A 57,671-nucleotide genomic window follows, 5' to 3' on the forward strand; every position below is an offset into this window, starting at 1 on the left:
GGCGTCGATATCCCCTTTGACACGATCCGACAAAACCATGATGCTGTCTATGTCGCCCTGGGTGCCTGGACCAGTTCTGGCTTAAGATGCGACGGTATCGATGCCACCGGTGTGATCGGCGGGATTGAACTGCTGCAACAGGTGGCCAATAACGAACCGATTACCCTCGGTGAAAAAGTCGCCATCGTTGGTGGTGGCAATACCGCCATGGATGCCTGCCGNACCGCCCTNNGNCTCGGNGCNAAAGAAGTNTATAANATCTANCGNNGNACNAAAGCNGAAATGCCNGCCGANGCNATCGAAATCAGCGAAGCCGAAGAAGAAGGGGTGATCTTTAAGAANCTGACCAACCCNATNGAAGTNATTAAGGGNGATGACGGACAGATCGTNAAAATNNGNCTCCAGAAAATGGCTCTCGGNGAACCNGATGCCAGCGGNCGNCGNAGCCCGGTTCCNATNGANGGCGAAGAAGAGATNCTNGATATCGATACCCTGATTCTGGCCATTGGCCAGGGNATNAACCCGGANGGGATTGGNGGNGAAAATGGNCTGGCTCTNNCCAAATGGAACACCGTNCTGGCTGATGAACAGACNTTNNNNACNAANCTNGANGGCGTTTTTGCNGGCGGNGANTGNATTAACAGCGGTGCNTCTATTGTCATTAAAGCCGTTGGCGATGCCAAAAAAGCCGTNCCNTTTATCGAAGGNTACNTNAACGGNGAAACCNTTGCCTANCACGAACCCTACTTTGTCANNNGNGAANCCGTGGANCAGGATTANCTNGAAAGCATCAAGAAAAACAAACGNCCGGCGATGACNCANCTNNCNCCNGANGNNCGNAACGATAACTTNCTNGAAGTGGTCGAAGGNTANAGCCCCCTCCAGGCNGTNGAAGAAGGGAAACGCTGTCTCGAATGCGGTTGTCAGGATTACTTCGAGTGCAAGCTGGTGGCCTATGCCAACGAATATGAGGTNAAACCNGANCGNTTNAANGGCAAGAANCCGGAAGCNAAAATNCAGGANGATCANCCNTTTGTNATCCGGGATAACAGCAANTGNATNACCTGNGGTCTNTGCGTNCGGGTNTGNGAGGACATCGTCGGCGTATCTGCTCTGGGTCTGGTTGACCGGGGCTTTGAAACCATTGTCGAACCNGCNCTNCGNCANCCGCTNAAAGATACCGGNTGNGTCAGCTGNGGNCTNTGNATCTCCGTNTGTCCCACNGGNGCCTTAAGAGAAGGCCTNACNGGNATNAAACANATCCCCCTGGATACNGACAAAACCGNATCNACCTGNGGCTANTGTTCNGCNGGNTGCCAGATNANNATNGAATCNAAAGGNGATACNATCATTAAAGCGATTCCCCAGAAAAACCATCGGGACCTCAATCAGGGCGTGATGTGCGGCCGCGGCCGCTTCGGCACCAATCTGGTCCAGTGGGGNGATCGNNTNACCACGCCGCTGATCCGNAACAAACAGGGTGAGCTGGAAGAAGCCAGCTGGTACGATGCGTTTGTGATGATTGCCAAGAAATCCCAGAGCATTGCCGCCCGTTACGGCACCAATGCCGTGAAGATGGNNATNTCACCNAAGTATACCAANGAGGAAATTTATAATATGACCGAACTGGCCAAGGTACTGCGGGCTGAAACCTTCAGCTTCAGTAACCGTAAGGCGGGAGAAGAAGCGGTTCTCCAGGGTGACTATCAGATCCGGGATATGGAAGCCATTGTTACTGCCGATACCATTCTGGTTTTGGGGATGCTGCCAGTGAATAACCCGATTGTCAAGTATAAACTGAATCAGGCATCAAAAAATGGCGCTAGCATCTTTGTGATTAACCATCTCGAAAGCGGTTATGATCATATTGCCGATGAGTTTATTACCGAATGTGAGGATCTGGAATTTATGGGTGAAATCACCAAGTATGTGATTGAAAACGCCAATATAAAATCAGACATCAACAACCGTGATCAATTAACAGCATCACTGGCTGATTTTGATATCTGTGACGAAGCCCAGATCATTGGTGAAGGCCTGGTCAATGCCAAAAACCTGGTAGTTGTCATGGGTGACAAGTATATTACCGAAGAAGCGTCAACACTGATAGGCGATATTCTCGGACTACTGGGTAAAGCTGATGGCAAACGTAGTGGTATTTTGAGAGTAGCAGTCAAAAATAACAGTGTGGGACTAAAGGCCCTGAGGGTAATTAACACCCCGGCTGTGCTGAATAACGCCAAGGCTCTATTGCTCTTTGGCGAAGATCCCAATGCTGATCTAAGTGGCTATGACTTCCTGATGGTACAGGATACCCACCTGACCGATGCCGCCCAAAAAGCCGATGTGGTATTGCCGGCGCTGGCGTTCCCGGAAGTCAATGGGACCTTTGTGAACACCGAAGGACGTCTGCTCAAGGTGAAGAAGTCGGTGGAAAACCCACTGGGAATCAACAATATCAACATGGTTCAAGCGATTGCCGAAATTTTAGCAAAGAATCTTGGGTCAGTCTGTCCCGACAAAATTTTAAAAGCGATTAAGGAAACTAATGAGGCTTTTAAAAATGTTTGTATTGGGGAGCTTCTGAACAGACCTAAAAATGAAACGATCGGAATTGAACTTAAGCCATACACCGAGGGACGTCTATTTACGGAGATCCCTTATACTGATTATCTTATGAATGAGATTCAGGGAGAATTGAATAAGGTTATAAAACATTAAAATCGCATTCGTTTGAAGATTCAGAAATTCGATAGAAATCACCAATCATATTATTCATAATATGATTGAGAGAGACTGAATAATCAGTTCTTTCTTAAATATAAAAAGTACCGTTTTGATATCATAAATATCAGAGCGGTACTTTTTTAAAATTTAAAATTAGGAATAGCTGTCGAATAATGTTAATCTGCTGCGTATTTCACAGTTCACATTGAAATAAAATTATTGAATATTATCTAGCTGTCCATGCTGAAATCGATTCGCTGTGACAGAATAAATCAAAGTTTGTGTTATCCATAAAAATCCAATCAGCAAATAGGGAAAGATACCAATATTAACGGCTATGGAAATGAGTAGACAAAGAGTCACGAGGCCACAATAAACAAAATTCATCAGCTGATAGCATCGATAGGAAGCTTTATAAATCACAAATTTTTCAGCTTCATCACAGCTTTTCAGCCATTCCTTGTCAAAGTTAAAATCGAGTGGATTTCCTTTTTTATTTGGGTATAAAATTTTGGTTAGCTTTATCGTAAGTATCGTCATAATCAAGGTGAAGGCCATATTGACCAGGAAGATAATCAGTCCCAGAAGTTTGAAATCTTTCATGGAATTGGTAACTGTGATGCCGAATAAACAGAATCCAAAAATCATAGTAACTGAAATAAAAGGAATTAAAAATCCCAATTGACGGTCGATCTGATCAAATTGGATGTCATCATTTTCTTCGAGGCGCTTTAATTTAAGCTTGGCAGAGAAATAAAGAATTAGTATCAGCAATGCGCAGAGACCAAGAATAGATAATTGGATTAATAAATTATTATCAATCATAAAAGTCTGAAAATTAATCAGACTTTGGATGATGGCATCTTCACCGTGGATAATAATGCCTCCCAACAGTCCCCCAATAAAAGCAGATATGACCATGACAATAAAAAATTTAATCGTTGGATTTAGTTTTTTCATGAGTTAACTCCTCTTCATACAAAAATAGTTCTTCGACGGTTGTTTCAAAAACTCTGGCAATTTTTAGCGCTAGAATAACAGATGGTGAATAATCCCCCCGTTCAATTAGACTGATGGTTTGACGGGATGCACCAACCAGCTTTCCCAGATCTGATTGATTCAGATTATTTCGGGCCCGATATTCTTTTAGACGGTTTTCCAAACCCACAAGGATACCTCCAAATCATAAAGTTCATGTGACAACAATAGTTGTCTAGTTGACAATCATTATTGTCATAATTATTATAACTCTGACAATGATTATTGTCAAGGAGGGTTTTTGAATTTATTCAATGTTCAATTCTCAATACTTTTGGTATAATAACTATGTTTGTTAAATTGAGCAGAAAGAGAAAGAGAGATTAAATGAAAAGTATCTTAATCGACGGAAATAGTCTTTTTTACCGGACCTTCTATGCTATCCGGGAAATGTCAAATTCAAAGGGTGTACCGACAAATGCCATTTATGGTTTTGTTAACATATTAGTTAAAATTCAGGAGGAGTACCAACCTGATTATTTGGGGGTTGCCTTTGACTTAAAAGGACCAACCTTCAGACATTTGGCCTATGATGATTATAAGGGCGGACGCCAAAATATGCCAGAGCTGCTGGCGGAACAGTTTTCGATATTAAAAGAGCTACTCAGAAAGATGGACATCGCCATTATCGAACTGGAAGGTTTTGAAGCGGATGATATCATTGGAACCCTGGCGGCTATCGGATCTGAAAAAGGTATCGAAACAGAAATCATCACTGGTGATCGGGATGCTTTTCAGTTAGTTGGACCACTAGTTAAAGTTCTGTATACAAAAAAGGGTATATCCCAATTGGAAGAGGTGGATGAGGCCTGGGTTAAGAACCAGTATGGCCTCACCCCCAAAGATCTGATTGATTTAAAAGCGCTGATGGGAGATAAATCGGACAATATCCCTGGAATAGCTGGGATTGGGGAAAAAACGGCGATTAAGCTGGTCCAGCAATATGGAAATCTGGAAAAGATCTATGAACATATTGACGAACAGAAAGGCAAACAAAAAGAAAAAATAATCGCCGGCAGAGATGATGCATTTATGAGTCGAATGCTGGGAACAATAAAACTGGATGTTCCCTGGGATGGTGACTATCAGGAACTGACCTTCAATAATATTTTTAATCCCGAGAGTATCGCCTTACTCAAGGAATTGGAATTCAATACCCTACTGTCAAAAATAGATGCCGCAGAAGTCGTCGAAACCATTGAAAAAAAAGTTGCTTTTCACTGGATTAAAACAGCCGTAGATATGGACAACTTGTTCAAAGATTTGGAAAATTCCAATGAAGTGATTATCTATTTTCATGAAGAAGTAGCCCAGATTTATTTGGCGTTGGAAATCTCAGACCGTTATTATTATCTGAACCCTGAGGCTGTTGCGGGCTTGAATTTCTTTGAAAAACTTAAAAAGCTGCCAAACATCAATACCTTAGCTATTACCAGCCAGGATTTAAAAAATCTGATCCATATCTTCCATAAAAATGACATCAATGAAGTAAATGAAGCCTTTGATACTTATATTGCCACCTATCTGTTGAGCCCGGGAGATCAGCGCTATGATTTGAAATCAGCCGCCTATCAATATCTCAATCGGACCATTCTGGATGATGAGGAAATGTTCGGGAAAGGTAAAAAAATGGTGAAAGCTGAGGGACTGGATGAACAGTTGTTGGCCGATTATATGATCAAAAACTGTGAAACCATTAAAGATTTAAAAACTGTTCTGGAAAAAGAACTTCATGCAACTGATATGATGACCTTGTTTAAAACGATTGAGATGCCGTTGCTGGAAGTGATGGTATCGATGGAGGAGCTGGGATTTAAAATTGACTTAAGTCAGTTGGAAAATCTTTCCAGCGAGTTTGAAAACAAGCTTACCAGTCTCACCAGTGACATCTACGAACTGGCTGAAACAGAAGCTTTTAACATTAATTCACCCAAACAATTGGGCGAAGTTTTATTCGAACAATTAAAACTGCCAGTGGTGAAAAAAACTAAAACGGGCTACTCCACCAATATTGAGGTATTGGAACAACTTATTCATTTTCATCCAATTATTGAAAAAATTATCGAATATCGGATGCTGTCGAAATTGGATTCAACCTATGGCCGGGGATTGATGGCTTTTGTTGAACCCAAAACGCATAAAATCTATTCGACTTTTAATCAGACCGTGGCGGCAACCGGACGGCTTAGCAGTTCCAATCCGAATCTGCAGAACATTCCGGTAAAAACAGAAATGGGACGAGCGATCAGGCGCGTATTTGTTCCTTCAACGAGCGATCGAATTCTGGTTGATGCCGATTATTCGCAGATCGAGCTTCGGGTTTTAGCCCACCTTTCCGGCGATGAGAATCTAATCGATGCCTTTATAAAAGAACAGGATATCCACACCCGAACCGCATCAGAGATTTTTGGTGTTCCCCTGGATGCAGTCACTAGAACCCAACGCGGCCAGGCCAAAGCCATCAATTTTGGTTTGATCTATGGTAAACAGGCCTTTAGTCTGGGGAAAGATCTGGGGATCTCCAGAAATGAGGCCCAGGACTATATTAATCGCTACTTTTCCCGCTATCCCAAGGTTCAGGATTATATGGAAAATGTTAAACGACAAGCCAAAGAAGAAGGCTATGTCACCACTATTTGGGGAAGAAGACGTTATATTCCGGAAATGAACTCGCGAAACGCGATGCTGGTTCAGGCTGGGGAAAGAATGGCCCTGAATACCCCGATTCAAGGGAGTGCAGCGGACATTATCAAGCTTGCGATGATTAAGGTCTATAACCGCTTAAATGCTGAGAAGCTGGAAGCAGAACTGATCTTGCAGGTCCATGATGAGTTAATCATTGATACCCCTAAAAATGAAAAAATCCAGGTGGAACGACTGATTAAAGAAGAAATGGAAGGGGCTGCTCAACTGAGTGTGCCGCTGACTGTTGATGTGAACACCGGGATGTCCTGGTATGATGTGAAATAGCGGGAGAAGGTTATGAGAGTAATAGGAGTAACTGGCGGGATTGCATCAGGTAAATCTACCGTCACGGATATTTTAAAGAAACGTTTCAATTATATCGTCATTGATGCAGATCAATTAGCCAGACAGGCTGTCGAGCCGGGAAGTCCCGGTTTAACAAAAATAACCACAGTATTTGGACCGAAAGTCATTAATGAGAATGGTGAATTAAACCGCAGCCTGCTGGGAGAACTGATCGCAAATGATGAGCAGGCTAGAAAAAAACTCAATGCTATTATCCATCCTGAAATAAAAAAACTGTACGATCAGCAAATTGATTTTTATCGACGGTCAGGGATTCCTACAGTTTTTTATGATTGTCCCCTGCTTTTTGAAACAAATCTGCAAAATACTGTCGATGAAACAATTCTGGTGGTAGCAGATAAAGAAATACGTATCGGTCGGATAATGGCAAGAGATAAATTGACCAGAGCGCAAGCCATAAAACGAATCGACATGCAAATGTCGGATGAGGACAAAATCAGCTTGGCTGATACAATCATTGAGAATAATGGTAGCCTTGATGATTTGCTGATCACAACAAATGTTTATTTTACCAGACGAAAGCTCCTGGTGAAATAAATATCAAGTTTTAAGATATTTGTAAATAAAATTTTCGAAAACCCAAAAAAATAGTTGATATTTTTTCTTCATTCCTTTATAATAAGAAAACAGGGTCAAAACGCCTGTTACTTATGCGAGGATGGTGGAACGGCAGACACGCAGGTTTGAGGGATCTGTTGCAGCAATGCAGTGAGGGTTCAAATCCCTTTTCTCGCACCAATATTAGAACAAAAAGTCGATTGCGTCAGCAGTCGGCTTTTCTTTTTTTAACGCCGAGACCTTGGCGATCAGGTAACAATGGCAGTGAGGTTAGAAATTAAGTTAAAAAATAGGATTAATTGTTATGATAATTTCGTTGTACACTAATTGATTTATAAGATGACAGGAATTATACGAGGTGAAGAATGAAAAAGAAATTATTATCAGCAATTTTAGCGATTGTTTTATCGATGGCAATGGTGAATCCCGTGCTGGCAGATTCCAAAAGTGCCTGTGTCGCCATTGGCGCCGATAATACCGATGCCCAACTCAAAACGGTATATAGTTATTTCAATATCAAAAGTGGCGATGTTGAAGAAACCGTAGTAACGAATGAAGATGAACGGGAATACCTGGAGGGTGCAGTATCCCTCGACAAAATTGGAACGCTAGCGCTATCCAGTGTTTATGTTCAGGAAGAAACGTCAGGGGGAATTGATCTGGAAACCCATAATATTGACTGGGTTACCGATGAGATGTATAAATCAGCATTAGGAACTGCGGGGATCAAGAATGCTAAAGTGATTGTTGCAGCTTATACTCCGGTATCCGGAACAGGCGCTTTAACAGGTATTTACAAAGCCTATGAGACCGCAACTGATACAAGTCTGGATGAGGCAGCAAAAACAACGGCGGTTGAAGAAGTGGTGGTAGTTGGGGAACTGCAGGACGCCATTGGCGATGATGCGGTTAATATTATCAATAGTTTGAAGGGCGAAATTGCCCAAACTAAGACGATGAATGATGATCAAATCCGGGAATTGATTGTTGTGACGGCTGAAAAATATGATACCGTTTTGGATGATCAGCAAATTGAAGAGATCTTAACCCTTGTTAATAAATTCAATGAGCTGAATATGGATCCCGATACATTTATTAAGTTGATGGAAGCTGGCCAGGAAACCCAGGGCTTTTTCCAGCAAGTGCAAACCTTTTTTGCGGAAATCGGAAATTTTTTCAATAATTTGAAATAAGAATGTGATAATCGTGACAACAGAAACGTCATCGTAAGTGAATTCATTTACGGTGGCGTTTTTTCTGTGTTTGGATGTGAAAGTCTATAATCGTTTGCAAAATACTATTGACAAAAATAAGGTAAAAAGATATCATCGTAACTAATGAAACAAACTTTATTTTAGCTAAAACAATTTTATTATAATGACAAAAGTACTAGCAACTCGTTCAAAGAAGAATGGGTTTAAAAAGGTTTCAGTGGAAGGGCGATTATGAGATTTGTGCCAATATTTTGTTTGCGAGAAGGAATGGTCATCGCTTCAGATCTGTTTGGGGATCAAGGCGAGCTGGTGCTTGCAAGGCAAACAGTATTAGATATAGAATTAATAAAAAAAATACGTAAGTTTAAATGCAATGGTCTCTATGTTGAGGAAGACAAGGTTCAGACGATACCGATCGTACAGACGATTAATAGCAGCTTACGGATGAAGACCGTCAGTGGAATAAAAGAAATTTTTATCTGTAAAGAAAATAATCTGCCAGTTCAAAAAGAACAATTCACAGCGATGGAAGAACAGGTAGAGACCATTGTTGACGTGATTCTGAAAAACAAAGAAATGATGCTTAATATGGTAGATCTGAAAGTGTTTGATGACTACACATATTTCCATTCGGTAAATGTTGCCGTCTTATCGATTGGCCTTGGTACGGCCATGGGACTTGATAAAACAGATCTATGCAACCTGGGATTTGGTGCATTACTTCATGACATTGGAAAAGTATTTGTTCCCAAAGATATTCTCCATAAGCCCGGCCCCTTGACCGACAATGAATTCACTGAGATGAAAAAGCATTCGTCTTTAGGTTTTGAATATCTGGCAAGTGAATATGTGGGCAATGTCGGAGCCCAGGCCGGAATTCTGGATCATCACGAAAAATTCTCAGGTGGGGGTTATCCCAATAATGCAAAGGGTGAAAAAATTTCCTTATATGGTCGAATAATCTCGATTGCTGATGTCTATGATGCGTTGACATCGGATCGGCCTTACCGAAAAGGACTGCTTCCATCGGAAGCAATCGAATATATTATGGGCGGCACTGAAAACCTGTTTGACCCGGATCTGGTTAAGGTGTTTATCCGGAAAATAGCACCATATCCGATCGGTACGTCGGTTAAGTTAAGTAATGGCCTGTCAGGGGTTGTCACTGACAATTTTGAGAGTTTTTGTATGCGACCGAACATTCGTGTTTTTAAAAACGGTGATTATGAAATAAAACCCTTTGACATTTGCCTGGCAGATCGTCAAGCTCTCAATATTACTGTTGTAGATTTTAAAAAATAGGAAAACCAAATAGTGGAGGTAGTTATTTGAGAGTCATTTTATTAGGAACACCCGGAGGGGGAAAAGGGACCCAGGCAAAACTGATCTGTGAATATTTTGATATTCCACATATTTCGACTGGCGATATTTTCCGCGGGAAAATAAAAGAAGGAACCGCTGAAGGTAAGGAAATAAGCGAATATACCGGAAAAGGTCAGTTGGTTCCTGACCGCCTTACAATTGCCCTTGTAGAAGAACGATTAAAAAAAGATGACTGTAAAAAGGGCTTTTTACTGGATGGATTCCCCCGGGATGAAAAACAAGCCCAGGCTCTAGATGAGATTATGAATAAAAAGAATGAGCAAATTAATTTTGTTTTTTTGATTGATGTTCCAAAAGAAATTATTGTCGATCGCATTCTCGGCAGACGGGTCTGCCCTAAATGCGGAGAAAGCTATCATATAAAATACAATCCACCAAAAGTGCCAGGAAATTGCGATGTTTGCGGAACTGCTTTAATTCATCGGGCTGATGATCAGGAAGAAATTATTTTAGACCGCTTGGCTATTTACAACCAAACAACAGCGCCGATATTGGAATTTTATGAAAAAAAGGGAATTCTTCACAAAATCAAAGGCGATGGCGGGATTCAGGATATTTTCGCCCAGATCAGCGAGATTTTAAAAAAAGCTTAACATAAAATACTGGCTGATAAAATAATTTGTTGTTTTCAGATCGGGCCTCAAATCTTCTAGCCACTTAGCAGATGAGATGCTGAAGTAACAAAAATACAGATATTATTAAAAAGAGAATCCCAAAATTTAAAGGATTCTCTTCGTTTATTTGTGGTTGAACAATCCAAGGGATAAAGCAGTTAGACAAAGTGGTCATTTGCCTTCCCAAAATGCTTCAGCTTCTTTTTCCATTTTTTCGAGACGGGTATAATAATCAGGAAACTCATTCAAATGAGCCAGGGCAATTTTCCCGGTGACGAAAGGGTCATCCCCGGTTACGTTTGTGCGGGAATTGTCAGTGCCGTGCTCAAGCTCAACATCCATTCCCATTCGAAACTGCTCAATGTCAAATTTACTCCAACTAATACCAAGCATTCTGCCAATTTCTTTTGCCTGTTCGGTTGTAAACACTTTTTTTGCTGACATAAAATCACCTCTTCTTAAAATTTTGAAACATGACCATTATTGTTGGATTCATAATTACTTAATCTCATTATAGGCATAATTTAAATATTTGTCAATCAATCAGCAATGGTGTTTTGTTTTGACATTTGATTTGAGGGTAAATAGATATCAACTACTCAGAAAAATGGAGGAAAAAATGGGATTTCAAAAAGTTGCAGATATCCAGGAGTTTGATAATATTGACAAGAAGTTGATCGAATTGGATGAAAAGAAAATTCTATTGACGAAGGTGGCCGGGGGGTATTATGCTATATCCAATAAATGTCCCCATATGGGCGGTTCTTTGTATAAGGGTACTCTACAGGACGGGGTCATTACTTGCCCAAGACATGGAGCAAAATATGATGCGAAAACAGGGAAAGGTTTGGGGAAACCGAAAATTCTATTTTTTGAATTTAAAATGGAAGATGATCGCAGTTTTCCAGTAAAGGTGGAAGATGGTGATATTTTGATCGACATCAACCCCGCATAAATTTTAATGAACAAATAAAACCCCGGGTGCAGTAAAGTGATTGTTGCATCCGGGGTTTTCTGTGCTAAAATGGTTTGGTTTCATCTGCCTGGTTTGTTTTAATTGCGTATTTTATTTTCTAGTGAATAGCAGCGTGAGTTAGGACTCAAAGTCCAGGGGAAATCTGATTTGGGTATTATCCCTAGCTTGATTAGTAACTTGCCCTGTCAAAGGTACCGTATCATTTTTTGTCAGCTCAACGGCTGCGGTTAAATCGTCGAACCATTTCTCACTCTGGGTCGGTGGAATAAGGACCGGCATTCGATTATGAACAGCTTCAACCGCTTCATTGGGCGGTTTCGTCAGGATCACAAATTTATTTGAGCCCATGAAGTTGTGATAAATTCCGGCAAGATAAAGAAGCTGGTCAGCCTGAAAGAGATACCGTTTTTTTTCAGCATCCCATTCATAAAAACCGGCGGCCGGAATTAAACAGCGTCTTTGTTTGAAGTCCTCATGAAACAGGGGTTTTTCCAAAATTGTTTCGGCTCGGGCGTTAATTATTAACCCCCTTTTAAAGGGATTTTGATAGCCCCAGCTCATCAACTCCAGAGAAATATGACTGGTGTGCCGTCGATTCCAGCAAATAACCGGGGCCAGATCTGACGGTAGAATATCACCAGTTTTCAGTTGTCCATCAAAGCGCTGATTAACTGCGGCTACAATCCGTCTGATCTCCGGATCATCTTTTTCGGAATAAAGTGTATAACGTCCACACATCAGAATGTTTAGTTGGTTTCCATCGATTCCAGCATCGGAAGGGCTGCTTCGAGGTCTTCTTCGACTTGATTTTCAACCAGTTTTTCAAGAATAATCTGAGGATCCATCTCCAAAATGGTTCGGTCAGAACCGTCGGTTAAGCAAATAATGCCAGTAATAGCTGAGGAAATTTCCACAGGTTGAATGTCATTTAAATTAATTTCGAGGACACTGACCAGCTTTTCCACCTGAATAGCGATCATTTCATCATCAGACAGTTTCAACAATAACAGATGAGAGGCGTTGAGGCTGGGTTCATCTTTGTCAAATAATGCTAGAGCATCGACAACGGCGTAATAATGATCATTAAATTCCACTGCCCCGCGGATAACGGCATTGGTTCCTGGGACTGAAATCGTCTTGCTGGCTTCTAATGCTTCAACAACGTAAGACTGTTCCAAACCATAGACCTGGCCATTAATAACAAAGGTGGCCAATTTTTTATGTTCATTCGTCATTGAGAAGGCAAAATCAGATTGTTCGATTTCTTTATCATTGGATTTATTAATGGTAATTTCTGCGTAATCAGCCATTTTTTCAAAAACAAAGGCGATCACATCATTATGATATCCATCAGAGTTTTTGTATTCCCGATAACAGGATGAACAGGCACAACCAATAGAGTAATAGCTGTTTTCATAAACTAAAATTTCGGATTGGGTTTTGCCGTTTGGTACGGTGAATAGTTCGTCCGGTAAATCCAGAATTTCACCAACTTTGTAGGCATCATTGGTCGACGAGAGAATCATTTTTTTACGGTCAGCAAATACCGCAAAGGTGTTATTATCGGAATGGAGCGATTCTTCCAGGATTGTTTTGAACTGATCCTCGCTGTCAAAAACAATACCAATACCGCCAACAGTGCGGTTATGGTTATTAAAGTCTGTAATGGAAGCACCATAAATATAGGTATGACGATGATCATACAATTCAGTTTGTTCAAATGGAGAGACAAAATACTTTTCCTGTTTGGCATTTGCTAAAATTTCACTGACATAGGGGGCCGTGAGGGTTTTACCAATATCGTCAGCACGGCTGGGGTTGGATACGGCGATAATGGTTCCGGTTTTGTCAAAAATAAACAGGTTGCTGTAAACCGTATAAAGATCATTGATGTAAACGAGGATATCAGTTAATTGTTTTAGATCAGGAGTGGATATTACATCTTTGGCCAGAATGCGGCGAATCGTTGAGTCTAATGCCCACCAACGGCAATCATTGGCTCGCTCGTAGAGATTTCGATCCATGATATCCACCGAAAGCGAAGCTAAAAAACTGGTGTCGACAAGGCTGGTTGACACAACCGTCGAAAACAGGTTGGAAACGGAGCTCTGGAAAAGACTGCTGGTGTTGGTGCCGATCCGGCCAATGGCTCTTAAAATCGGTTTTAAGCGCGAATATTCTGCATCGATACTGTCATCGCGGGCAATAATCTGACCGTTGTAGACAATTCGTTTTAGCGATCCATTAATCGTCTGGGTTTTATTGATAATTTCATTCAGCTCAGTGGAAAATGAATCAGCCTGATGCATCAAACCAGTGGTGACAGAGGAATCAATACTTTTTAGATTTCGATTATCCCGGAAAGCCAGATGGAGAGGAATCATCACATGACCCTTCCAACCCAGACCATAATATTTTTGGTAGCCCTGGGTCGCAATGGTCTTCGAAATATAATCGGATCCCCGATAATAGACAACGCCATTGACGCCAGATTCAACGGGTTCGACGATAGTACCCGTGGGAACATGATTCTCATCGCTGCTGGCAATGACCATGTTTGCGTCGTCGATAATGGTCATAACGGAGCCATCATAATCGTTGGTCAGTTTTTCAAAGATCTGCGCCATTTCATTTTCAAAGCGGAAACACAAACAAATCAGACCAATAGCCTGGGAAGTGCCTTCCCGGCAGATGCGGCTGGAAAAAATATGGGAATTTTTATCACCATACTGAAGTTTTGAGTTTTTGAAATACTCCACAAAGCTCTGCTCACCATCCATTGTTTTGATTAGATTTGGTCCTTTTATCTGTTTTCCCCGGATATCATTTTGTTTGTCAAGATTTGCCAACACCCGATAATTATTGTCGAGCACGATAATATCCTCGTAAACGGAATATTTGGCAACATAATCTCGCATTCGTTTTAAAATCAAGCTGCGGTCACCGTCAGTGCGGTCCTGATTTTCAACAAACCGGCGAATATCGTCATCGGTGGCCAAAAAACCAATATCAGCAGTTCTTTCAAAGAGGTTGCGGATCAGAATATCAATGGCCACCTGGGTTTTCGAAATGATTTTTTGTTCCATTTTTTTCAGTTTTTCGGAAACAAGGGTATCAATCAGTTCTTCCTGTAAATCAATAAACCCATTCTGAATTTTTGTCATATTGGGAAGAACACTTTTTGATTGGATCGGACAATTGATTTCGGAAAGCAGTTTAATGTTATCCCACTGGTCGTTGAGATCAGAGATGCTTTTATTGCATTCCTGAACATCAGGCATATAAGTTAAAAAATCTTTTTGTTTATATATTATCATTTTCAATCTCCTCATTTAATAAAAAAGATGCTTAGCGGTAAGGTTATCCCAAGTCAAGCATCTTTATTATGATTACAGTCTTAGCTAAATGTAACATTTTTTTTGAGAATTTGCAAGATAATATGCAAAGTATTGCCCTCAGTAATGTTAAAACTGTCGGACAAAACAAACAAAATGTTTTAGCCAAACATCAATGTTTCCAGAAATTCCAGGTCGTCCTGGTTGGGGAGATTTTTACTGGCCAGATAGGCGTCAAAAACCATGATGTATTTATTCTCTGAATCAAATTTTGGCCAGATGATCTGGCCTTTATACTCTGCTTTGAAATTAGGATTGCCATACTTTATGAAATTGACCCAGGATTGCTGCATAATCCAGGACAAATTGCTGATCTTGGTGGCGCGACGCTGCCCGATGCCATTACCGAAGACAAACGGCAGTTCCATACCGTGGGCAGTGTTCAGACCTACTATTTTGAGGATCGCCGGATCAAAATCGAAATTATAAAAATAGACATCCTCTCCCAACAGGGAATATTCTTTCGCCATCATCACCATCCCGATTAGAAAAGCGGAATAGGTATAAATTTCCTGAGCTCGTTCCAAAGGTGAGTGATCGTCATCAACAAAAAAGTAATCCATTGCTTTGGGCGCATTTTCGGGACCAAAAATATGATAACAGAGCATCTGGTAAATGCCCAGATTGGTGTGGCTCTTAATAAATAAAGATGATTCATCGGTATTATAACCAACCAGAATTTTAACCGGGTTGACCTCACCATTTTTCAAGGCTTTGACCGGATCTTTGGGGAGAACAATCCCATCATAAACCGGCCAGAAACCAAAGGCATTGGGAACCGTGGATTGATTAGATTTGACCATTGAGAGGGCAGCAAAAATATCGCCGGAAAGGGCTCTCAGCTGGTCCAGACCGTTTGGCGAATCCTCAATGCCGTATAAGTCGCATAAGAGCTTTCCGTTGTCCAAGGTTTTTTGTAAATCGCCACGGTTGAGCGAAGAAAAAGCAGAAATTGAAAAAATTGATCCGCTTTCGACCACGGCCTGATGGAAAAGACCTTTAGCCAGCGGTGACAACATCAGCGCGGTGACGCTGTAAGCGCCGGCGGACTGACCACCGACAGTGACTTGTTCGGGATCGCCACCAAAGGTCGCGATGTTATCCTGGATCCACAGCAGCGCCTGGATCTGATCCAGTAAACCGTAATTGCCGGTGGTTCCAGCTTCCTCAAGTAAGCCTCGGGTGGCAAGAAACCCCAGAGCTCCCAACCGATAGTTGATGGTGATGACGACCACCCCTTCCTGAGCCATCCGACCACCGTCATAAACCATTTCTGAGCCGGAACCGGAGGAAAAAGCACCGCCATGGATAAATACATAAACCGGAAAGCGCTCTTCAGCGGTAATTGCTGGGGTCCAAATGTTCAGAAACAGACAGTCTTCGCTTTTTCCTTCCATTTGGTAGGTACCCGGGGAATCGACGGTGATACCTCCCATCTGAAGTGAGGAATTACCCGGTTTTGAACAATCACGGATATCTTCCCAGGGCGGCATCGGTTCGGGCGCTCTAAAACGGCGGCTGCCGATGGGAGGCATGGCATAGGGAATACCTTTATAGGAGGCAACACCCCGTCGGGCTTGACCCTGAACTGGTCCGCAGGGGGGGTGGAGGATCGGTTGTTTTGGAGTGTCTGTTTTTTTATTCGTAAAAAATGGCATGAAATTCTCCTTTTTATTGATTGACTTGGGTCGTTGCGAAACTGATTGAACAGGTCATGGTAGTTTTAGGTATTTACTTCTTTGGCGTTATTCATTTACCTATTTTCTGATTCGGGTAGTGAATCGGACTTTGAAGGTAATCCCGATGATAGCAGTACCTTGTTTCGTAAAATTGATTGTGAAAGTCGGTGGCGCGGCAATCATAATAGAGCATTTTATTCTGGGTGGGAGTTAATAATAAACGGCTCTTTTTCAGACTGGTTAAAATAGGCAACTGACCCCGATCCTTAATCGCCTTCAGGATAGCCTGGCCTTTTTCATTAAAACCCAGCACCCGCAGATAGGGAACGAAAGATTCCGCCTGAAAAAGATTTAAGGTTTCTTTATCCAGCTCCAGGAGTCGATTGGATAGGATCCGGCGGACCCGGGTTTGGGGGATTCGTTTTGAGATAATCGCGTTAACGCATTCGTCCAGATTGGTGGCTGTTTTTAGGGCATCTCTGATTTTGTGTTCCAGGCCTTCACTGACATAGGGGGTGTTTTTCAAGTGTTTTACGTCACTTGAAAGAATTTGCAGGCGCAGGGCATTGAGAAAATAGTCGTCGCCTCTGGGATTATAATTTTTTCTAAAGGGCAGAATCAGATCATCGGCCGAATAGGGCAGTTTGTGATCGAGTGCTTCTAAGATCGCAGCAGCGGACTCAGGATGGGCAAGGGCATCTTTTAAAATGGTCCGAATCCCGGTGGCACTGAGATATTTAGAAGGCAACAGACTGTGATAGTCGGCACCCTGTCGCTTAACGGTCATTACATCGATATCGCTTTGGGTTTTGTGGAGGGCCTTGAGATATTCGAGGGCCAAGATGTTATTGGGGGTTTTTAAGAGATCGCCTGCCTCATGACTCAAATAGGAGCGAATCGCCAGTTCACGGGCTCGGGGAAAGGAAACTCCAGATGATAACTCCTGTTTAAGGAAGCTTTTAAATTCGACCGGTTCATGAACGAGCGTTTCAGCCAGACTGGTTAGCGGCTGGATATGTCCGAATTCGGAACCAAAGGAAAGGATATCGATTACCCCAGTGGCGTTAAAAATCTTTATGCCTCCATGCGCAAAGGCTTCGGCACTTTGGCAGGCATAGCCGAAAGGCAGTTCGCAGACCAGATCAACACCGGCGGATAGGGCCAACTGGGCGCGCTCCCATTTGTTTAATAGGGCGAAATCGCCGCGTTGAGTCAGACTGCCGCTCATTAAAGCCATAACACTGTCACAGTGACTTTCTTTTTTGGAGGACTCAATTTGCCAGGCATGGCCCATGTGAAACGGATTATACTCAGCAATAATACCTAGAATTTTCATCTTAGCCTCTCTTTTGTTAAAAAAATAGCAATTTATTAATTTATTATCGAAATATGACAAAAAAATAATGGTATTCTTTGCTTATTACTGTTATTATATAGAACGTATGAAATGTAATCAATAAAAAACTAAAGGAGAGTAATTATTAATGAATGTACTTGTTATTAACTGCGGTAGTTCTTCACTAAAATATCAGTTGCTTGATATGACCACTGAAGAAGTTTTAGCTAAAGGTTTAGTTGAAAGAATCGGTATTGAAGGATCTGTTTTGGTTCACGAAGCTCCAGGTCAAGACAAGGTAAAATTGGAACAACCTATGAAGACCCATAAAGAAGCTTTAAATCTTGTTATGGCTGCTTTAGTTGATCCTGCTCATGGGGTAGTGAAGTCTTTGGAAGAAATTTCTGCTGTTGGTCATCGAGCTGTTCATGGTGCTGAAACTTTCTCTGATTCAGTTGTTATTGATGATGCGGTTATCAAGAGCCTGGAAGAATGTTCAGAATTAGCGCCTCTTCATAATCCTGCCAACCTGATTGGGATCAATGCTTGTCGGGAATTACTGCCAAATGTACCAATGGTAGCAGTATTCGACACCGCTTTCCATCAGACCTTACCAGGTGAAGCTTTCATGTATCCACTCCCTTATGAATTATATGAAAAATTCAAGATCAGAAAATACGGTTTCCACGGAACCTCCCATAAATTTGTGAGCCAGGCTGCTGCTGAATTAATGGGCAAAAAACTTGAAGACCTGAAACTGATTTCATGCCATTTAGGTAATGGTGCCAGCCTTTGTGCTATAAAAAATGGAAAATCTGTTGATACTTCAATGGGATTAACACCGCTGGCTGGATTGGAAATGGGTACCCGTTGTGGCGATATTGATCCTGCCATCATTCCATTCCTGGTTAATAAAGGATACACCGTCGAAGAAGTTGATACCCTGATGAACAAAAAATCTGGGGTACTTGGCGTTTCTGGAATCAGCTCTGATTTCCGTGATGTTGAAGGCGCCGCAAACAGTGGCAATAAACGGGCTCAGTTAGCACTGGATATTTTCCATTATCGGGTTCGTACTACAATCGGCGCTTATGTTGCAGCAATGGACGGGGTCGATGGCATTATTTTCACTGCCGGTTTAGGAGAAAACTCAACAACTTCCCGGGCCGCAATCTGTGGTGGTTTAAAATACTTAGGTATTACTTTAGATCCAGTTACCAACAGCAAACGAGGCGAAGCGACTGTTATCTCGGATAAGGACTCTAAAACAACCGTAATGGTTATTCCAACCAATGAAGAATTAATGATTGCCAGAGACACACTAGCGTTAGCTAAATAATGTAAAGTATTTCACTTGACAAAACGGGTAATCGTCTATATAATGATGATTGCCCGTTTGGAGTGATAAAATGAATTTTGAAATCAATAAGCTATTGCAGGAAAAAATAATCCCTTTTGAATTTGTTGTAAAAAATACGGATTTAAATGATATAGAGGGAGAACTGGATGAAAATGGAGCCTTAGTGTGTGGAACCATTGAGAAAATATCGAAAGGTAATTTTCTGGTGACCTTCACCGTCGAGATGACCATGATCTTTCCCTGTGCGCGTTGCCTAGAACCAACCCCCATCAATTGTCTTTATGACTATACGGATACGGTAACGGTTGAAGATGATGAAGCGGTACTTGATTTATTGCCCATCATTGAAGAATGCATTTATATTAATGAACCTTTCCGTGTACTGTGCAGTGAAGATTGTGCGGGTTTGTGTCCAAAATGCGGCAATAATTTAAATCACGAGCAATGTGAATGTGACAAATTTGGTGATTATGATCCTCGATTTGAAGCGTTAAAAAATTTATTGTAAGTGAAATGACTTTACTATTAGGAGGTGTGAGTGATGGCTGTACCAAAGAGAAAAACTTCTAAGTCAAGAAGAGACAAAAGAAGAACACATTACAAATTAAATATTCCAGGAATGAGTACTTGTCCAAAATGTGGTGAAATTAAATTGCCTCATCGAGTTTGCAAGTCTTGTGGCACATACAAAGACGTTAGCGTTATCAGCTTTAACGAATAAACAGAGTTTAGACTCTGTTTTTTCTCTATCTGGGATTATTTTAGCTGGATAATTTTACCGATAGTATTTACTGAATAGATTTTTTCTGGGATAATAGACAGATATTAAGGAGGTCGTTGTTTTGAATATATTTTTAGATGCCATGGGTGGCGATCATGCGCCCTATGAAATCGTCAAGGGTGCTATCGATGCGGTCAAAGAATATGACGTCAAGCTGACCCTGGTGGGTCACAGGCAAGCCATTGAAGCAGAGCTTTCAAAATACGATTATCCTAACGACAAAATAGAAATTCTACATGCTGAAACTGTCATTGAAAACACCGAAGAACCAGCCATGGCGATTCGCCGAAAACCAGATTCCTCATTGGTGGTGGCGCTGGACGAAATGAAAAAAAGAGACAATGCTGTCTTGATTTCGGCCGGCAGCACCGGAGCACTTTTATCAGGTGGGCTCTTAAAGCTTGGCCGGATAAAGGGGATTAAACGCCCGGCGCTGGCAGCGACTTTGCCAAAAAATGACGGGGTGGTTGTGTTGATTGACACCGGTGCCAATGCCGATTGCAAACCAGAATATCTGGAACAATTTGCCCAATTGGGAAAAATTTATTCAGAAAATGTTTTAGGTAAAAAAAATCCGGGGATTGGTCTGATTAATATCGGTGCTGAAGCAAAAAAAGGCAACAGTCTTGTAAAAGCCGCTTATGAGCTTTTGGAAGCTGGAGAATTTAATTTTTTGGGCAATGTGGAAGCACGCGATATTCCCGAAACAAAGGCCGATGTATTAGTCTGTGATGGATTTACTGGTAATATCGTCTTGAAATTAACCGAGGGCATTGCAGAGTATCTGCTTAAGGGAATAAAGACATCAATTATGAGCAACACCAAAGGGAAAATTGGAGGAATGCTGATTAAAGACAATTTAAAAAGCTTTAAAAAACAATTTGACTATGCCGAATACGGCGGTGCGCCCTTTTTAGGTGTAAAGGGTGGAATTATTAAAGCTCACGGCAGTAGTGACGCCTTTGCCATCAAAAATGCGGTGAGACAGAGTATTAGATTTATTGAAAATGATGTATTGCAAAAAATAACTGATAATGCAAAAAATATGGAGGCTTAAGTCATGGATGAACGATTTTTAAAAGTAACGGCAATTATTTCAGAACAGCTGGATGTTGACATTGAAAAAATTACCCTTGAAACCTCACTCATTGATGATCTGGAGGCAGATTCACTGGATGTGGTTGAGTTAATTATGGCATTCGAAGATGAATTTGGCACAAAAATTGACGAAAGTGCATTAGAGAATATTCAAACCGTTGAAGATATCATCAACGCAATCTCCTGAGCAAAGAAGGGTGTCGCTGTGAAACACCGGCACCTTTTTTCATTAAATTAGAAATTTGTACCAGGTCTTGTTCGTTTTGGTACTTTTGATGGGAAAAAGCGAGAAACGTCCAGTTGACATCTCGTAATCAAGAAGGGGGGATATTAAGTGACAATCGAAGAAAAAATCGATTACCGTTTCAAAAAAAAGGATTTATTAAAAGTAGCATTAACACATAGTTCACATTCAGGAAATTCAACCAATAACGAACGACTTGAATTCTTGGGGGATGCAGTATTGGAACTGATTATCAGTGAGTATTTATTTTTATCTCACAAATTATCCGAGGGTAAAATGACGAAAATCCGTTCCAATATTGTATGTGCCGAGTCGCTTTCCAAGGCCGCCTATGAGCTCCAGCTGGGGGATCATATTTTCTTGGGAAAGGGTGAAATTGTTACCGGAGGGCGACAGCGAAAATCGAATCTTGCCAACGCATTTGAGGCCCTGATCGGGGCTGTTTTTTTAGACAGCAATTTCGAAACAACCCGAAAAGTCGTTCTGAAAGTGCTGGAAAGCAATATTCAGTTGGCGTTGTCCGGTGCACTGGTTAAAGACTATAAAACGGAGCTCCAGGAGTATATTCAGAAAAACAATGACAACGTCATTGAGTATGTCCTGGATCGTTCCGAAGGGCCAGAACACAATAAGACCTTTTATATTAAATTGATCTTTAATGGCGATTGTGTGAGTCATGGCATTGGGAAAAGTAAAAAAGAAGGGGAACAGGACGCTGCCAAAAACTATTTAATGAAGACCAGGAAAATTTAATTATAATGGGATACAGCGGGAAATTGAGGTGAGGGCTTGTATTTAAAAAAATTGCGATTGTCGGGGTTTAAATCATTTGCAGACCCGGTAAGCCTTGAGTTTTCAGAAGGTATTTCTGCAATTGTCGGCCCTAACGGCAGTGGAAAGAGTAATATCACCGACGCCATCAAGTGGGTCTTAGGTGAACAAAGTATAAAATCCCTCCGGGGTAAAAAAATGGAAGATGTTATCTTCTCGGGAACAGAAAAAAAACAAGCCTCTGGTTATGCCGAGGTTGTTTTGATTTTAGACAATAAAGATGGTTCATTGGAAAACTATCCCCAGGAAATAGCGATTTCAAGAAAACTATTTCGATCAGGGGAAAGTGACTATGCCATTAATAAAAAAAGCTGCAAACTAAAGGAAATCCACAGTATTTTTATGGATACCGGTTTGGGAAAAAATGGTTATTCGCTGATCAGTCAGGGCAGTATTGAAAATATTTTAGCCAGCAGTCCCACCGAGTTGCGGAATATTTTTGAAGAAGCAGTGGGAATTGTTTCTTATAAAACAAAAAAGAATGAGGCCGAAAAAAAACTGGAGCAAACCCAGGGTCATTTGGATCGACTTCGGGATATTATGACAGAAATCGAAAAACAGGTGGGACCATTAAAAAACCAGTCCCGGAAGGCCACCAACTGGTTAGCCCTCCACGAGGAATTAAAAACCGTTGATCTGGTAATTTTTTATCGAAAGATGAGTAGTGCCGTCGCGGAATTGGATGAATTAAAAAAGAATCTTGAAGAGCAGCTTAAAAGATGCGAAGAAATTGAGGCACTGATCCAGAAAAAGGATCAGTTGTATCAGAAACTGACCATCGAGAATCGCGAGTTGGATCTCTTGGTTGATCTCGAAAAGAAAAATCTGTCAGTCCTCAGATCAGATTTCGATCAGGTTCAACGAGAGGATATCCGTTGCAAAAGCCAGTTGGAAGCCAACGAAATAACCCAGGAGCGTTTAAAATCGGAAGCTGAAAGCCTGGCATCCCGGATGGCCGCAACCCTTGAGCGGATCAATGGACTGGAACTTGAAAAGAAAGTTCTGGTGGAAAATCTTCAGACCCATGAGTCGGTCAGGGGTGAATTGGAAAATAAGCTAAAGCTTTTATTGAATCAAGAAGAACAAGAAAATGACCGGATCAAAGCGACCCAAGATGCCATTCTAAATCATCAGTCACTTTGTGAAAAACTCGAAATGAAGCGCTTAGAAATCAAAACCTCGATTCAAGAGGCAAAGACGGAGTCGTCTTTTATTGAAAAGTATCTCGATGAAACCGAGACCAGCCAAAATCAAATATCAGCTGATCTGGAACAGCAGAGAAAAGAAGTCAGCAGTCTGCTAGCAGAAAAAAAACAACGGGAAGACCGTTATCAGCAGTTGCAAACCCAATATAATCATGATTTGGGGGAACAAAAAAAACTTCAGAATCAGGCCCACCTGGTTTCCAATAATTTGAAGGTTAACGCTTCAAAGGTGGAGTATTTAAAAAATATTCAAAAAAACTATCAGGATTATTTTCCGACCATTCGAAAACTGATGACTTCAGAAAAACTGTTAGGTCCGGTGATCCATGAAGTGTACGGCCCGGTTGGCGAACTCATCGCCACCGAACCCAGGTATCTCCAGGCTATCGATATTGCTTTAGGCGCAAAAAGTCAGAATATTGTGGTTGCCAGCGTCAAGGTTGCCAGCGATTGTATTAATATGTTAAAACAAGAGCGTCTTGGTCGGGCGACTTTTTTGCCCCTGGATAATTTAAAATACAGTTCGATCGATGACCGAACCCGAGCAGTGCTTAAGAATATGCCTGGAGTTGAGGGAATTGCCAGTGAGCTGGTTCAAACCGATGCCGCCTATGGATCTGCCATCGAAAGTCTTTTGGGACGAATTATCGTCGCCAGAGATTTTGCGTCGGGAAAAGATATTCAAAAGAAAATGGCCGCCAAGTTTACCGTGGTTACGCTCGAAGGTGAGATATTCTATCCCGGTGGAGCCATTGTCGGGGGCCAAAGCAAGGATAATCGACAGTCGCCGCTTTCTAAAAAAATTGAAATCCAGAATCTGGAAAATGAAATGGACCAGCACAAAAAAGCCCTTGATGCAATTAAAAACCAGGGGGCCATGTCGCAAAAATCGTTGGCCGAGGCGATTGATCAGCTGAAGGAGCTGGAAAACCAGTATAACGGCTGCAAACAAGCGCTGTGGGAAAAGAATAAAACAATTGAAGATCTGACCGGAAAGCAACATGAGAGTAAACAGTCGATTTTGGTTCAGAAACAAAAGCTGCAGGCACTGAGTCAGAAACTGGAAAAATTAAGCAAAGCGTTGACAGAAATCGAAGCGGCTTACAATCAGGCCAAAGAAGCCACAAAAGATCAGGAATCCGATGATTTCGCCCAGGCGATCAGACAACAGTTGGATGCCGTTCGTTTAAACATATCAGAAAATCAAATGATTATCACCAGGATTAAAGGCGAGATAGCTGGGTTTGATCAACAGATTGTCTTGATGCAGGAACAATTGACTCACCAGACAACCAGAAAAATAGCGCTTGAAACTGAAATGACAAGCTATCAGCGGGAATCAACGGAATTAATTCGACTTCAGGAAAAACTGGGGTCTGATCACCAGCGCTTAAGCAAAATGATTGAAGCCCACCGGGATAAAAATCAACAAGCCGCAGCGCTTCAAAAAACCAATGCCCAGCGGCTGGAAACACTCCAGGAAGAAATAAAAAACGACAATCACCAATTGATTATTGACAACGACAGAAAAAACACCATTTCCTCCCAAGTAAATAGCATGCAGCTGCAAATGAATCATTGGGAAGAGAATATCTATAAGAGTTATGAAATTAATTATTTAATGGCCGAAGATGCCTATCAGCAGCTGGAGGCAGATCAACAGCTTGATGCGTTGGATTTGTCCGAAGAGCGACAACGGACATTAAGAGAAAAAATTGGCGCCCTGGGTAACGTGAATCTCAACGCAATTGAAGAGTATGAAGAAATTCTGGTCAGACATGATTTTATGAAAGCACAAATGGATGATCTCAAAGCTGGGAAAAGTGAGCTGTTGGATATTATCAACACCCTGTACGACGCGATGACCGAGCAGTTTAAGGCTAACTTTATCAAGCTTCAGGAAAACTTTACCCGGATCTTCAGTATTTTATTTGAAGGCGGCCGGGCTTATCTGGAGTTTACCGATCCCACCGGGGTGCTGGAAGGGGGAATTGAACTGGTGGCGCAGCCGCCAGGAAAACGGCTACGCCATATTTCCCTGCTTTCCGGAGGTGAAAAGTCAATGGTCGCCATTGCTCTGCTCTTTTCCTTTCTGGAAATTAATCCGTCCCCTTTTTGTGTGATTGATGAGGTGGACGCCGCTCTGGATGATCATAATATTTATCGTTATATTTCTTATCTCAAAAAAGTGGCGGAACATAATCAGTTTATCACCATCACTCACCGTCGCACCACCCTGGAAGTTTGCGACAATCTCTATGGGGTGTCGATGTCCAAGGATGGGGTATCCCAATTGGTGTCGGTCCGACTGACAGATTACGCTTAAAATAATGAGCATGGAAAATTGCAAACTGGACTATACAGCATATTCATTTTCGCAAGGATCTGTGGAGCTAAAACTAAGGAGGCAACTATGGAATTAAGTTTGTATGAACGGATGCGCAACAAACTGCTAAAAACGGCTGACAATTTCAAGGAAAAAATTGAAAATGTCATGTATATGGGAAGTTTTGATGATGATTTCTTCGACGAACTGGAGGAAACCCTGATTCTCTCAGACTTAGGGGCGCAAACCTCGGTGAAAATTACCGAGTCGCTGCGGGCTAAAATTAAAGAAACCCGATCAAAAAGCAAGGAAGAAGTGATGGGCTTTCTAAAAGAAATCCTCGTGGAAATGGTTCAGGTGGAAACCGAAAAACCGCAGCTGCCGACGATTATGCTGGTTGTTGGCGTCAATGGGGTTGGGAAAACTACCACCATTGCCAAGCTTTCTGAGCGCTATAAAAAAGAAGGAAAAAAAGTTGTCATTGCGGCTGCCGATACCTTTCGGGCCGCGGCAGTGGAACAACTGGATGAGTGGGCCAGACGGGTCGGCGTGGATATTATTAAAAGCACCACCGGCGCGGATCCAAGTTCAGTAATCTTTGATGCCATTGGCGCGGCTAAGGCCCGGAAAGCCGATATTCTAATTTGCGACACCGCCGGCCGTCTCCATAATAAGGTTAACCTGATGAAAGAACTTGAAAAGATCAGCCGGGTGATAAACCGCGAAGGGGACGGCTTCTCGATTCATAATTTAATGGTCCTAGACGCCACTACTGGCCAAAATGCCATTAACCAGGCCAAAGTCTTTCATGACTGTGTGGAAATCAAGGGGATCGTTCTGACTAAGCTGGACGGCACCGCCAAAGGCGGCATTGCTATTTCAATTATTGACGAAATGCAGATCCCCATCGAATATGTCGGTATCGGGGAAAAATCGGAGGATCTCATCGATTTTGATCCCAAGAAATTTGTCGATCTGCTATTTGAATAAGGTTTTAAGTAACCGCAAAATCAGGTGCCGCAGGTTGTCGCAACTTTTAAATTATGGAGAATAAAATTATTGAAGAAATGTACTGAGAATCAGGAATAAAAGCTTGACTTTTTTGCCGCCAGGACTTACAATAGATAAGTCGTCAAGTAAATTTCCTTTACGACGATAATGAAGGTGCATATGGAAAAAAAAGTAGGGGAACAGTATTTATTTGATTTTTATGGTGAACTGCTGACTGATAAACAGAAGCAGATTTTAGAGTATTACTATGACGACGACTATAGCCTGGCAGAAATTGCTGAGGTTATGGCGGTTACCCGACAGGGTATTTTTGATGTGATTAAACGCTCTAAAGCCATGATGGAAGCCTATGAAGAAAAACTGGGACTCATCGCCAAGTTTTTAGAATCTCAAATTCTTCTGGAAGAAATAGAGAAGGAACTATTGGATTGTGTTGATCGGGAAAAAGACGAACAGCTAAAATCTGAATTGATGCTGGTGATTGAAAAACTGAAAAATGTCAGTGAAGAAAACTAGAGGTGACAGATGATCTTTGAAGGATTAAATGAAAAATTCCAAAATATATTTTCCCAACTAAAGCGCAAAGGAAAACTCAGCGAAAAAGACATCCAGGAAGTTAATCGGGAAATTAAAATGGCTCTTTTAGAAGCCGATGTCAATTTCAAAGTTGTTAAGCAATTTACCAAAAATATCGGTGAACGGGCGATTGGCCAAGAGGTGCTTAGCAGCCTGACTCCAGGGCAGCAATTTATCAAGATTGTCAAAGATGAAATGACAACCCTTCTGGGCGGCGAAATCGAGCGTATGGACTTTGTTCAGGGACGCCAGAATGTTTATATGATGGTGGGTCTTCAGGGTGCTGGTAAAACGACGACAGCAGCCAAACTGGCAAACCTGCTACGCAAAGAGAAAAAATTCAAACCCTTGCTGGTTGCCTGTGACGTCTATCGTCCGGCGGCAATTAAACAGCTGGAAATCCTCGGGGATGAATTAAAGATTGACGTCTATTCTGAACATGATGTAAAAGATCCGGTGGGCATAGCCAAGCGGGGAATGCAAAAATCAATTGAAGGTCATTATGATCTGGTGATCATGGATACAGCTGGTCGATTGCAAATTGATGAAGCACTGATGGATGAACTGGTCAATATCAAAGAAGCTATCAATCCCACTGAAATTTTATTAACAGTCGATGGGATGACCGGGCAGGAATCGGTCAATGTCGCCAACGAGTTTAATCGCTTGCTTGATATTTCAGGAGTAATCCTGACCAAACTGGATGGAGATACCCGCGGCGGGGCCGCTTTATCGATTACCTATACGATTGGCAAAGCCATAAAATATATCGGAACCGGTGAAAAATTGACCGATATTGAGCTCTTTTATCCGGACCGGATGGCATCGCGTATTTTAGGAATGGGAGATGTATTATCCTTCATTGACAAAGCCCAAAGTATGATGGATGACGAAAAAGCCAAAGAGCTGGAAGAAAAGTTCAGAAATCAGGATTTTGATCTCAATGACTTTTTAGATCAGATCAAACAGATCGAAAGCATGGGTTCCATCAGCAGCTTATTGGAAATGATGCCGGGAGCCAATAAAAAAGCATTGAAGAATGTGGATTTATCTGGGGCTGATACAAAAAAAACCGAGGCCATTATCTTATCCATGACGCAGGAAGAACGACATAAACCAGGGATCATCAATGCCAGCAGACGAAGACGAATCGCGTTGGGAAGCGGCACCATGGTTGCGGATGTTAACCGGTTGTTAAAGGGATTTGAACAATCAAAAAAAATGATGAAACAAATGTCAAATCCGAGCATGGCTAAAAAAGGACGCATGAAGCTTCCATTTATGTAAAATCAGTGTTATCAAGGACATTATGTCATTAGATAAAGAAGTTAAGAAAGGGGGAACAAACATGGCAGTTAAAATCAGATTAAAAAGAATGGGTAAAAAGAAAAAACCTTTTTATAGAATCGTTGTTGCAGATGCACGAGCACCACGTGATGGTAAGTTCATCGAAGAAATTGGATACTACAACCCTTGTGTTGACCCTGCACTCGTAAAAGTAGATGCAGATAAAGCCAAAACATGGTTGGCCAATGGCGCAAAACCAACGGACACCGTTAAGTATTTATTAAAAAGAGAAAACGTAATCGAGTAGTACCAGGAGGTAAATGATGAAAGAACTTGTGGAAATTATTGCAAAAGCTCTTGTTGAACACCCCGATGCGGTATCTGTCCAGGAAGTTGAAGGCGAACAATCCATTATTTTGGAATTGAAAGTTGCTGACGACGATATGGGCAAAGTCATTGGAAAACAGGGGCGCATCGCAAAAGCAATTCGTACCGTCATAAAAGCCGCTGCCACGAAAGAAGATAAACGTGTCATGTTGGAAATTATCCAATAAAGGCATTGGGCTGTGTATACAGCTCTTTTTTTTCGTGTCTTTTTAGGGCATAAAAACAGGAGATAATAATGGAAAATAATAATCGTTTAATCATCATTGGCCGTATTCTTGGTGTTCATGGAATCAAGGGCGAATTAAAAGTTCTGCCCCTGACCGACGATCCCGGACGTTTTTATGATTTGGACTCGATCACCCTGATCCATGACAAAACTGAAACAGATTACAAGATTACCAATTGCCGCCTCCACAAAAGCAACGTGCTACTGTTTCTCGAAGGCATCACCAACCGCAATGATGCGGAAACATTGACAGGCAGAGAAGTCGGTATCCCGAAAGAATTAGCGGTTTCGTTGGCTGAAGATGAATTTTTTATCGAAGATTTATTGGGGTTGCCGGTTTACAATGACGGCCAGCTACTGGGAAAAATTACCGATGTGATGCAAGCCGGTGGGGTGGATGTTTATACCATTACCACAGGCAAGAAAATCTACTGTGTACCGGCGCGAAAACTCTATTTCACTGAAATCAATGTAAAAGCCGGCCGAATCGATGCAAGCATCCCCCAGGAAATATTGGATCTATGAAGTTTTACTTTTTAACCTTATTCCCGGAAATCTTCGAAACTTATTTTCAGACCGGGATGATCGGCCGCGGTGTCAAAGCGGGTTTAATCGACTATAGCGTGATCAATATTCGAGATTTCTCCGGCAATAAACATCATAAAGTGGATGATACCCCTTATGGAGGCGGTGCTGGAATGGTGATGGCGGCGCCACCAATTGTTGCGGCCCTGAAAAGCATTCCTGATTTTAGCAATTACCCGGTCATTTATTTAACTCCGGGGGGCAAACCATTTGAACAAAAAGATGGGCAGAGGCTTTCGGTGTATCCGGGTATAATTTTTATCTGCGGCCATTATGAAGGTATCGACCAGCGAGTTATTGATGGTTATGTGGATCTCGAATTTTCAGTTGGTGACTATGTCTTGACCGGCGGCGAATTACCAGCCTTGACCATGGCTGATGCCATCGCCCGACATATTCCCGGTTTTCTGGGAAACGGCGACAGTTTAGCGGAAGAGTCTTTTGAAAGTCATCTGCTGGAGTATCCCCACTATACCAAACCCCGGGAATTTGAAGGTGCAGAAGTACCAGAAGTCCTTTTATCCGGCAATCATGCCGAGATTAATAAATGGCGTTTAAACCAGGCAGAGTCACGGACGCGATTAATACGGCCTGATTTATTTGAAAAATACGAAAAACACAATAAAAAAAAAACTTGCACAAAGAATAAACAAAGTGTATAATATGTCAGTATGTTATTAAGAGAGACGGTCCTCTGTACGAGATGCATGAACGTCGGAAATCGAATATTAAGGAGAAAAAAATGGACATTATTAAAAAGATTCAATTAGAAAATATGAAGGCAGAGCCACCAAAGTTTAACGTTGGTGATACTGTTAAAGTTCATGTTAAAGTAATCGAAGGTAAAAAAGAAAGAATTCAGATTTTTGAAGGCATCGTCCTTAAAAGACAAAACGGCGGCGTTGGTGAAACGTTCACCGTGCGTAAAATATCTTCTGGCTTTGGAGTTGAACGAACCTTCCTGATCCATTCACCAAAAATCGAAAAAGTTGATGTGGTTAGACGTGGTAAGGTACGTCGAGCTAAACTTAACTATCTTCGTGATCGAGTTGGTAAATCAGCAAAAGTCAAAGAAAAAAGAGCGTAATTCAGAGGCTGTCAAGCCTCTTTTTTGGTTAACTGGTGTTTTAAAAATAATTAGTTACTAGCAAGGAAGTGAAGAAATGAAAGAAGATCAGGAATCTAAAGGTAATTTGGAACTTAAAGAATGGATACAATCCGCAGTGATTGCCATTGTTCTTGCTTTTATCATAAAAATGTTTTTATTCGACTTTGTCATGGTCCAGGGAAGCTCGATGTTTCCTACCCTGGTTGAGGGGGATCGACTGATTGTCAATAAAATCGGCTATACCATTGGTGAGCCAGACTATGGCGATATTGTGATTCTGAGCTATAGCGACAGTGTCGAGTATGTCAAGCGGGTGATTGGTAAAGGTGGCGATACGATCGAAATAAAAGACATGGTTGTTTACCGTAATGGCGAGCCCTTATCTGAAGACTATATCAACACCGATCCGTATGAGGATTTTTCTGAAGTTACCGTTCCAACTGGCACTTATTTCGTTATGGGTGATAACCGGGCTAACAGTTCAGACAGCCGTTATTCAAGTCTTGGATTTGTGGAAAGGGATGCCATTGACGGAAAAGTCATCTTTAGAATTTGGCCCCTTTCGGAAATTGGACTGGTATAATAATGTCAGCAGAAAAAATTGAATATATCCAGTGGTATCCGGGCCATATGGCCAAAGCTAACCGTGAAATAAAAGAAAAACTCAAACTGATCAATGTGGTCATTGAAGTGGTCGATGCCAGGCTGCCGCTATCAAGCAAGAATCCCGAGATCAACCAGTATACCTGGAACAAGCAGCACATTTTGTTACTGAATAAGTCGGATTTAGCTGATCCGGAAGTGAGTCTAGAATGGATCGACTGGTTTAAGAAAAATACTGAAATCGAGAAAGTCGTGTTGTTTGACGCCTTTGACCGACGGATGAAAACCGATCTGGTCAGAACCATTCATGAGTTGAATATTAAAGAAAAAGCGCAGGTAAAATGCCTGGTTTGCGGAATTCCCAATGTTGGAAAGTCAACGGTGATCAATAGCCTGATTGGCAAAAAGAAAACCCAGATTGGCAATAAACCAGGGGTTACAAAGGGTCAGCAATGGCTTAGCACCCCAGACCACCTGATGTTGCTGGACACCCCGGGAATATTATGGCCAAAGTTTGAAGATCCGCTGGTGGGGCTGCATTTAGCCTGGTTAGGTTCCATCAAAGATACCATATACGAAAAAGAAAATATTGCCGCGGATCTGCTGAAATATCTGTTAGTGTATTATCCCGATGAACTGGAAGCAATATATAAAATTGAGGTTGTGGGTAAAAACCTTCCGGAGGTTTTCGACGCCATTGCCAAAAGTCGGGGACTGCTCGTTAAAGGCGGCGAATACGATTATGCCCGCACCAGTGTGTTAATTCTCAACGATTTTAAAAATGGCCGGATCGGTCGGATCACTTTGGAACGACCGGAGTAACAACGTTTATCAATTATTTAAACAATCAGTTTCTGTTTATCAGAAAGCTGGTTGTTTTTTAGTTGTCAGACAGTATGCCAGAGAAGAGTCAGTGGATGGCTGATACTTTAAGCTGTGGGGACTGAAAATTGTTTAATGGGAGCATCTGACTATTTTTTATTGAAGATCTATAGTATAATGGCGATATACAATATTGACGAATAATAAAAGAGGTAATTATGAATTCATTTGAAAAGATGACTGTCACAGGTATCAAGGAATACATCTCACAAAAGCAAATGCAATCATATCCTGATCTGATCCCAGCGCTGAAGGACGACCCCCGGGTAGCCGTTAAAAAAATTGGCGAATCTCTGGAGAAGAAAGTAGCAGCCAGAGATAAAGAAGTTGATCGAATAGTAAAAATGAAATCTATTGAAGCTGGCTATTATCAGAGTGGTATTCTTAGAATTGGCGGAATCGATGAGGTTGGCCGGGGACCGTTAGCGGGACCAGTGGTAACCTGTGTCATTATTCTAAAGCCGGACTCCAGCCGCTTATATGTCAATGATTCTAAGAAGGTATCCAAGAAAATTCGTGAGAGCTTATGTGAACAGTTGCTTGAAGACGCAGTCGATTATGCGATCGGTCAGGTAGATAATGATCTGATTGACAGTCTCAACATTCTGAATGCCACCAAAAAGGCGATGACCGATTCATTAAACACATTATCTGTTAAACCAGATCTGCTGTTGATTGATGCACTGCACATCGACTCAGAAATTCCCCAAAAATCGATAATTCATGGTGATGCCACCAGTTATTCAATTGCAGCGGCGAGTATCGTTGCCAAGGTTTATCGGGATAATCTGATGCAGATTTTTCACGAACAGTATCCGCAATACGGTTTTGATCACAATATGGGCTACGGTACTGCCGAACATATTGATGCGTTGCGTAAGTATGGGCCAACACCTATCCACCGCAGCAGTTTTATTCAGAATCTAGGTTTGTAATGAAAACCCACAATGTAAAAAAAGGGAAGGCCGGAGAAGAATTAGCGGTAGCATTTTTAACGAACTCCGATCATCAACTTTGTGAAATGAACTATAAAAAACCATCTGGTGAAATTGATCTTATTACTCAGGATGGTGACACTCTGGTTTTCGTCGAAGTGAAGTATCGAAAAAACCTCGACTACGGATACCCCCGGGAATCAGTGACCCGTGCGAAACAAAAACGAATTGCCAAAACAGCGCTCTGGTATTTAAAGGAGAAACAGCTTGATGATGTCAATATCCGCTTTGACGTCATTGAAATATATTATTGTCCGGATGGGGAACAAGTGATCAATCATTTTGAGAACGCTTTTTCATACTGATCAAAATTTTTTAATCAAAATCGATGCTAAACTCGATTTTTATACTGAAAATAAAACAGGGCTGAAGTCAGAAAATCTGACTTCAGCCCTGTTATTTTTAAATACTATTGGCCGTCATCTACCGAGATCAGAAAAACCTTTTCAGAATAGGTACCCTTATTTTCTTTATTCTGAATTTTTAAATAATCAATATGAAGTGGCTCATACTCAAAGGTCTCCACAATTGCATCCAGCAATTCGTAGATATCCGAAAGTTCATCTTCCGAGGGTCTTTTCAAAAATATTTGAGCCTTTTCGAGAAGCTTGTCTTTTAATGCATCTCGAACTTCTGATTCACCTAAGATTTTGTACTCACAGGTACGTCCGCTGTCTCTAATGATTTCAGGAATTTTATCCCGAACAATTTTGTTGTACTCAACTTTCATAAACTATCACCTCAAGCATATTATACCCAATGGTTCCATTTAAAAACAAGAGGGATAATTTATTTTTAAGAAAAAACCTGACTGATTCCGATTTGATGTTGTGATATAATAAAAGGATAAGATAATTGGAATGAGTGCCACAAATTTTCTGGAAAGAGAACCAGCTGAAGTCATTCTCTGCGTTTTCGCGGGAATTTTGGGTATGTATCTCTTAATTGCTTGCGGTTGTCATCTCGATTAAAGATCAAAACAAGCTACTTATCAATAAAAATAAAACTAGCGCTTGTATTTTTGCTGAAGAAATACTATTATAATTAGAACAATTCTATTTTATAATAGCGATCAAATAAATGGTTTAAAACTACTACAATCCTATCTAGATGGCCGCAAAATTTTGGTTAAATGTCGGAAGGAGGGTTTTATTATGGGGAAGCTAATGATATCAGTGTTAATATTGGCAGTGATCAGTGTAAGTATTTTTACTTTCAACTATATAAGTCCTGGAAAATTGGACTCAACAGAAGAGCTTTCATCGAATCTGAATCAAATAAAAGAAGTTGAAATACCAACTGACAAAATAATAAATGCAAAAGATTATGGAGCAAAAGGAGATGGGGTAACAGATGACACAGCGGCCTTACAAGATGCAATTGATGAATCGAGTAAAGAAAATGCGCTGTTGGTCATACCAGAATCGGAGCAGCCATATTTTATCACAAAACAATTGATCCTCAGTAAGGACACGCACATTAGCGGTTATGGAGCTGTGTTATTTATGGCCCCGGAAGAAGACACAATCCGGAATATGCTTTGGTCAGATCCCGATGATATTGTTACAAATATTTCAATCCAAGGACTGACTTTAAGATCAGAAAATACCATTGCAGGGGTTGATTATTATGCAAATAGTATGGTCAGTAATGTTCAGGGAATGTACTTTCAAGGTGTAGAAACAATGAAGATTAATGATGTTTTCATGGATAATGTCTATGTTGGTTTAAAAATATCCCAAACCGGTAATCAGAAAAATAAAGATATAAAGGTGAGTAATTTAAAAATAGACCATTCTGGGATGCCGATACAGGTTTCGGGTACCAATGGCTTTAGTATGGTTGACAGTATCCTGAATTCAAATGAAGGTGGAACGAAATGGTTGCATTCTGCATATCTGCGAGGTGACAACAGTAATTTTTATTTTAAAAATGTTGAGTTCAATAATGCGTCTGGAGGAGGAATAGCAATTGCTGGAAATCCACAGTACAATAATCCGCCTGAAAACATGGTGTTTAAAGACTGCCGTATCAAAGATAGTGTTGTCGGCGTTCATATCAATAGTGGCGCCAAAAACATAACAATATCTGGCCTGGTTATTGAAGGGAGCAGCTTGGGGTTTAAAATCAACGAAGCGTCGGAATTAAACATTGATGAGGTGAGCATCAGCGGATCAAAATGGAAAGAGAATGACCACGGCGGTTTTAGCATTGAAAATGTTGGACAATCGACAATTTCAAATATTACAATAGATGCCAGTGATATAACAGAATCCTTATGTTTGTTGATTGGAAATATTGAAGATCTGAGATTATCTTCATTTGAAGATAATAACGTAAAAAATATTCCCTTATATAGCGTTAACAGTACCGCAAAAATAAAAAATCTGATTATTGAATAATTTCATTTAAGAGACGTATAAAAAAAGTTCAGATAGTGGCATCTTAGAAACAGCATCACATTAATGAGCTAAGATGACATCAATTAATGATGTTTTAGGAGGACGACAACAATGGCAGAAAAGATTTATCTGGCATCACCGCACATGAGTGATGAAGGATTTGAAATGGAATATATCAAGGAAGCATTTGCCACCAATTGGATCGCACCGCTGGGTCCGAACGTTAATGAATTCGAAAAGGAATTTGCGTCAAAAGTTGGAGCTAAATATGCCGCGGCAGTGAATACAGGGACAGCAGCAATTCATCTGGCACTGAGAGCGGTTGGAATAGGAGCAGGTGATATTGTCTTTTGTCCATCGCTCACTTTTTCAGCAACCGTCAATCCAATTATTTATGAAAAGGCGATTCCGGTATTTATTGACAGTGATGAAGAAACCTGGAATATCTGTCCAATTGCATTAGAAGAGGCTTTTCAGAAATATCCCCAGGTAAAAGCTGTGATTGTAGTTCATCTTTATGGTCTATCAGCTGATATGGATAGAATAATGGCGATTTGCAACCGTCATGGGGTAACCGTAATTGAAGATGCTGCGGAATCTCTGGGAACCATATATAAAGGCAGACAGACCGGTACCTTTGGGGAGTATGGTGTATTTAGTTTTAATGGAAATAAGATTATAACTACTTCTGGTGGTGGTATGCTGGTTTCAGATAATCAAGCTAAAATTGAAAAGGTACGATTCTGGTCAACCCAATCGCGAGATTCAGCAAGGCACTATCAGCATAGTGAATTGGGTTTTAATTATCGAATGAGTAATATTTCTGCCGGTATCGGCCGCGGTCAGTTAAAAGTGCTGGATCAAAGGGTCGCCAAGAAAAAATACATATTTGAATTTTATAAAAGAGAGCTGCAACAATTGCCCGGGATTCAGTTTATGCCGATCAATGATTGGAATGATCCAAACTACTGGTTGAGTTGTATAACCTTAGCAGGATCAATAAAACCACTGGATATAATGGCGGCTCTGGAAGAAGAAAATATTGAATCACGACCGCTCTGGAAACCCATGCATCAGCAACCCTTTTTTGAGTGGTGTGACTATATTGGCGGAACTGTGTCGGAGAAACTGTTTGAGTCAGGTGTTTGTTTGCCCTCTGATACGAAGATGACAGACTCAGATCAGAAACGAATCTGTCAGATTATTAAAGGATTGTGATCAGCGATGATCTATAAAAGATTTATAAAAAGACCGATGGATTTTTGTTTATCTTTGACAGCAATCATTGTCCTTTCACCAGTACTTCTTGTTTTAGTTCTGATGATCAGAAAAAAATTGGGCAGTCCGGTACTATTTAAACAAAAAAGACCGGGCTTAAATGAAAAGATATTTACCCTTTATAAGTTTAGAACCATGACCGATCAGCGGGATGAAAAAGGAGGACTACTGCCAGATGATCAACGACTGACCAAGTTTGGAAATTTTCTCAGATCCACCAGTCTGGATGAGCTGCCGGAACTTGTGAATGTGGTTAAAGGTGACATGGCTGTTATTGGTCCGAGACCATTGCTGGTACAATACTTGCCCCTTTACAACCAAAAGCAAAAAAGGCGACATGAGGTCAGGCCGGGGTTGTCCGGGTTGGCTCAGGTAAATGGACGCAATGCCATTAGCTGGGAAGCGAAATTTGATCTTGATGTCCAGTATGTAGACTCAATCAGTTTTGTGGGAGATTGGAAGATTATCCTCTTAACACTAAAAAAGGTCTTCAAACGAGAGGGAATTAATGCAAATGCATCAACAACAATGGAGTTATTTCAGGGCACAAGAGTAGACGATTAAGAAAAATAGAAGATGAGAACCACTATAAATTTCACGATACTAATCGAAAGGAGACCGGCATTGTGAAGAAAAAATTATTGATCATCGGCGCAAGCGGGCATGGAAAAGTTGTTGTCGATATTGCGATTAAAATGAATAAATGGAGACATATCGCATTTCTCGATGATGATCCATCAATTACTGAGTGTATGGGATTTAGTGTTAGAGGGAAAACAGAGGATGCCTTTAAATATGCAGATGAAGCTGATATTTTTGTCGCTGTTGGAAACAATGAAATTAGAGAGAAGGTTCAAAATAAGCTCGAGTCAGCGGGGATAAAGTCACCACTCTTAATTCATCCTTCGGCGATTATTGGGTCCGAGGTGGAAGTTGGAAATGGTACAGTGATTATGGCTGGTGTCGTAGTTAACAGTGCCACTCGAATCGGCAAAGGCTGTATTATCAATACCGCGGCGACATTAGACCATGATAATCGTATTGCTGATTTTGTTCATATATCGCCTGGAGCACATTTGGCCGGGATGGTGGCGGTTGGTAAAAAAACCTGGATTGGAATTGGCAGTACCATCAGTAATAATTTGACCATTACCGGCAACTGTAAAATTGGCGCCGGTGCGGTTGTGGTAAAAACCATAGCTGAATCGGGAACCTATGTGGGTGTTCCGGCAAGGAGTATCCGTTGATGAAAAAAACTGTCTGGATTTGGAATCACTATGCTACCAATATGTATCAGGATCGTGCCGGCCGACATTACTCTTTTGCCGAAAATCTACTCAAAAGAGGTTATAACCCCATCATTTTCTGTGCCTCGACTAATCATTTTTCAAATGAAAACATTGAAATCATGAATAAAAAATATCGAGTGGATACAATCGATGAGATCACGTTTGTGATTGTAAAAACCCCTGATTACGTTGGAAATGCCAAAAAAAGACTGTATAATATGCTGACTTTTTATAAAAATCTGTTCCCGGTTGCGAAAGAATACGCCCAAATAAATGGGAAACCGGATCTAATCCTGGCGTCAAGTGTTCATCCCCTCACACTGATTGCTGGCATTCAGATGGCAAAAAAGTTTAAAGTTCCATGTATTTGTGAAGTGCGGGATCTCTGGCCAGAAAGTATTGTCGCCTACGGCGGTTTAAAGCGAACCAGTTTTATTGCAAAAGCTCTTTATCGCGGTGAAAAGTGGATTTATGAAAGGGCCGACAAACTTATTTTTACCATGGAAGGTGGGTCGGATTACATCATTGAACAAGGGTGGAACAAGGAGCAGGGTAGTTCGATTGATCTCCAAAAAGTATATCACATTAATAATGGTGTTGATCTGGATGCCTTCAAGGAAAATGAAAAGGTTTATAAATTTGAAGATCAGGATTTAGACAATGAAAAAACCTTTAAAGTGATCTACACCGGATCAATTCGACTTGTAAATAACGTCAAAACCATTGTTAATGCAGCACAAGTTGTCAAAAATGAATCGCCCAATGCGATCATTTTCCTTATTTATGGAGATGGCAGTGATCGAAAAAACCTGGAAGACTTCTGTAAAGAGAATAATATTAATAATGTTGTGTTCAAAGGTTATGTCAATAAAAATAGAATTCCGTATGTTTTAAGCAAGTCAAATCTCAATATTATCCACTTTGAGGACAATCAGATAAAAAAATACGGGGCAAGTCTCAATAAAATGTTTGAGTATTTTGCCAGCGGTAAACCGACGGTTTCTGACTGTGAGTTTGGTTATGACCTTATAAAAAGATACAATTGCGGAATGGTGGTTGATCATGCTGACCCAGAACAATTGGCCAAAACCATTATCGAGTTCAGTAATATGTCCAAAAACCAATATGAACAATACTGTAAAAATGCCATAACGGCTGCGAATGACTATGATTATCAACGATTAACAGAAAAACTTATCGAATTAATTTAAAGGGAGTTATAAAAATGACGATCAAAGACAAATTAATTTCTAAAACAGCAATATTAGGTGTGGTCGGTCTTGGTTATGTGGGGCTTCCACTGGCAGTGGAGAAAGCGAAAGCGGGTTTTACAACCATTGGCTTTGATGTACAAAAAGAAAAAGTTGACATGGTTAATGCCGGTAACAATTATATTGGGGATGTAGTGAATGAAGATCTGGGAAAAATTGTGAAGTCGGGTTTGCTTTCGGCAACAACGGATTTCTCCAAGGTAGCAGCTGCTGATTGCGTATGCATTTGCGTGCCAACCCCACTCGATGAGCATCAACAGCCAGATATCAGTTATGTCAAGTCTTCAGCAGAGAGTATTGTTCCATATATGCACAAAGAAATGCTGATCGTCCTTGAATCGACCACCTATCCCGGAACAACCGAAGAACTGCTTAAACCAATTTTTGAGTCGTCCGGATTGAAATGCGGTGAAGATTTTTATCTCGCCTTTTCACCTGAACGGGTTGATCCCGGAAACCTGATTTATAAAACGAAAAACACTCCAAAGGTGACCGGTGGCATCACCCCTCAGTGTACCGAAGTGGCAGCGGCTATGTATGAGAGTATTTTACAAGCCCCCATTTATCGGGTTTCATCACCGGCCGTAGCCGAAATGGAAAAGATACTTGAAAATACGTATCGAAATATTAATATTGGTCTCGTGAATGAGCTGGCTATGCTGTGCCACAAAATGGGGATCAGTATCTGGGAGGTAATTGATGCCGCCAAATCAAAACCCTATGGTTTTCAGGCTTTCTATCCAGGTCCAGGGGTCGGTGGCCATTGTATTCCACTGGATCCTTACTATCTTTCCTGGAAAGCTCGTGAATACGGGTTTCACACATCAATGATTGAATCGTCAATGATGGTTAACGACCGGATGCCCGAGTATTGCGCTGAACGAGCCAGTAAAATTTTAAATCACCATAACAAAACGCTAAAAGACTCGAAAATTCTTTTTCTTGGCGTCGCATATAAGCAGGATATTGGCGATTATCGGGAAAGTCCGGCAATAAAATTAATGGACGAAATCGAAAAAGAAGGTGCCGATATCATTTATTATGATTCATTTGTACCAGAATTCCAGGAACATGGAAAAACACGAAAAGGTGCTGTGGAACTTACCAGCGAACTTGTTGAATCGGCAGACCTGGTCATCGTCACAACTGCCCATACAAATATCGATTATCATACTATCCAAAAACATGCTAAACTTATTTTTGATACAAAAAATGCCATGAAGAACATTGAAGAAAGAGAAAATATTGAGCTGCTTTAAGGAGGTGTTACCTTGGGTTTAAAATATGCATTAATCGGATGCGGAAAAATTTCGGCCAATCATATTGCTGCCGCCCGCGCCAATGATCTTGATATTGTCGCACTGTGTGATGTCTACCCGGATAGCATGAATACACTGATTTCAAAATTTGAACTACCGGAAACAATCCATCAGTATACCGATCATCAAGCGCTGATACAAAATGAAAAGCTGGATCTGGTTGCGATCTGCACTGAAAATGGTAAGCATGGGTCGATTGCGCTGGATTTTATTGAGGCCGGCTGCAATTTGATCATTGAAAAACCAATTGCCCTTTCGCTTGAAGAAGCTGATGAAATTATCAAGCGATCCAAAGAAAAAAATGTCAAAGTCAGCGCCTGTCATCAGAATCGTTTTAATCAGTCGGTCATTGAAATTAGAAAAGCCCTGGACCAAAAACGTTTTGGAAAACTTTTTTATGGGACCGCCCATATCCGCTGGAACCGGGGTCGTGAATATTATGCTGGTTCAAAATGGCGGGGAACCTGGGAACATGATGGTGGCGCCCTGATGAATCAATGCATTCACAACATCGATCTGCTGAGATGGATGATGGGGGATGATATTATTGAAGTGGTGGGAATGACCGATAATCTTAATCATCCCTATATCGAAGCGGAAGACTTTGGGATCGCTCTGATCCGTTTTGCTAATGGCAGTTATGGCATTGTTGAAGGAACGACGACAATTTACCCCAAAAATCTGGAAGAAACACTTTACTTGTTTGGTGAAAAGGGAACGGTCAAAGCAGCCGGTCAGTCGGTCAATATTATTGAAGAATGGCAATTTTCGGATGCTCGGGATGACTCCGAAGAAATTAAAGAACGGTTTAGCATGAATCCTCCCAATGTCTATGGCTACGGACATACACCCTATTATGCAGATGTTATTGATGCGATTAAAAATGACCGGGAACCATCGATCACAGCGGAAGACGGTCGCAGAGCAGTGGAACTTATTCTGGCAATCTACAAATCGGCTGCAGAAGGACAGCGGATCAGATTGCCATTGGAAAAATGTAGTACCACAGATTTTAAAGGGAGATTTGAAAAATGAGCTATTATGTCCATGAAAGCAGTTATATCGATAAGGACGTTAAAATTGGTGCAGGAACGAAGATCTGGCATTTTTGCCACGTACAAGAAGGGGCAGATATTGGCGAAAATTGTTCACTCGGTCAAAATGTCAATATTGGCAGTCGCGTAAAAATTGGGAATGGGGTAAAAATTCAGAACAATGTTTCGGTATATGAAGGGGTCGAACTGGAAGATTATGCTTTCTGTGGACCGTCAATGGTTTTTACAAACGACCTGACCCCACGCAGTAAATATCCCAAAGGTCCGGGTGGTTTTAAAAAGACCCTGGTGAGCTATGGGGCCTCAATTGGCGCAAATGCGACCATCGTTTGTGGTAACACCATCGGCCGCTGGGCAATGATTGCTTCAGGGGCAGTGGTCACCAAAGATGTTAAAAACTATGCACTGATGGCCGGGGTACCGGCAAAACAAATCAGCTGGGTTTGCGAATGCGGAACACCATTAAAAGAAGGACTTTCTTGTGAAGCTTGTGGCAGAGCGTACCGCCTGGAGAATGATCAATTAATTGAAAAGTAAATGAATAATACGAGTGGAGAGTGATTTCGATGGAGTTCAGAGATCTAAAAACGCAGTATCAAAAATATAAAGATGAAATTGATGGTGCCATTCAAAAAGTTTTGTTAAAGGCTGACTTTATCAGTGGTGCAGAAATTCAAATTCTAGAAGAACGGCTGGCTGAATATATTGGTGTCAAGCACTGTATTTCCTGCGCCAATGGCACTGAAGCGATGACACTGGTGTTGATGGCCTGGGGAATTGAAGCAGAAGATGCGATCTTTGTACCGGATTTTACTTTCTTTTCAACGGGTGAAGTTGTCTCTCTAAGCGGTGCAACACCGATATTTGTTGACGTCGATCCAAATACCTTTAATCTCGACACGATAAAATTAGAAAAGGCCATTCAAAGAGTCATTAAAAAAGGTGAACTCAAACCAAAAGCTATTATTCCGGTGGATCTATTTGGTCTGCCAGCAGACCATAACGAAATTGGTCGAATTGCCGAAAAATACAATTTGCTTGTTTTGGAAGATGCCGCCCAGGGCTTTGGCGGCAACATTAACGGTCAGAAGGCCGGTAGTTTTGGTCATGCTGCCACAACATCATTTTTCCCGGCCAAGCCACTCGGTTGTTATGGCGATGGCGGTGCGATTTTTACAAATGACGATCAATTAGCCAGTCTGCTCAACTCATTAAAGGTTCACGGTAAGGGAAAAAATAAATATGATAACGTCAGGATTGGACTTAATTCCCGGTTGGATACGATCCAGGCAGCGGTGTTAAATGTCAAACTAACCGCATTTATTGAACATGAACTTGAGGACGTCAATAAAATCTATCGTCACTATAACAAAAGATTGGATGGAGCTGTCGAAATCCCGGTGATGCCGGCTGGTTATTATTCCAGCTTTGCTCAATACACCATTAAACTTAAAAGCAAATCGGAACGAGACGCCCTAAAAACCAGATTAGGTGAGCATAAGATTCCGAGTATGATTTACTATTCAAAACCAATGCATCGACAGGAAGCTTTTTGCGATCAGGAATTTGATGATGCTGATTATATGGTTACTAATAAGTTATGCGAGACCGTATTATCCCTGCCAATGCATCCTTACCTGACCGAGAAAGAAATCGATGAAGTATGTAATTTGATTATCGATGTTTAGAGGATCTCAGAGATGAATGTTTTACATGTGAATTCCTATTACGCTCAAGGAACTTTTTATAAACATTTGTATGATCAACAGATACAAACAGGAATGGCCATCGATGTTTATGTTCCGACGCCAATTTCGGTCACTCGTGATTTGGGAAACTATACAACCATCAGCATTAACCATAAAAAGTATGATCGCTATTTATTTCATTTGAAACACACAAAAATTTATCGGGACATAAAAAAAACCTACCAGCTTGAGGATTATTCAGTGGTTCATGCGCACTCATTATTCTCCAATGGATACATCGCGATGCGAATAAAAAAGGATTTTGGTATTCCTTATATCGTTGCAGTACGGGATACCGATGCCAATGTCTTTTTTAAACGGATGGTCTGGCTTAGAAAACTTGGGATTAATATTTTGCAAGAAGCCTCACAGATAATATTTCTGTCAACAACCTATCGCGATGCGGTGGTTGAAAAATATCTGCCAGAGCAGCTGCAAGATGAGATTCTCGCCAAATGCGCAGTTATTCCCAATGGTATTGATGAATTCTGGCTGGATAATTTAGGTGATCCCAAAATAATTCAAGACAATAACAGGTTGAACCTGTTATTTGTTGGAATGGTCAATAAAAGAAAAAATATTCCCACAACGATCAAAGCAATTAAACACTTGATCCTTCAGGGATATGAGGTGACATTTACGGTTGTTGGCAAAGTCACCGACAAGTCAATTTTTGAGCAAATTGAAAAAGAAGATTTTATCCGATATATTTCTCATTGTTCGAAAGAAAAGTTGATTGAGATTTACCGAAACAATGACATATTTGTGATGCCTTCGATCACCGAGACCTTTGGTCTGGTCTATCCCGAAGCAATGAGTCAGGGATTACCAGTGATTTATACTAAAGGACAAGGTTTTGATGGTCAATTTGCTGATGGGGAAGTTGGGTTTGCGGTAAATTGTTTTGATGTTGAAGATATTGCCGATAAGATAATCAAAATTAAAAATCACTACAATGATTTGTCACAAAATGCAATAACGAATGCCCGAAAATTTTGCTGGACTGAAATCTGTGACGAATACAAAATGATATATGAAGCGATCGAGCAAAAGTGATTTTGAAGAAGGGGGTAGGCCATCATGCAAAAAAAACATATCTGCTTTGTTGTACCAAACTATCCGACACAGAATGATCCGGTTTATACCTTTGTGAGAGAGCTGGTCTGCTCAATTGCCGTACAGGGATACCCATGTTCAGTCATTGCACCTCAAAGTATCACAAAAAAGCTGCTAAAAAATAAACCAGCCCGGCCTCAATTTTGGCGGGATTGTGTTAAGGAAGGGGTGTGGGTGGATGTTTATCAGCCCCGAGTACCGTCATTTTCAAACCTTAATATTTTTGGGAGGAACCTTTCGGCACTCTTTGCCCAAAAAGCAGTTATTCGTGTTTTTTCAAAAATAAGGCCGCGGCCGGACATAATCTATGCTCATTTTTGGCATTCTGGGGTAACCGCTGGTTTAATCAGTAAAAGGTATGGAATTCCTTTTTTTGTGGCAACCGGTGAAAGTAAGATTTGGGTGGAAAGTCTCTTTACCCGCCAAACGATTCAAAAAGCTCTTGCTGATATAAGCGGTGTGATCTGTGTTTCAACTAAAAATTTAGATGAAAGTATTGAACTTAAGCTTGCGACACGAAATAAGATGATCGTGATTCCAAACGCCGTTGACCCGGAAAAATTCTACAAAATTGATAAACGTGAAATCAGAAACAAACTAGGATTCAGTCAGGAAGACTTTATTGTTTCATTCATGGGTTCATTTGATCAACGCAAAGGTGTTTTGCGCTTGTCCGAAGCTGTGAAGCAAGTGGAGCAGACGAAAGCAATCTATATTGGTTCAGGAGCTCTTATACCAACAGGCGATGAAATTGTGTTTATGGGTAAACTGCCTCATGATCAGATCTGTGAATATTTAAATTGTGCAGATGTGTTTGTTTTGCCAACCCTGGCCGAGGGATGCAGTAATGCGATTCTTGAAGCAATGGCCTGCGGATTGCCGATTATCTCTTCTGAGCTCAGTTTTAATGATGATATCTTAAACGATCTTTATGCCATCCGGGTGGATAGTATGGATATCGTAGCCATAGCTGAAGCAATCAGAAGTTTAAAAAATGATGATAATCGGCGTAAAAGAATGGCAACAAGTGCTTTGGAGCAGTCACAAGAATATCATATCAATAATCGGGCTGAAAAAATAGTGCGGTTTATTAACAATTCGATTAATGACGAAAAAGAGGTTCAAAATGATAACCAGGAAATCAACTAATTCCATAGTGATATTAGGTTTAGCACTGATATTTATTATCCTCGGTCTTTCTAATGTTCTGTTTTTGATTATGGGAATTATCATTGCCGGTAGCTTTATATTTATCAGTGGGGCGGAAGGAATATATGGTTTGTTTTTCATGCTGCCATTTTCGCCGATCATGAAACTAGCACCAGGAGGGAATACTTTTTTTAATATTCTCATTGCTGTGTATATCCTCAGGATGATTTTTTTGAATCAGAAAACCAAGATGACACTCTATCAGATTCTTTCAATTCTCGCACTTATTATTTTTTCCCTGCTTAATACAGGGGACTCAAGTTTGATAAAGCTAGTGGAGCTGGTTATTTATTTTGTGTTAGCTTTTTTAGTAATGAACACTAAGGATAATATAAAGGTGCGGAAATTGCTGATGTTTTTTGTAGCCGGCATCATCATTGCATCAGTTCTAGGGTCTTTCAGCGATTTAATACCTGGCCTAAGCGGTTTTATGCAAGAAACCCGGATAAAATTAGAAGACGGTGATGTTATTGGTAGATTTTCTGGAATTCAGACAAATCCAAACTTCTATACCATGGACATCACGATTGCGATTGCGGCGCTATTATATATGATCGGCATGAAAAAACATCGTTGGTATGACTATGTTTTGGTGATTATTTTATTAGGATTTGGGATATTATCTTTGAGCTTGTCTTTTATGCTTGCAATGGGCGTTGTTTTTATACTCTATTTAATATTCAAAATCGTTCAGTTGACCAAGTTATCCTTTGATGTTAATGTTGTTTTAAGAGGTATCATTTTTATCGCACTGACACTATTTATTATTTCAGAAATTAGTAATTTGCCTTATATGAATATTTATTTCCAGCGATTGGGGATTGGAAATTTTGTTGATCAGAGTCTATCAGATCTTACTACTGGTCGTTCTGATATCTGGTCGGATTACTTGAGCTTGTATCTAAGTGATTGGAGAATTTTCCTGGTAGGAGTAGGCTATTCTGTGGAGGCTTATGATTTAAGACAAGCACATAATTACTTTCTTGAACTCTTAGTGCATTTAGGGATCATTGGGACAATCTTGTATTTTAATGTCTTAAACTCAATTTTTAAGCCATTTTCGATGAAAATAAAAGGTCGAATGTTATGTCTTTTACCTTTAGCAGCATTAATATTTCGAGGTTTTGGGATTAATTTATTTTTCAGAGAAAATTTCATCTTTTACTTGATAATCTGTGCCTTGATTATGGCTGACAATGACAGTATAGGTGATTTGAGAATACCTCGAAATGGAGCTGCAGATGAAAAATAAAATTATATTTCTGGAGTTTAACGGAATTCCCGGTTCAGGCAAAACAACGTTATCAAACAGGGTGATTGCAGATATGAAAAGTGCGGATTATCCGGTTGAATCCTATCATCAGATAATTAAAAAACCATCCAGGAAAAATTTAAAACACTTATTGCTGTTTCTATTCAGGATAAAACCTTCAAGTTTTAAAATAGGATATCTGGCAGTAATGTATCTGATAACAAATAAAAAACTCAATCATGAAAACTGGTTAAGGGTGATTTCTTTAGTGGTGTTATTTGATTTTTATCAAAAAAAAAACCGTGACAATGTCCAAGAAGTTATTCTAGTTGATCAGGGAATTGCTCAACAAATTATTTCGATGCTTTACGAGTCTGAGCTGATAGCCGACAAATATGTCATAAAATTAATCAGATATGCAAAAAAAAAGGACCTGGGCATATTCATTGTCAATGTCGATCTCGATATCAAAGCCTCTTTTGAGCGATTGACGAAGCGAAAAGGAAATATTTCACGAATACAGAAGTTGAACGAGGCGAGCGCCATTCATACTTTAACCATCCAGCAGAATAATTTTAATAAAATCAGAAAAATTATCAAAGAACTGGAGCTCGAGAGTCTTAATGTGAATACCCAAGTCTGTATCGATGAAAACGTGTTGCTGATAGAAAATTATATAATGGGAATTCAAAACCAATAGATTGATTGCAGATCCAGATTGTTCATTGTCGATGATACAAAAGGTGAATTACCTAAAATAGGGAGCTTGTTATGAACAGTAAAATAATGGTTAGTGTAAGTTGTATCACCTATAATCATGAGAAATATATAGCCGCAGCATTAGATAGTTTTATTATGCAAAAAACCAGCTTCAACTATGAAATATTAATCCATGATGATGCATCTACTGACAAAACAGCAGAAATTATTCGCGAATATGAGCAAAAATATCCTAATTTAATAAAACCGATCTATCAAAAGGAGAATCTTTATTCAAAAAATGTTGATGTTGACGATCTAAACACCGAAAGAGCAACGGGAAAGTATATTGCTCTATGCGAAGGTGATGATTATTGGATCGATCCACTTAAACTCCAGAAACAAGTTGATTATATGGAGACGCATTCTGATTGTGCACTTTGTGTTCATGCCGCTTATATTGTCAACGTTAATGGCAGGAAAATAAAGCCGGTTAGACCAAATGCGGGGAATAAAATATTTACAGTTGAAGAAATAATTGAAGGCGGTGGCGGATTGTTTGCAACAAATACGATGATGTATCCCCGTCATTTGGATGCTAACAAACCAGATTTTTATAAAAAGGCGCCAGTAACTGATTATCCATTAGCTATCTATCTTGCCTTAAAAGGAAAAGTCTATTATATCGATGAATTCATGGCGGCTTATCGGAAAGGCGTTAGTGGTTCCTGGACAAATACCGAACAGTCAAGTCTTGAAAAAATAATCAAGCACGTTAATAATACTGAAATAATGTTGGAGTATCTTAACCAACACACGAATTATCAGTATGATGAAGCAATAAATAACAAAAATAATATAAACCAATTTAAAATTATGATTGCACAGGAACGATTTGAAGCATTAAAGGAAGACAAATTCAAAGCAATTTTTAAAAAGCTGGAAAAAAAAGAAAAAACGAAAATATTGATCAAACAGTACTTTCCACGGTCAGTAAGAGCTTATAAAAGGCTCCGGAAAAAGTATAAAATGAAGTGAACTGAGCAGCATATGTTAGACCAATCAGTTGCTGGCAGCTGAGCATTGAAGTGGAAATGGAGGAGCGATAGTGACACTGAAAAAATTCAAGTCGGGACTGTTAAGGTTGGATGACCGTATCCTTAAGGGAAAGCTTAAATCCTTTTACACGCGCCGTATTAAATATTGGAGGAAAGCCTACGTTCTAACTCAGGATTTATATTTCCCGCCCCACACAGCCTCAAATAAAAATATCCGTATGGGACCGGAAGGTGAGTTGTTGGCAATTGGGGGTGACTGGGAACCGGAGCGCATTATTCTGGCCTATAAAAATGGCATATACCCAGTTGTGTTCAGGGATCAGCCCATTCTTTGGTGGACATCAGAGCGACATTGTGTCATGTATCCCAAAGATATTCATATTCCTAAAAATATGCGGGCACTAATCCGCCAGGATAAATTTAAATTAACAGTTGATAAAGCTTTTTACGAGGTCGTTAATGCTTGCTCAGAAACAAGAAAAGAATATACCTGGTTAACGGATGCACAGGTCCAGGCATTTCATAAACTTTATGCTCTGGGATTTGCCCATTCGGTTGAAGTTTGGCAAGATGAAAAGCTGGTTGGCGGTTTATTCGGAATTTCATTCGGATCATACTTTCACGGTGAGTCAATGTTTGCACGGGTAAGTCACACCTCAAAATTAGCTTATATCGGATTATCGATTCGACTAGCAGAAATGAACTTTGCCATTATGGATTGTGGAATTTGGCCGACAGAACATATGAAAAGTTTGGGCGCTGTCGTTATTTCACGAGACGAGTTTCTGGAGATTCTAGATAAAAGCAAGGAGGCTCCTGAAGTGATAGCGGATTGGGGTGCATTGTTTGAAAACTGGGATTTGAAGCAAGCTGTGCAAAATCATCTGGATGGTTTGACTACGAAGATGGAAGGAGCCTTGACATGAAAGAACAGATCAATGTTACACGGTCATCGATGCCAGAATTTGAAGAGTACATGGCAGAAATTAAAGAGTTATGGGACACGCACTGGCTGACAAATATGGGCGTAAAGCACAAGAAATTCGCAAAATGTTTAAGAAACTATTTAAATGTGGAAATGGTTACGCTATTAGCAAATGGTCACCTTGCGCTTGAGTGCGCAATTGCCGCCTTTGATCTCCAGGGAGAGGTGATTACGACGCCTTTTACATTTGCATCAACCACTCATGCGATCGTCAGAAATGGCCTAAAACCAGTATTCTGTGATATCAATGAGAACGATTATAATATTGACGTAAAAAAAATTGAAGGTTTAATTACCGAAAAAACCTGTGCAATTGTTCCAGTTCACCTGTATGGAAATGTATGTGATGTAGAAACGATCGAAAAGATTGCTCAAAAATATAAGTTAAAAGTGATCTATGATGCAGCACATGCTTTTGGAGTAACGGTTAACGGTATCGGCATCGGTAATTTTGGTGACGCATCAACCTTTAGTTTTCATGCCACAAAGGTTTTCAATACCATCGAAGGTGGTGCCGTAACCTATAATAATGAGGAACTGAAAAAAACCCTCTATTTTCTCAAAAATTTCGGGATTACTGGACCTGAATCGGTGGAGTTTGTCGGCGGTAATGCAAAGATGAATGAATTTCAGGCAGCGATGGGAATTTGTAATCTCCGCCATATTGACGCAGAAATTGCCAGACGCCAGACTGTTTTTAATCGTTATCGAGAAAACCTGGAAGGAAACAAAGGGATAAAGCTTTTGCAACCTCAACCAGCAGTTAAAAGCAATTATGCATATTTTCCGATTGTTTTTTATGGGAAATCAAATTTAAGGAATTATGTTTTTGACGAACTGGAGAAAAATCAAATTATTCCGAGAAAATACTTCTATCCACTGACGACGGATTACGAATGTTATGCGGATCGTTTTAATTCAAACGAAACACCAGTGGCGAAGAATATTGCCGACCGGGTCATAACCTTGCCTCTGTATGCTGATCTGATGCTTGATGAGGTTGATCGGATTTGCAAAATCATTTTAAAATTGATCTAAACTTTACTGTTGACTGATCAGAAGAATGAGGAAAATAACCTTTCAATCCTGGTTTTTAGCTTAATTGTTTTGTAGAGTGTGTGGAAGGGGGGTGATGACGATTGATGTTCAAAAACAACTATTAGAAGATTTATATCAGATTAAACGAGATACTTCCGTCCTTCTGCCGAAGACCATGAAAAACAGTAGTAAGTCTAATCAGGCAGAAATAGTTATCATTGGCATGGAAAAAGATCGAACGATCTATCAAAATATATTTTTAAAATACCAATTCATTCAACTAAAAAAGCAAAAGCAATTGATGTCAGAAAATTTGGAATCATGGGTAGGATTTGATGAAAGCAAAGGCGATTTAATTCAGGTTTGCTTATTTTTATGCAGGACGAAGACAGGTCGGAACGATGTTATAAATCTAAGTAATGGCTATATCAACAAGGTTATAAATGAATACGCGACTGCAAGCAGCCTTTCTTTCAAAGGTCCATTAATAGCATTGATCGGTTCAGATGGGTCAGGAAAAAGTACCGTTACCACAGATCTGGAGAAGTGGTTTTCAGAAAAAATTGATTGCCGTCGCTATTACCTGGGGAGCGGTGATCATTATAACCCCGTGTATAAACGAGTTATAAAAATGATGATAAGACGGTTTAGACTTTCCCGAGCATTGAATGAACAACAGATGATTAAAACTGGCAAAAGCCAAGTGAACCAAATCCAAGAAAATATTCTAAAAAAGGGACTGAAAAGTTGTTTTTGTCATGTAAATGCCTTTTATTTATATCGTATTTCGGTCCACTCATTGAAACAGTTAAAAAAGTCAAAGGGCTTTTCTGCGAGCGGCGGAATTTGCCTGTTTGACAGATATCCGCAGAATCAGTTTATGGGAATCAATGACGGTCCCAAAATCAGAAAAGCATATGGACGGCTGAACAGCTCTTTGATCAACCGTTTAATTCAAATGGAAGAAGAAAACATAAACAGGTGTGTTAAAATGAGCCCTGATCTAGTCATAAAGCTGATTGTATCCCCGGAAGTCGCAATCCTGAGAAAGCCGGATCATAATATTCTGGAATTAGAAAAGAAGACAGATATAATTTGTAAGCTGGATTTTGAAAATGCAGTTATTCACAACATCGATGCCAACCAGAAGTACGAGGAAGAATTAAAGGTGATAAAGAAATTGATATGGGATTATCTTTTTCAACTTTTGAAAATGAATGGTTAGAACCCGGACCGACATTCTGACTTGAGATGAATCTGAAATAAAGGTGGTTAGAGCTGATGAAAGTATCAAATAAAGATAAGGCATTTTTGGGCGTTTACTGGATGACAATTATGGGTTTGGCCAGTGTCGCGATCCGGTTGTTAATCACAATGAGTTTATCAAGATTGTTACTGCCAAAAGAGTTTGGTCAGGTCGCGACGATTCAGATCATCATTAGTTTTGCGGAGATATTCTGGATGATGGGTGTAGGAAGTGCCATTGTTCAAAAGAAACAATTGTCAGACGACTATATCGCAACCGGGAATACCCTAAACTTAATACTGGGCCTCATTATTTATGTGACCATCTTCATTTTTGCATCTCTTATTGCCGGTATTGTCGGATCAGATGATATTACGATGCTACGGGTACTTTCGATCGTATTTGTTGTTCATAGCACTTCAGGGGTGTCGGAAGCATTACTTCAAAAAGAAATGCAATTTAAAGTCATCAGCATCATAAATACGGTGGCGGCTATTGTGAACGGAGCCGTTGCAATCATACTGGCATTTAATGGATTTGGCGCGTGGTCGCTTGTGTTTGCTCAGATTATCAGTGTTATGATACAAACAATATTGTCAATAATCAATAAGCCCATCAAATTTAGATTGAAAATTGAAAAAGAATCAGCAAAAGAACTGCTTAATTTTGGAACTGGATACGCACTCTCTAAGGTATTTAATAATATTGCCAATCAGGGAGATTATTTTGTTGTCAGTCAAACGCTTGGAAGCGCGGCCTTAGGATTTTATAATCGAGCGTATCAATTATTACTGGTGCCCACAAATCTGATAGCGACAGTGATGGAGCGGGTTTTGTTTCCTCTTTTGGCCATGTATCAGGATGAACATGAAAAAATCCGCTATGTTGTAATGAATTTAACAGCGCTGATAGCAATTCTGGCTTTTCCAATTACGATTGTATCACTGACGATGGGAGCCGACTTAGTTCAAGTTGTCTTGGGTCCGAAATGGGAAGAAACGATTCTCCCTTTCAAAATATTAATTGTCAGCTTGTTTTTTAGAATGGCGTATAAAATTGGGGACGCTCTGGTACGTTCTTTGGGAGCCGTCTATAAACGGCTATGGGTACAAATTGCGTATGCAACATTGGTTATTGGGGGGGCATACATTGGCAAAGAATGGGGGATCGTTGGAGTTGCGGTGACAACAACAATTGCGATCATTATCAACTATTTTATTATGACGTTATTGATTGGCCATTTAGTTGAGCTAAAGATGAGGGAATTGTTGGGTTACCTAACCCCGATTATTCTGGTCACTGTAGTCATCGGGGGTGTCAGTTATCTGATTAGCAGTCCTGTGGCAACTTTACCATATGCGCTGCTCAGACTGATTGTTATGACTTCAGCAGTGAGCCTGATGTATATTTTTGCTTTTAGATTCGTTATCATTAAATATATGCCTGAAGATTTCAGAGGTTTTATAAGAATTGTACGCGATCAGACGATAAGAAAGATTGCACCTAAGAATAAAAACAGCAAATAATTGAACCTGGAAGAAGGATTATGAACGATAAGCAAATTAAATCTAAAGTGATTTCATCTTTATTCTGGAAATTTATGGAGCGACTGGGTACCCAGGGCATACAATTCATTGTTCAAATTGCGCTGGCCCGCCTTATATTACCAGAAGAATATGGAACAATCGCATTAATCACAATATTTATCTCATTTGCCAATGTATTTGTTCAATATGGTTTTAATACCGCGCTTATCCAGAAGAAGGATGCAAACGAAACTGATTTTTCATCCGTGTTTTTTTTAAGTCTAGTGGTTGCCGGGCTATGCTATGCGATCCTGTTTGTTTCGGCGCCACTGATTGCCCAATTTTTTGAGAATGCGATGCTCATACCACTGCTTCGAGTCTTATCGATAACATTGTTTTTAGGTGGTTTGAATTCAATTCAAAATGCCGTTATTGCCAGAAATCTCGAATTCAGAAAATTGTTCTATAGTAGTCTAGGGGCTGTTGTGGGTTCGGGAATAGTCGGAATTGCGATGGCCTATAATGGTTTTGGTGCCTGGGCACTGGTAGCCCAGCAGCTAACAAATCAACTGATGGTGGCATCGATTTTGTGGTTTACAGTAAGGTGGCGGCCAGGTTTTCTTTTTTCCTTGGAAAGTTTGAAGGGTCTTTTTTCATTTGGCTGGAAACTATTAGTTTCAGCACTCATTAATATGCTTTATAATAATATCCAAAGCCTATTTATTGCAAAAATCTATAATCCGGCAATGCTGGGTTATTTTAACCGCGGACAGCAATTTCCATCGCTGATCGTTTCAAACATTAATGGATCAATTCAATCGGTTATGTTTCCGGCCTTGGCCCTCAAACAGGATAATCTACACCGAGTCAAGGAAATGGTTAGAAGAGCGATTGTGACCAGTGCCTTTTTTATCTTTCCGATGATGGTTGGACTGGCGGTAATTGCGGAACCCCTGATCAAAATTTTATTGACTGATAAATGGTTACCCTGTGTCCCATTTCTGCAGATTTCCTGTGCTGCATACGCATTGCTGCCAATCCATACGGCTAATCTTCAGGCAATCAATGCCTTAGGTCGAAGTGATATATTTTTAAAACTGGAAATTGTTAAAAATGTTGTCAGCCTGGCGATATTGGGTATTTCGCTCGCGTTTGGTATTTATGCGATTGCTGCCGGAATGTTTTTCAGCAGTGTCGCCTCGTCATTTATAAATGCCTATCCCAATAAAAAACTGTTAAATTATAGTTATGTACAACAATTGAAAGATGTTATGCCGTCGCTTTTATTATCCCTGGCAATGGGTGTGATTATCTATAGTTTTTCATGGCTTAATATGAATCCCGGATTAACCCTGACAATGCAGATATGTGTTGGAGTCTTAATTTATTTTGGAATGGCAAAAATACTAAAGTTTGAATGTCTGTCATACTTAATGATAACAGCGAAAGAGTTGTTGGATAATAGAAAGAAGCGCAAATAAGATGATCATCGGAAAAAGACAAAAGAGTGGTCAGATTTAAAAGTGAGGAACGAAATGGATATTTCAATAATGCAACCTTATTTATTTCCCTACATTGGATATTATCAAATGATCTATTGTTCAGATTATTTTGTTATTGCGGATGATGTGCAGTTTATAAAAAAAGGGTGGATAAACAGAAATCGGATCTTATTAAATGGAGAACCGTCAATGATCACGTTGCCATTAAAAAGAGACAGCTATTTCCTGAACATCAATGAGCGGACCTTTGCAATTCAATCAGGCTCGATGGGAAGAATTACATTCCTGAATAAAATAGTGAACTCATATCGGAAGGCACCGGAGTTTACCAATATCTATCCCCTCATTGAAAAGATAATGTGTTTTGAAAATGAAAATGTAGCAGCGTATTTACATAATAGTATCAAAAAAATTTGTGAGTATCTGGATATTAGAACCAAGATGATAGTAGAATCGACACTTAAGCTACCGCCTGAGTTGAACTATCAGGATTCAGTTATTTATGTTTGCAAAGAATTGAAGGCAAAACGATATATAAATTCAATCGGTGGAATGGAGCTATATTCAAAAAGTAAATTCAAAAAAAATAGTATTGAGCTTAAATTTATTAAAACGAGAGAAACCTTAGAATACCGACAATTTTACAATAAATTTGTTCCGAATTTATCGATCATTGATGTGATGATGTTTAACCCCAGGGAGCAGATTAAAGCGATGTTAACAGAATATGATCTGATTGATGGCAGAGATTAGATTTTTAGATGACGATAAAGGAATTCAGCGCGATCGACGAAGACAGTACGGATGCTTTTGTAATCGCTATCCAAAGCTAGACATACTTCCTTAATAGGGGGTTTAAAGTTTGTTAAATTTGAAAGAGAGATTTACTTGTCTAGCATAAGACAGTAAAGAAATTGATACACTATATTGATGAACGTATTTGCTTATATCAACATATTGTATAAATTAAGATTAGTTATCTAATTTATTAAAAAAATAAAATAGGGTATTGACTAATTTTGATATATGTGATACAGTGACACCAAGAAAAGCAAATAACTTAATATTCGAATGTTTGCTCATTCAGAAGTACTTATGAAAGCTATACTTCTATCAAAATCCACATAGTTTTAAGTAAAAATTGTTGGTCAATTCATTTCGACTACCGAAGTTGTTTATGTATTGATTTGTTTTCTACGATAAAAGCAAATCTGATTAAAGTCAGAGACGCAAAGCTAGAGGGCCTGTGAAATGGCAGCCAGCTACCGAAAGGAAGGTATCATACTAAAAAATTGTTAAAAAACCAATTTAATATCTATCGTGGAATAACTTTCCAGCGATAAAGGCAAACCTGTTGAAAAGCAGGGACGCAAAGCTAGAGGGCCTGTAAAATGGCAGCCAGTTACCGAAGGGGGAGTTTTTTATTTGCAATTCATCGTTATTCAACGAAAAAGGCAAACCAATTGAAAAGTTGGGACGCAAAGCTAAGGGCCTGTAAAATGGCAGCCGGCTACCGAAAGGAATACCATCATGAAAAAAATATCTGTTTTCTTAGTCACATTATTTGTGTTATTTAGTGTTATGCCTGTCAATTCAGCATTTGCTGCCAGAGTTAGACCTCCAAAAAAACCTGTAACTGTCACACAACCAGTCGTCACAGAACCAGTTGTCACAGAACCAGTTGTCACAGAACCAGTTGTCACAGAACCAGTTGTCACAGAACCAGTTGTCACAGAACCAGTTGTCACAGAGCCAGTTGTTACGGAACCAGTTGTCACAGAACCAGTGGTTACGGAACCAGTGGCCACACCACCGCCAACCACAACACCGGTGAATCAGGGAGTCAGTGTTAAAGATTATGGAGCAAAAGGAGATGGCGTCACCAATGATACCGCCGCGATTCAAAAAGCCATTAATGATGCCAGCAGTAAAAATGTAATCTTGACAATTCCGGCCGGAACCTATGTGGTTGCGAGCCAACTGGAAGTAACGAACAATAGCAGAATCAGCGGTTATGGTGCCACCTTATACATGGCTCCACAGCAGTCAGCAGTAGCAAATATTTTATGGTCAAATCCTGATGCATATATCACAAACGTAACCCTTGAAGGGTTGACATTACAATCACAAAACACCATTGCTGGAACCGAATATTATGCCAACAGTATGATCAGTAACGTTCAGGGAATGTTCTTCCAGGGT

General features: G+C 40.3%; 55 protein-coding genes, 1 tRNA gene and 3 riboswitches (1 of these 59 running past the window's edge). Of the genes, 48 read left to right on the forward strand and 8 right to left on the reverse strand.

Annotated elements, in window-relative coordinates; translation table 11 throughout:
• Positions 1-57 precede the first annotated feature (57 nt).
• Positions 58-2,721 carry a molybdopterin-dependent oxidoreductase gene (locus tag A3KS_RS24280; protein ID WP_423219243.1) on the forward strand — a complete coding sequence of 888 codons (2,664 nt, stop codon included), beginning with the start codon at positions 58-60 and terminating at the stop codon, positions 2,719-2,721.
• A 222-nt stretch (positions 2,722-2,943) separates the two neighbouring features.
• On the opposite strand, the gene A3KS_RS0109655 is transcribed toward A3KS_RS24280, so the two are convergent.
• Positions 2,944-3,687, reverse strand: a complete 744-nt coding sequence (locus tag A3KS_RS0109655) for a DUF3169 family protein (protein ID WP_026394757.1) — start codon at positions 3,685-3,687, stop codon at positions 2,944-2,946.
• Positions 3,662-3,895, reverse strand: coding sequence for a helix-turn-helix transcriptional regulator (locus A3KS_RS0109660; protein WP_026394758.1), 234 nt, complete (start codon positions 3,893-3,895; stop codon positions 3,662-3,664). The genes A3KS_RS0109655 and A3KS_RS0109660 overlap by 26 nt, the downstream gene beginning before the upstream one ends.
• A 197-nt stretch (positions 3,896-4,092) precedes the next feature.
• Here A3KS_RS0109660 and polA point away from each other — a divergent pair, with 197 nt between their 5' ends.
• From polA to A3KS_RS0109690, 6 genes are all read left to right on the forward strand, one after another.
• Complete coding sequence (gene polA / locus A3KS_RS0109665; RefSeq protein WP_026394759.1) at positions 4,093-6,735, forward strand: DNA polymerase I; 2,643 nt, start codon at positions 4,093-4,095, stop codon at positions 6,733-6,735.
• A gap of 12 nt (positions 6,736-6,747) precedes the next feature.
• A complete protein-coding gene (gene coaE / locus A3KS_RS20755; protein WP_051355788.1) occupies positions 6,748-7,353 on the forward strand; it encodes a dephospho-CoA kinase in 606 nt (201 codons plus the stop codon).
• Positions 7,354-7,468: 115 nt separating this feature from the next.
• Positions 7,469-7,554 (forward strand) — tRNA-Leu (locus A3KS_RS0109675).
• A 185-nt stretch (positions 7,555-7,739) separates the two neighbouring features.
• Positions 7,740-8,567 (forward strand): DUF1002 domain-containing protein, encoded by an 828-nt coding sequence (locus tag A3KS_RS20760; protein ID WP_051355789.1) that lies wholly within the window; start codon positions 7,740-7,742, stop codon positions 8,565-8,567.
• 252 nt (positions 8,568-8,819) lie between these two features.
• Positions 8,820-9,890: an HD-GYP domain-containing protein gene (locus A3KS_RS0109685; RefSeq protein WP_026394760.1), complete on the forward strand. Its 1,071-nt coding sequence runs from the start codon at positions 8,820-8,822 to the stop codon at positions 9,888-9,890.
• 26 nt (positions 9,891-9,916) lie between these two features.
• Positions 9,917-10,564: an adenylate kinase gene (locus A3KS_RS0109690; protein ID WP_026394761.1), complete on the forward strand. Its 648-nt coding sequence runs from the start codon at positions 9,917-9,919 to the stop codon at positions 10,562-10,564.
• Positions 10,565-10,756: 192 nt separating this feature from the next.
• Here the strand turns inward: A3KS_RS0109690 and A3KS_RS0109695 are convergent, their stop codons facing one another.
• Complete coding sequence (locus A3KS_RS0109695) at positions 10,757-11,029, reverse strand: DUF5661 family protein (RefSeq protein ID WP_026394762.1); 273 nt, start codon at positions 11,027-11,029, stop codon at positions 10,757-10,759.
• Positions 11,030-11,204: 175 nt separating this feature from the next.
• Between A3KS_RS0109695 and A3KS_RS20765 the strand changes: the two genes are divergently transcribed.
• Entirely contained in the window at positions 11,205-11,540 is a 336-nt protein-coding gene (locus A3KS_RS20765) for a Rieske (2Fe-2S) protein (RefSeq protein ID WP_186893021.1), read from the forward strand.
• Between the two features lie 138 nt (positions 11,541-11,678).
• Here the strand turns inward: A3KS_RS20765 and A3KS_RS20770 are convergent, their stop codons facing one another.
• The 4 genes from A3KS_RS20770 to A3KS_RS20785 all read right to left on the reverse strand — a co-directional run bounded on the left by A3KS_RS20770 (position 11,679) and on the right by A3KS_RS20785 (position 17,971).
• Entirely contained in the window at positions 11,679-12,299 is a 621-nt protein-coding gene (locus A3KS_RS20770; protein ID WP_051355790.1) for an SOS response-associated peptidase, read from the reverse strand.
• An 8-nt stretch (positions 12,300-12,307) separates the two neighbouring features.
• Positions 12,308-14,878, reverse strand: a complete 2,571-nt coding sequence (locus A3KS_RS20775) for a chemotaxis protein CheW (RefSeq protein WP_051355791.1) — start codon at positions 14,876-14,878, stop codon at positions 12,308-12,310.
• A 179-nt stretch (positions 14,879-15,057) separates the two neighbouring features.
• Positions 15,058-16,614, reverse strand: coding sequence for a carboxylesterase/lipase family protein (locus tag A3KS_RS20780; protein WP_035355891.1), 1,557 nt, complete (start codon positions 16,612-16,614; stop codon positions 15,058-15,060).
• A 91-nt stretch (positions 16,615-16,705) separates the two neighbouring features.
• Entirely contained in the window at positions 16,706-17,971 is a 1,266-nt protein-coding gene (locus tag A3KS_RS20785; protein ID WP_051355792.1) for a nucleotidyltransferase, read from the reverse strand.
• A gap of 148 nt (positions 17,972-18,119) precedes the next feature.
• On the opposite strand from A3KS_RS20785, the gene A3KS_RS0109725 reads away from it, so the two are divergent.
• The 19 genes from A3KS_RS0109725 (at position 18,120) to A3KS_RS0109810 (ending at position 33,781) form a co-directional block, all read left to right on the forward strand.
• Entirely contained in the window at positions 18,120-19,310 is a 1,191-nt protein-coding gene (locus A3KS_RS0109725; RefSeq protein ID WP_026394763.1) for an acetate/propionate family kinase, read from the forward strand.
• Between the two features lie 70 nt (positions 19,311-19,380).
• Positions 19,381-19,839 (forward strand): YceD family protein, encoded by a 459-nt coding sequence (locus A3KS_RS0109730; RefSeq protein WP_026394764.1) that lies wholly within the window; start codon positions 19,381-19,383, stop codon positions 19,837-19,839.
• A 33-nt stretch (positions 19,840-19,872) separates the two neighbouring features.
• The gene (rpmF, locus tag A3KS_RS23160) at positions 19,873-20,052 is read left to right on the forward strand and encodes a 50S ribosomal protein L32 (RefSeq protein ID WP_084504954.1); all 180 of its coding nucleotides are present in this window, start codon (positions 19,873-19,875) and stop codon (positions 20,050-20,052) included.
• A gap of 121 nt (positions 20,053-20,173) precedes the next feature.
• Positions 20,174-21,169, forward strand: a complete 996-nt coding sequence (gene plsX, locus A3KS_RS0109735; protein WP_026394765.1) for a phosphate acyltransferase PlsX — start codon at positions 20,174-20,176, stop codon at positions 21,167-21,169.
• Between the two features lie 3 nt (positions 21,170-21,172).
• On the forward strand, positions 21,173-21,397 hold the full coding sequence (acpP, locus tag A3KS_RS0109740) for an acyl carrier protein (RefSeq protein WP_026394766.1): 225 nt from the start codon (positions 21,173-21,175) through the stop codon (positions 21,395-21,397).
• Between the two features lie 147 nt (positions 21,398-21,544).
• Complete coding sequence (gene rnc, locus A3KS_RS0109745) at positions 21,545-22,207, forward strand: ribonuclease III (protein WP_026394767.1); 663 nt, start codon at positions 21,545-21,547, stop codon at positions 22,205-22,207.
• 36 nt (positions 22,208-22,243) lie between these two features.
• Positions 22,244-25,816, forward strand: coding sequence for a chromosome segregation protein SMC (gene smc / locus A3KS_RS0109750; protein ID WP_026394768.1), 3,573 nt, complete (start codon positions 22,244-22,246; stop codon positions 25,814-25,816).
• Positions 25,817-25,903: 87 nt separating this feature from the next.
• Positions 25,904-26,806 (forward strand): signal recognition particle-docking protein FtsY, encoded by a 903-nt coding sequence (gene ftsY / locus A3KS_RS0109755; RefSeq protein WP_026394769.1) that lies wholly within the window; start codon positions 25,904-25,906, stop codon positions 26,804-26,806.
• 180 nt (positions 26,807-26,986) lie between these two features.
• The gene (gene ylxM / locus A3KS_RS0109760; protein WP_035355894.1) at positions 26,987-27,343 is read left to right on the forward strand and encodes a YlxM family DNA-binding protein; all 357 of its coding nucleotides are present in this window, start codon (positions 26,987-26,989) and stop codon (positions 27,341-27,343) included.
• A 9-nt stretch (positions 27,344-27,352) separates the two neighbouring features.
• A complete protein-coding gene (gene ffh / locus A3KS_RS0109765; protein ID WP_026394771.1) occupies positions 27,353-28,690 on the forward strand; it encodes a signal recognition particle protein in 1,338 nt (445 codons plus the stop codon).
• A 61-nt stretch (positions 28,691-28,751) separates the two neighbouring features.
• Positions 28,752-28,997: a 30S ribosomal protein S16 gene (gene rpsP, locus A3KS_RS0109770; protein WP_026394772.1), complete on the forward strand. Its 246-nt coding sequence runs from the start codon at positions 28,752-28,754 to the stop codon at positions 28,995-28,997.
• Positions 28,998-29,013: 16 nt separating this feature from the next.
• Positions 29,014-29,244 (forward strand): KH domain-containing protein, encoded by a 231-nt coding sequence (locus tag A3KS_RS0109775; RefSeq protein ID WP_026394773.1) that lies wholly within the window; start codon positions 29,014-29,016, stop codon positions 29,242-29,244.
• Between the two features lie 68 nt (positions 29,245-29,312).
• The gene (gene rimM / locus A3KS_RS0109780; protein ID WP_035355897.1) at positions 29,313-29,828 is read left to right on the forward strand and encodes a ribosome maturation factor RimM; all 516 of its coding nucleotides are present in this window, start codon (positions 29,313-29,315) and stop codon (positions 29,826-29,828) included.
• Complete coding sequence (gene trmD / locus A3KS_RS0109785) at positions 29,825-30,550, forward strand: tRNA (guanosine(37)-N1)-methyltransferase TrmD (RefSeq protein ID WP_026394775.1); 726 nt, start codon at positions 29,825-29,827, stop codon at positions 30,548-30,550. The genes rimM and trmD overlap by 4 nt, the downstream gene beginning before the upstream one ends.
• An 80-nt stretch (positions 30,551-30,630) precedes the next feature.
• Positions 30,631-30,975 carry a 50S ribosomal protein L19 gene (rplS, locus tag A3KS_RS0109790; RefSeq protein WP_026394776.1) on the forward strand — a complete coding sequence of 115 codons (345 nt, stop codon included), beginning with the start codon at positions 30,631-30,633 and terminating at the stop codon, positions 30,973-30,975.
• A 76-nt stretch (positions 30,976-31,051) separates the two neighbouring features.
• Positions 31,052-31,579, forward strand: a complete 528-nt coding sequence (gene lepB / locus A3KS_RS0109795; protein WP_026394777.1) for a signal peptidase I — start codon at positions 31,052-31,054, stop codon at positions 31,577-31,579.
• Between the two features lie 2 nt (positions 31,580-31,581).
• Complete coding sequence (ylqF, locus tag A3KS_RS0109800) at positions 31,582-32,421, forward strand: ribosome biogenesis GTPase YlqF (RefSeq protein ID WP_026394778.1); 840 nt, start codon at positions 31,582-31,584, stop codon at positions 32,419-32,421.
• 218 nt (positions 32,422-32,639) lie between these two features.
• Positions 32,640-33,416 carry a ribonuclease HII gene (rnhB, locus tag A3KS_RS0109805; protein WP_026394779.1) on the forward strand — a complete coding sequence of 259 codons (777 nt, stop codon included), beginning with the start codon at positions 32,640-32,642 and terminating at the stop codon, positions 33,414-33,416.
• On the forward strand, positions 33,416-33,781 hold the full coding sequence (locus tag A3KS_RS0109810) for a YraN family protein (RefSeq protein WP_026394780.1): 366 nt from the start codon (positions 33,416-33,418) through the stop codon (positions 33,779-33,781). The genes rnhB and A3KS_RS0109810 overlap by 1 nt, the downstream gene beginning before the upstream one ends.
• Positions 33,782-33,885: 104 nt before the next feature.
• Here the strand turns inward: A3KS_RS0109810 and A3KS_RS0109815 are convergent, their stop codons facing one another.
• The gene (locus A3KS_RS0109815; RefSeq protein ID WP_026394781.1) at positions 33,886-34,206 is read right to left on the reverse strand and encodes a nucleoside triphosphate pyrophosphohydrolase; all 321 of its coding nucleotides are present in this window, start codon (positions 34,204-34,206) and stop codon (positions 33,886-33,888) included.
• Between the two features lie 424 nt (positions 34,207-34,630).
• On the opposite strand from A3KS_RS0109815, the gene A3KS_RS0109820 reads away from it, so the two are divergent.
• The 21 genes from A3KS_RS0109820 to A3KS_RS0109920 form a co-directional block, all read left to right on the forward strand.
• Complete coding sequence (locus A3KS_RS0109820) at positions 34,631-35,878, forward strand: glycosyl hydrolase family 28-related protein (RefSeq protein WP_026394782.1); 1,248 nt, start codon at positions 34,631-34,633, stop codon at positions 35,876-35,878.
• A gap of 111 nt (positions 35,879-35,989) precedes the next feature.
• Positions 35,990-37,096, forward strand: coding sequence for a DegT/DnrJ/EryC1/StrS family aminotransferase (locus A3KS_RS0109825; protein ID WP_026394783.1), 1,107 nt, complete (start codon positions 35,990-35,992; stop codon positions 37,094-37,096).
• A 6-nt stretch (positions 37,097-37,102) separates the two neighbouring features.
• Positions 37,103-37,720, forward strand: coding sequence for a sugar transferase (locus A3KS_RS0109830; protein WP_026394784.1), 618 nt, complete (start codon positions 37,103-37,105; stop codon positions 37,718-37,720).
• A gap of 62 nt (positions 37,721-37,782) precedes the next feature.
• Positions 37,783-38,403, forward strand: coding sequence for an acetyltransferase (locus A3KS_RS0109835; protein WP_026394785.1), 621 nt, complete (start codon positions 37,783-37,785; stop codon positions 38,401-38,403).
• The gene (locus A3KS_RS0109840; RefSeq protein ID WP_026394786.1) at positions 38,403-39,656 is read left to right on the forward strand and encodes a glycosyltransferase family 4 protein; all 1,254 of its coding nucleotides are present in this window, start codon (positions 38,403-38,405) and stop codon (positions 39,654-39,656) included. The genes A3KS_RS0109835 and A3KS_RS0109840 overlap by 1 nt, the downstream gene beginning before the upstream one ends.
• A gap of 14 nt (positions 39,657-39,670) precedes the next feature.
• Positions 39,671-40,975 carry a nucleotide sugar dehydrogenase gene (locus A3KS_RS0109845; RefSeq protein WP_035355900.1) on the forward strand — a complete coding sequence of 435 codons (1,305 nt, stop codon included), beginning with the start codon at positions 39,671-39,673 and terminating at the stop codon, positions 40,973-40,975.
• Positions 40,976-40,987: 12 nt separating this feature from the next.
• Positions 40,988-42,070 (forward strand): Gfo/Idh/MocA family protein, encoded by a 1,083-nt coding sequence (locus tag A3KS_RS0109850; protein WP_026394788.1) that lies wholly within the window; start codon positions 40,988-40,990, stop codon positions 42,068-42,070.
• A complete protein-coding gene (locus A3KS_RS0109855; protein ID WP_026394789.1) occupies positions 42,067-42,627 on the forward strand; it encodes an N-acetyltransferase in 561 nt (186 codons plus the stop codon). Before A3KS_RS0109850 ends, A3KS_RS0109855 begins: the two co-directional genes overlap by 4 nt.
• 29 nt (positions 42,628-42,656) lie before the next feature.
• Positions 42,657-43,778: a DegT/DnrJ/EryC1/StrS family aminotransferase gene (locus tag A3KS_RS0109860; RefSeq protein WP_026394790.1), complete on the forward strand. Its 1,122-nt coding sequence runs from the start codon at positions 42,657-42,659 to the stop codon at positions 43,776-43,778.
• A 12-nt stretch (positions 43,779-43,790) separates the two neighbouring features.
• A complete protein-coding gene (locus A3KS_RS0109865) occupies positions 43,791-44,894 on the forward strand; it encodes a glycosyltransferase family 4 protein (protein WP_026394791.1) in 1,104 nt (367 codons plus the stop codon).
• 24 nt (positions 44,895-44,918) lie between these two features.
• Positions 44,919-46,103, forward strand: a complete 1,185-nt coding sequence (locus A3KS_RS0109870; protein WP_026394792.1) for a glycosyltransferase family 4 protein — start codon at positions 44,919-44,921, stop codon at positions 46,101-46,103.
• A complete protein-coding gene (locus tag A3KS_RS0109875; RefSeq protein ID WP_026394793.1) occupies positions 46,081-47,415 on the forward strand; it encodes an O-antigen ligase family protein in 1,335 nt (444 codons plus the stop codon). Before A3KS_RS0109870 ends, A3KS_RS0109875 begins: the two co-directional genes overlap by 23 nt.
• Positions 47,405-48,115, forward strand: a complete 711-nt coding sequence (locus A3KS_RS0109880) for a hypothetical protein (protein WP_026394794.1) — start codon at positions 47,405-47,407, stop codon at positions 48,113-48,115. Before A3KS_RS0109875 ends, A3KS_RS0109880 begins: the two co-directional genes overlap by 11 nt.
• A gap of 71 nt (positions 48,116-48,186) precedes the next feature.
• Positions 48,187-49,152: a glycosyltransferase family 2 protein gene (locus A3KS_RS0109885; RefSeq protein ID WP_026394795.1), complete on the forward strand. Its 966-nt coding sequence runs from the start codon at positions 48,187-48,189 to the stop codon at positions 49,150-49,152.
• Between the two features lie 70 nt (positions 49,153-49,222).
• A complete protein-coding gene (gene aat, locus A3KS_RS20790) occupies positions 49,223-50,098 on the forward strand; it encodes a leucyl/phenylalanyl-tRNA--protein transferase (RefSeq protein ID WP_051355793.1) in 876 nt (291 codons plus the stop codon).
• Positions 50,095-51,195, forward strand: a complete 1,101-nt coding sequence (locus A3KS_RS0109895; protein ID WP_026394796.1) for a DegT/DnrJ/EryC1/StrS family aminotransferase — start codon at positions 50,095-50,097, stop codon at positions 51,193-51,195. The genes aat and A3KS_RS0109895 overlap by 4 nt, the downstream gene beginning before the upstream one ends.
• 94 nt (positions 51,196-51,289) lie before the next feature.
• Complete coding sequence (locus tag A3KS_RS0109900; protein WP_026394797.1) at positions 51,290-52,420, forward strand: nucleoside/nucleotide kinase family protein; 1,131 nt, start codon at positions 51,290-51,292, stop codon at positions 52,418-52,420.
• A gap of 56 nt (positions 52,421-52,476) precedes the next feature.
• Positions 52,477-53,967, forward strand: coding sequence for a lipopolysaccharide biosynthesis protein (locus A3KS_RS0109905; protein WP_026394798.1), 1,491 nt, complete (start codon positions 52,477-52,479; stop codon positions 53,965-53,967).
• Between the two features lie 20 nt (positions 53,968-53,987).
• On the forward strand, positions 53,988-55,448 hold the full coding sequence (locus A3KS_RS0109910; RefSeq protein ID WP_026394799.1) for a lipopolysaccharide biosynthesis protein: 1,461 nt from the start codon (positions 53,988-53,990) through the stop codon (positions 55,446-55,448).
• Between the two features lie 69 nt (positions 55,449-55,517).
• Positions 55,518-56,222 carry a WbqC family protein gene (locus A3KS_RS0109915; RefSeq protein ID WP_278247310.1) on the forward strand — a complete coding sequence of 235 codons (705 nt, stop codon included), beginning with the start codon at positions 55,518-55,520 and terminating at the stop codon, positions 56,220-56,222.
• 441 nt (positions 56,223-56,663) lie between these two features.
• Positions 56,664-56,739, forward strand: a riboswitch (cyclic di-GMP riboswitch).
• A 64-nt stretch (positions 56,740-56,803) separates the two neighbouring features.
• Positions 56,804-56,879: riboswitch (cyclic di-GMP riboswitch) on the forward strand.
• A 33-nt stretch (positions 56,880-56,912) separates the two neighbouring features.
• Positions 56,913-56,987: riboswitch (cyclic di-GMP riboswitch) on the forward strand.
• Between the two features lie 63 nt (positions 56,988-57,050).
• On the forward strand, positions 57,051-57,671 hold the start of the coding sequence (locus tag A3KS_RS0109920; RefSeq protein ID WP_207637752.1) for a glycosyl hydrolase family 28-related protein. It continues 975 nt past the right edge of the window; only the first 621 of its 1,596 coding nucleotides appear in the window; its start codon is at positions 57,051-57,053; its stop codon lies off the right edge, out of view.

This window comes from Acetobacterium malicum subsp. dehalogenans DSM 11527 (genome assembly GCF_000472665.1).
Lineage (GTDB): Bacteria > Bacillota > Clostridia > Eubacteriales > Eubacteriaceae > Acetobacterium > Acetobacterium malicum.

Excerpts from the sequence above, each read along its gene's own strand:
- A3KS_RS20775 (WP_051355791.1), bottom strand. The coding sequence starts at position 14,878 with ATGATAATATATAAACAAAAAGATTTTTTAACTTATATGCCTGATGTT.
- rplS (WP_026394776.1), top strand. The coding sequence starts at position 30,631 with ATGGACATTATTAAAAAGATTCAATTAGAAAATATGAAGGCAGAGCCA.
- coaE (WP_051355788.1), top strand. The coding sequence starts at position 6,748 with ATGAGAGTAATAGGAGTAACTGGCGGGATTGCATCAGGTAAATCTACC.
- A3KS_RS0109725 (WP_026394763.1), top strand. The coding sequence starts at position 18,120 with ATGAATGTACTTGTTATTAACTGCGGTAGTTCTTCACTAAAATATCAG.
- A3KS_RS0109655 (WP_026394757.1), bottom strand. The coding sequence starts at position 3,687 with ATGAAAAAACTAAATCCAACGATTAAATTTTTTATTGTCATGGTCATA.
- A3KS_RS20760 (WP_051355789.1), top strand. The coding sequence starts at position 7,740 with ATGAAAAAGAAATTATTATCAGCAATTTTAGCGATTGTTTTATCGATG.
- A3KS_RS0109695 (WP_026394762.1), bottom strand. The coding sequence starts at position 11,029 with ATGTCAGCAAAAAAAGTGTTTACAACCGAACAGGCAAAAGAAATTGGC.
- A3KS_RS20780 (WP_035355891.1), bottom strand. The coding sequence starts at position 16,614 with ATGCCATTTTTTACGAATAAAAAAACAGACACTCCAAAACAACCGATC.
- A3KS_RS0109905 (WP_026394798.1), top strand. The coding sequence starts at position 52,477 with ATGAAAGTATCAAATAAAGATAAGGCATTTTTGGGCGTTTACTGGATG.
- rimM (WP_035355897.1), top strand. The coding sequence starts at position 29,313 with ATGGAAAATAATAATCGTTTAATCATCATTGGCCGTATTCTTGGTGTT.
- A3KS_RS0109880 (WP_026394794.1), top strand. The coding sequence starts at position 47,405 with ATGAAAAATAAAATTATATTTCTGGAGTTTAACGGAATTCCCGGTTCA.
- trmD (WP_026394775.1), top strand. The coding sequence starts at position 29,825 with ATGAAGTTTTACTTTTTAACCTTATTCCCGGAAATCTTCGAAACTTAT.
- A3KS_RS0109910 (WP_026394799.1), top strand. The coding sequence starts at position 53,988 with ATGAACGATAAGCAAATTAAATCTAAAGTGATTTCATCTTTATTCTGG.
- rpmF (WP_084504954.1), top strand. The coding sequence starts at position 19,873 with ATGGCTGTACCAAAGAGAAAAACTTCTAAGTCAAGAAGAGACAAAAGA.
- ylxM (WP_035355894.1), top strand. The coding sequence starts at position 26,987 with ATGGAAAAAAAAGTAGGGGAACAGTATTTATTTGATTTTTATGGTGAA.
- A3KS_RS0109860 (WP_026394790.1), top strand. The coding sequence starts at position 42,657 with ATGGAGTTCAGAGATCTAAAAACGCAGTATCAAAAATATAAAGATGAA.
- A3KS_RS0109730 (WP_026394764.1), top strand. The coding sequence starts at position 19,381 with ATGAATTTTGAAATCAATAAGCTATTGCAGGAAAAAATAATCCCTTTT.
- A3KS_RS0109775 (WP_026394773.1), top strand. The coding sequence starts at position 29,014 with ATGAAAGAACTTGTGGAAATTATTGCAAAAGCTCTTGTTGAACACCCC.
- A3KS_RS0109825 (WP_026394783.1), top strand. The coding sequence starts at position 35,990 with ATGGCAGAAAAGATTTATCTGGCATCACCGCACATGAGTGATGAAGGA.
- A3KS_RS20770 (WP_051355790.1), bottom strand. The coding sequence starts at position 12,299 with ATGTGTGGACGTTATACACTTTATTCCGAAAAAGATGATCCGGAGATC.
- A3KS_RS0109885 (WP_026394795.1), top strand. The coding sequence starts at position 48,187 with ATGAACAGTAAAATAATGGTTAGTGTAAGTTGTATCACCTATAATCAT.
- ftsY (WP_026394769.1), top strand. The coding sequence starts at position 25,904 with ATGGAATTAAGTTTGTATGAACGGATGCGCAACAAACTGCTAAAAACG.
- A3KS_RS0109865 (WP_026394791.1), top strand. The coding sequence starts at position 43,791 with ATGAATGTTTTACATGTGAATTCCTATTACGCTCAAGGAACTTTTTAT.
- acpP (WP_026394766.1), top strand. The coding sequence starts at position 21,173 with ATGGATGAACGATTTTTAAAAGTAACGGCAATTATTTCAGAACAGCTG.
- A3KS_RS0109685 (WP_026394760.1), top strand. The coding sequence starts at position 8,820 with ATGAGATTTGTGCCAATATTTTGTTTGCGAGAAGGAATGGTCATCGCT.
- rnhB (WP_026394779.1), top strand. The coding sequence starts at position 32,640 with ATGAATTCATTTGAAAAGATGACTGTCACAGGTATCAAGGAATACATC.
- A3KS_RS0109840 (WP_026394786.1), top strand. The coding sequence starts at position 38,403 with ATGAAAAAAACTGTCTGGATTTGGAATCACTATGCTACCAATATGTAT.
- A3KS_RS0109895 (WP_026394796.1), top strand. The coding sequence starts at position 50,095 with ATGAAAGAACAGATCAATGTTACACGGTCATCGATGCCAGAATTTGAA.
- lepB (WP_026394777.1), top strand. The coding sequence starts at position 31,052 with ATGAAAGAAGATCAGGAATCTAAAGGTAATTTGGAACTTAAAGAATGG.
- A3KS_RS0109830 (WP_026394784.1), top strand. The coding sequence starts at position 37,103 with ATGATCTATAAAAGATTTATAAAAAGACCGATGGATTTTTGTTTATCT.
- A3KS_RS20765 (WP_186893021.1), top strand. The coding sequence starts at position 11,205 with ATGGGATTTCAAAAAGTTGCAGATATCCAGGAGTTTGATAATATTGAC.
- polA (WP_026394759.1), top strand. The coding sequence starts at position 4,093 with ATGAAAAGTATCTTAATCGACGGAAATAGTCTTTTTTACCGGACCTTC.
- A3KS_RS0109875 (WP_026394793.1), top strand. The coding sequence starts at position 46,081 with ATGATAACCAGGAAATCAACTAATTCCATAGTGATATTAGGTTTAGCA.
- ffh (WP_026394771.1), top strand. The coding sequence starts at position 27,353 with ATGATCTTTGAAGGATTAAATGAAAAATTCCAAAATATATTTTCCCAA.
- A3KS_RS0109870 (WP_026394792.1), top strand. The coding sequence starts at position 44,919 with ATGCAAAAAAAACATATCTGCTTTGTTGTACCAAACTATCCGACACAG.
- A3KS_RS0109915 (WP_278247310.1), top strand. The coding sequence starts at position 55,518 with ATGCAACCTTATTTATTTCCCTACATTGGATATTATCAAATGATCTAT.
- A3KS_RS0109900 (WP_026394797.1), top strand. The coding sequence starts at position 51,290 with ATGACGATTGATGTTCAAAAACAACTATTAGAAGATTTATATCAGATT.
- ylqF (WP_026394778.1), top strand. The coding sequence starts at position 31,582 with ATGTCAGCAGAAAAAATTGAATATATCCAGTGGTATCCGGGCCATATG.
- A3KS_RS20785 (WP_051355792.1), bottom strand. The coding sequence starts at position 17,971 with ATGAAAATTCTAGGTATTATTGCTGAGTATAATCCGTTTCACATGGGC.
- A3KS_RS0109845 (WP_035355900.1), top strand. The coding sequence starts at position 39,671 with ATGACGATCAAAGACAAATTAATTTCTAAAACAGCAATATTAGGTGTG.
- A3KS_RS0109820 (WP_026394782.1), top strand. The coding sequence starts at position 34,631 with ATGGGGAAGCTAATGATATCAGTGTTAATATTGGCAGTGATCAGTGTA.
- A3KS_RS0109815 (WP_026394781.1), bottom strand. The coding sequence starts at position 34,206 with ATGAAAGTTGAGTACAACAAAATTGTTCGGGATAAAATTCCTGAAATC.
- A3KS_RS0109855 (WP_026394789.1), top strand. The coding sequence starts at position 42,067 with ATGAGCTATTATGTCCATGAAAGCAGTTATATCGATAAGGACGTTAAA.
- rpsP (WP_026394772.1), top strand. The coding sequence starts at position 28,752 with ATGGCAGTTAAAATCAGATTAAAAAGAATGGGTAAAAAGAAAAAACCT.
- A3KS_RS0109810 (WP_026394780.1), top strand. The coding sequence starts at position 33,416 with ATGAAAACCCACAATGTAAAAAAAGGGAAGGCCGGAGAAGAATTAGCG.